Consider the following 57,671-nt stretch of genomic DNA (forward strand, 5'->3'; position numbering starts at 1 on the left):
CTTTTGTGATCGGCATGACCTTCCAGGTATCTGATGTACAGATAGAATCCCGCACCATCAGGCGGATCTCACTTGTGCACGCACTTTTGTCTTTTATCCTGAACACCTTTGTAGTAGCGCTTACCATCAACCTGATAGCCGGATTGAAGAAATAAAAAAGGCCCCCGGTATAACCGGGGGCCTTTTAAGATCATTTGATCAGTTTATTAAGTGTTTCCTGTGCTATGGGATGGTAATTCTGTTTGTACTTTGAGTAGATCCGTTTAGCCATCTCCTGCCCTTTGGGCGTTTTCATCATTTCTGTATATAAAGGGGTCAGGAACTTGCGGCGTCCTACGGTACTCAGGAAGGTTTCCATATTCCCGAATGCCGGCGTGTAATCTGCCGCTACGGACATAATGAACCAAAGGTCTGCCACCTCGCTGTTACCCGTTTGGGTAAAATGATAAGCTTTATCCAGCTGCCCCATCTGCGCCGCTGTTAGAGGTTTAGGCATTTTACGCAGGAAGTGCAGCCATTCGTGGGAAGTCCATCCTTCTGTTGCTACCGGCGCTCCTTCCAGGAAGTGTTTGCGTTCAGCATCTACCTTTTCAAAACGTTTCTGCGGTACACGCGGACAGTTGGCAGGAATGCCAGGGCCATATACCCAGGCATCGATATTGATCTTATTGGTTAAGGAAGTATCTCCTTTCAGGAGGTGCTCATTTAAATATTGCAGGAACTGTGCCGTATGCATGGTTTTAAATGCATGGGTATCGAAGTAGTTACGCAGGAAGGAATCCAGCCTGGCGCGGCCGGTAGTTTCTTCTACCAGGCGGAGGAAATGAGCGCCTTTCTCATAGGCAATGTCCGTTAAACCATCATCCGGGTTGCGGTTGGTAAGGTCCAGTTTTAACCAGGTATCCCTGCTGTCCCTGCCCAGCTCATTCACGGTTTCTTCCAGGTCCTGGTAACCCAGTTCCCATAACATATCTGCATAATCGGCTCCCATCATGGCTTCCATAATGCGGCGTTCAAAGTAAACAGTGAATCCTTCGTTGAGCCAGAAATCTTCCCAGGTGGCATTCGTTACCAGGTTCCCGCTCCAGCTGTGCGCCAGCTCATGTGCAATGAGGCTCACCAGTGAACGGTCTCCCGCTATGATAGTAGGTGTACAGAAAGTGAGGCGCGGATTCTCCATACCACCCAATGGGAAGCCGGGAGGTAATACCAGCACATCATAACGCCCCCATCTGTATGGGCCGTATAAAGACTCTGCCGTGGTCACCATCTTACCTACTTCCGCAAATTCGTAATGCGCTTTTTCCAGCATAGCCGGTTCTGCGTATACGCCTGTCCGTTGGTCGATAGACTTAAAACCAATATCTCCCACTGCCAGTGCCATCAGGTAGGCAGGTACCGGTTGCTCCATCTTAAAATGATACACGCCACTATCATTCTTCTGCTGAGCATTCTCTGCACTCATCAAAGCCATCAGGCCTTTAGGTACCGTTACGCGGGCACTGTAAGTGAAACGTATGCCTGGCCCATCAGCACAGGGGATCCAGGTGCGGGCATAAATAGATTCAGATTGTGTATAAAGGAAGGGCTGCTTTTTTCCCAGTGTTTGTGAGGGTTCCAGCCATTGCAGGGCGGTAGCTTTACTGCTTGTGCCATACCAGATCACCACCTGGCGCGAAGCTGCTTCCACAGGAATATTCAGCCTGCTGCCCAGGTTAGGTAATGCGGAATCAAGGGTATGTGTTACTTTCTTTCCGTCTACCGTAACACTGTCAATTGTCAACCCATCCGTGTCCAGGTGTAATGTTGCAGCCTGGGCCTTGTTCTCGATCGTCCAGGCAGCGCTGCCGCTGATCAGGTGTTTTTCAAAGTTCACGGCAATATCCAGGTCCAGGTGTTGTACGCTGATACTGTCCGCATTGGACAAAGTATGCCTGTCTTTTACATTTACAAGAGCGTCCTGGGCTACCCGGGTTGCAGGAGGTTGATTACAGGCAGCTGCTGAGAAGAGCAGGGCCACCGGTATTGCGTATTTCATGAAGCAGATTTTGTTAAGTATCCGAAGATATTACAATTCAGGTATTAAAAAAGCCCCGATCGTACGATCGGGGCTTTACTTATTTTACTGGTTCAGGTGTTAGCTTAGGGTTTTCAAAGTAGTAGATCCCCCGGGCCTTCAACAAGGGTAACGCTGTTTTCAGCCGCTTTTCAAATTGCACAAAGTCCTTCTTATCCGTTTGCGTCCAGGCAGCTTCGGCTAATGCGATCAACCTGGGGAAAGTAAGGTAATACATCCGCTCCCTGGAAGCGATCGTTTCCGTCCAGAGGTTAGCCTGGATACCTTCTATCAGCGGGCTGTTCCTGTTAACGTTATCAGGCAGGCTATTCAGGGAAAAATCATACACACTTTTCAGTTCATTGAACAGGTTACCCGGCCATCTGCGGCCAACCGTAGCGGAACTATCCTGTACAAAATCAAAATAGAAAGGAAGACGCGGGCAAAGCACCACTTTATACCCTTTCTCCAAAGCATTCTTTAGTTCGTCCTTTTTTTCATGGCGCCACCAGAAAACGATGGTTTTACCGGGAGGCAAAGAAGAAGCCGTTACTTCATCCCAGCCGAGGATGCTGTTGTTTAACTTAATAACCGTATCCGCCATCCTTTTAAGGAAATAATGCTCTACGTCCAGCAGGGAATTCAATTTCTGGCGTTTCATCAGGTCCTGCACGGCGGGATCAGTTTTCCATTTCTCATTTCCAAAGCTCACTTCATCACCGCCAATATGGATCATCTGAGAAGGGAAAAGCACATCCACTTCCTTCAGGATATTACTGAGGTACTGGTATGTTTCCTCTTTACCGGGATTGAAAGTGAATTCAGGATGTTTTGCGGAGCCGCCTCCACTGAACTGCGGATAAGCCCTGTTAGCTGCAGTTGCATGGCCCGGCATATCAATTTCGGGAATAACGGCAATGTGCAGTGCTGCTGCATAAGCAACAATCTCTGCTACATCCTGCTGGGTATAATACTGAGCAGGAGCAATGGAATCGTGGTAATTACCGATCCCTCCCACAAGGGCAAGACGCGGATATTGTTTGATCTCTATCCTCCAGCCCGGCTGATCTGTAAGATGCCAGTGGAAACGGTTTAACTTATAGAAAGCCATTTCATCCAATATCTTTTTCACTTCTTCTTTTCCAAAGAACTGGCGGGATTCATCCAGCATAAAACCTCTCCACTTATATAAAGGTGCATCTTTGATATTCCAGCAGGGAATGAGCTTACCGGGAAATTTCCTGGCCAGCTGTAAAAAAGAGACCGCTCCGTAAAAAAGCCCGGTTTCATTTCCTGCGCTGATCACCACCGCCTTTTTGCTCATCTGCAGGTGATACCCTTCCGGGTTGCTTACTTTTTCCAGTTGAAAAATAATGGCAGGCTGCTCACTTTTATCCTGGATAGCAGTACGAACACCTGTATAACGTAGTAATAATTTTTGAAGGGAATGTGCAGTGCCCTGTAATGCCGGGTCATTGGCGATGATAGGGGTATTATCCTGCAATAAGAAATGGTCCTGGGCAAAGGTGGCCTGGTTAGGCATAGGGATCACCGGGCAACTCTGCTCCTGTGCAACAACCACCTGGCTTACGGAAATGTATGCCAGCAATAGCAATAATGATCTTTTCATGTAGATTACTTCCTTGTTGATAAAGCATTAAAGATAATAATCTTCATGAAAAATTACTATCAGACCTGCGACTGTGTAGCGGACTGCAAGGATTGCACATATTGCTTCTCTTCTTTCAGCCAGTTGAGCATCCGCATTCTGATGGAAGATTGCACCTCACTTAACACAATGTCCCTTTCCGGAAGACCCTTTAATTCTTTCTCATGCCAGTTAAGGCAGGCCCTCTTTTCACGGATAGTATGGAATCCTTTTAATTTTTTGCGCATCAGGGTGGTGCAGTAAATAAAGTATTCCGGTGAATTAAAATTGTATTCGTACAGGATGTAATGCAACTGATCAATGTATTCTTCATTGGATAAACTGCCGTGATCATTCAACAGGAACAGTAATCTCCTGTAGTACATTACCATTCTGAAAGAAAGGTTTCCTCTATGGTTCAGCATAGGGCTGAACATAATATCCAGTAAAGGTTCTTCTACATTACGTTTACGCAGGAACGTCTTCATATCTGCAATACGTTCTTCCATCTGACGGCTAACGATCACAACATAACTTTGCGGTAACTGGTAATCAATGGCAAGATATTCGGAGAAATGCTGTTCCAGGCCCATTAAGATCCCATGCAGCATTCCTTCCAGCTCCAGGTAAAAAGCGATCAGTGAATCATCTGAATGCTGCTGGTATTTATGCAGGATCTCCAGCCAGAGGATCATTTGGAACTGGCATTCCTGCACATCCTTTGTGATGTGCTCTTTCTTACTATCCTTATCGGCCAGCTCTTTTAAATTAGCTGTAATGGCTAGTTTCTGTACTCTGACCTCTTCCAGCAGAACAGGCATTTGTTCTTTGGTACTGATCAATACGCCGGGGCATACTTTTTCTAAAATGATCTGTTGTAAGGTGTGCATACGGGTCCAGGTTATTTCAATCTGATTAAAAAGATGACTGATAAAACAGCCAGTACTAATAAAAGAGCGATACAAAATATTAACACAGGAATATTGAAGACTGCATTTTTTGTATTGGCTTTTTTCACAAGCGTTTCCTTCACTTCGGGTTTCTTCCAGGTTGTTGACTGAAAGTAGTATAATGTTATGTTCTCATATTTTTTATAGGTCAGATGCCTGATCTTACTTCGCGATGTTCTCATGCATACAGGATATTAGAGGGGGTACCAAACCGTTAAGTCAAAAGGTAAGCCAGACCAGGAATAATCCGGCACTACTCTTTATTAACCATAATAAATCTAAATCAAAACTCTATTGACTATAAGATTATCAAATTGAAAGTTAGGGTGAAGGTGTTTTTGTTAATGCCTGGAAAATTAACGTGAGGTGAATGTGTATGATCTACCATAAGCGTACGAGGCAAACAAGTGCCACAAGATTAATAAGGGTATCTATTCTTTTCCTGAAATAGCTTTTCCCTATACTAAGGTGTGTTTTGATACTTTCTTTGGAAACGCCCATGATCTTCCCGGCCTCTACATAGGATTTATCTTCCATATAAACGAGTTCCAGCGCTCTTCTGCATTGGCGGCCCAGGTTGGACAATAATGGCGTCATAATACGGGTGCGGGCCTCCTCATTCATTTGCTGGAGGACTTCAGGGAGTTCGTTTTCGTGACCGGCAACGAGGTACTGGCCGTATAGTTGTTCTTTCTTTGATTTGGACTCATGTGCAGAAAGTTCATGGAGACAGGCATTGTTCACCATCCTGTAAAGGTAAGGACGCAGATCTGTGATACGTGCCCAGATACCTTCATTGGTCAGCAGCACCAGGAAGCGCTCCTGCACGATGTCTTCTGCATCCTGAATGTTTCCCATTTTTGTATAGGCAAAGGCAAATAACGGCTTATAGTATTTGTCATACAAATTGTTGAAAGCGGCCGTATTACCTTTTTTCATTTCTGCTATGATGCATTTGTCGTCCATATGGTTTAAAATAGTACGTCTGGTTAATAAAGCAATATGCGTGCTGTACAGAGAAGTTGGTTGATACTATGATGCTGTTATTTAGACAAAGATGTATGCTTTTATAGTCTCATTAAGTTGCAATTTTTCAAAAAAAACTAAAATTGAACGTTAAAAGCCCGTTAATGAAGACTAAAATAGGGATAAGCGGAAATATATTACACTTAAATTCACCCTGATATTTAGTAAATGGAATCTTATAAGCAGCATGGAGAATGAATTGTACATACGGGAATTAATCATAAAGGAACACTTTGGGCTTATTTCCGAAGAGGAACAGCTGGAATTGGACGGCATATTGGCCACCAGTGAGGAAGCAAGGAAGATCCGCGAAGAAGTTCAGCAGGTTCCGTCAGATGAGGCACGTGAATATCTCGAAAACGTGGACCTCGAGGCCGGCCTGGATAATGTTTATGAACGATATCATACCCAAAGGGCAAGGCGGCGCAACCGCATCCGCTGGGTTTCTGCCGCTGCATTACTGGCAGCAGTGGCCGTGGGTGCCTATATATGGATGCCCGGCAAAAAAGCCGCACTGCAGCCGCAGCAAATAGCCCAGGCAACAGAAGGCTCTGCCACATTACAGCTGGCAAACGGACAGGTGATCACCATGAGCGATTCCGGCCAGCAGAACATCAACCTGCAGAATACCAATGTTCAGAATAATAACCGTGTGCTGAAATTTGACGCAAAGGACAATGAAGGCGCCACCGGTTGGAACACCCTTACGGTCCCTCCTACGCTGGATTACCAGGTAGTACTGTCAGATGGTACGCAGGTATGGCTGAACAGTACTTCCAAGATCCGTTTTCCCTTTAAATTCCCCGGTGATCAAAGAGAGGTGTTCATAGAAGGGGAAGCCTACTTCACCGTGAAACAGGATGCTGCCCGCCCTTTTATTGTACATGCAGGGCAGGCAGATATACAGGTGCTGGGTACTTCCTTCAACGTGAATGCCTACAGGGCCACACAAGTGATCACTTCACTGGTACAGGGTAAAGTAGCCGTTCAGTCAGGCAGCGGCAAACTGCTCCTGGCCCCCGGTAAAGAAGTGGTGGTAGCCACCGGCGAACCATTGGTAATGCGTGATTTTGACCAGCAAACCACCCTTGCATGGCGCCAGGGCGAACATTATTTCAGGGATGCCTCTATCCGCGAAATAGGAGAAATGATGAGCCGCTGGTATGATGTGGACCTGGTGATAGATAATCCGGAAGCAGGTAATATGCGGCTGCGTGGTAAGCTATACAGGCACCGTCCCCTGCAAAGCTTCCTGGACCAGTTGAACAGTCTCGGACTTGTGCAGTTCTACTGGAAGAACAACGTTTTACATTGTAAATGATCTTCGCAAAAAAAAGCCCCCCGGTTGTATCGGGGGGCTTTAATATTTTATACAATATCCTTATGCCGTAGCGGCTACTGGTTTCATACCCAGCATACGCATAAACCTGAAATGCGATTTCACTGCACTCATCATAGTTGGCATAGAATTATACTGCAAACCAAATTCTTTACACTTTGATTCAACGATCTTACTTAGTGCAGGATAATGCACATGGCTGATCCTGGGGAACAAGTGATGTTCTACCTGGTAATTAAGACCGCCTACAAACCATGATACCACTTTATCTTCCGGTGCAAAATTCGCAGTGGTCTTGATCTGATGAATAGCCCATTCGTTTTCTATCACCATATCATCTTCTCCAACTACTTCAAATGAGGTTTCCTCTACCACGTGCGCCAGCTGGAATACAATGGCCAACGTAAAGCCCATTACAAGGTGCATGGAAATAAATCCGATCAGCCAGGACTGTACACCCACCACCCAGATAGGCAATGCAATGTAGAATGCCACGTACAGCACTTTACTGCCCCAGAATACAAGATGATCTGCCATCTTCATGTTCTGCAAAGGCGTTTTATATACTTTGCGGCTCAGGTATTTTACAAAATCCATGATAAATACCCAGGCAAAAGAAGAGATGCCATAAACCAGCACTACATAAATATGCTGGATCCTGTGCATAGGCACCCATGTTTGGGTACTGCACTGGCGCATGATCGGGCTTTTTGCGATATCGTCATCTATGCCATCCACATTTGTATAGGTGTGATGGATAATGTTATGTTTCTGCTTCCAGATAAAAGCGTTACCGCCCAGCGCATTTAAAGTAAGGCCCAGCGTATCGTTTACCCAGCCTTTGGTAGAATAACTTCCATGGCAGGCATCGTGCATTACGTTAAATCCGATGCAGGCTAATACAAAGCCCAGTAAAGCGCTCAGTGCTATCCCGGCTACCGCATGGAAAGGAAATACCAGCAGGCTGACATACAGCAGAACTGCCGCAGGTACCAACACAATCGTTTTAAGATAGAGCTGGAAATTACCTGTTTTCCTCAGATTATTAGTTTGGAAATACTCTTCCACAGACGCTTTTAGCGAAGGAAAAAAAAGCGCGTTCTTGTTGTTGAATGATACTTTGGCCATAGTTGTAACAGGAGGTAGGTAAGATCAAATGACGAGTGAGTCTCGTCATCCGTAAATTAAATTCACCCTTTCCTTGTAAAACTAGCGAAAATATCGGCAAATACGCAATATGTAGCTGATTGAAAACCTATATATATTGTTAAATATTCGTTCCTCCGTCTATCACAAATCCGGCGCCGGTTACATAACCACTCTCAGGACCAGCGAGATACGATACCAGGCCTGCAATATCATCAGCAGTACCGAACGCTGAAAGAGCCATCAGAGAGCGTTGAAAATCAGCGTGTGGGCCATTGGCCGGATTCATATCTGTATCGATCGGTCCGGGATGAACGGCATTCACCGTAATACCTTTTTTACCCAGGTCGCGCGCCATACCTTTTGTTAAGCCAATCAAGGCACTTTTGCTCATCGCGTATAAGGTACCGCCGGGGGTAGGCATCCTTTCAGCCTGGCAGCTGCCGATATTGATGATCCTCCCTCCTTTTTTCAGGTAAGGCAGGGCAGCATGAGATCCGGCAAATACGGCACGGATGTTCACGGCCGTGATCAGGTCAAAATCTTCGATCGTCATTTCAGATACGTCTTTGTAAGCTGCAATTCCTGCATTGTTCACCAGGATATCCAAACCACCCAATTCCCTGGCAGTTTGGTCTACGGCTTTTTTCACTGCCAGGGGATCAGCACTGTCTGCCTGGATGGCGATACTTTTCACACCCAGTTGCTCAATTTCTTTCACAAGGGCCGTTGCTTTTTCCGCAGATGCCTGGTAGGTAATGGCTACATTTGCTCCTTCACGGGCTAGTCTTTTTGCTATTGCCGCTCCAATACCGCGGCTTCCTCCTGTTACCAGGGCTGTTTTGTTTGCTAAATTTTTCATATCCCAAAAGTAGAATGGAATGATTAAATTTGCAGGTACAGCTAAAATTGTTAAGTACTAACAAAAAAGTAAGTATGCGGAAGGAAGAGTCTACCAATGCCCAGAACGAGGCTGCACTGATCAGGAATTGTGGAATGGCTTATGCCCTTTCCGTGATCGGCGGCCGCTGGAAACCTAATATCCTGTATTGCCTGTTGAAAGGCAAAATGCGGTATAATGAATTGCGCAAAGCGATTGATGGCGTTTCTGAACGGATGTTGGTAGCACAGTTGCGGGAGCTGGAGGAATTTGGGCTGGTGAAAAGGATCATTTATCCAGAAGTTCCGCCGAAGGTGGAATACGAGTTAACCGAGCTGGGGTATTCTACGGAACCTATGTTAAACATGATGTCCGACTGGGGCAATAAGAACCGGGAAGTATCGCTTTTATAGCTTCCTGAAATATTTTTGGATTTATAAAGAATTCTCTTACCTTTGCCATCCCAAAAACGGCAAATGCCGCGTTGGTCAAGCGGTTAAGACGCCTCCCTTTCACGGAGGAATGACGGGTTCGATTCCCGTACGCGGTACCAAAAGTTAAAGAGGCTCCTTACGGGCCTCTTTTCATTTCTCAGCCTGACCTAAGCCGTCCTATACCTTATAGTAAACTCTATTGTAATTACTAATCATCTGCCTTAAAGACGAAATGTTCTCAGCCAGGTAATCTTCAATAGGATAATACATTGCATTACTTAGCCTTATTTCATCATCTTCCAGCTCAATAAACTGCTGAGGGCTTTCTATACCATTAATTATTTGGGAATAAAGAACGCCATAATGCAATCCCATCCTAAAGGCAGTTATCTCATTATCCGGCATAAAATTAAAAGAAAGTACTTCTTTGAAAATTTCGTTATCATTCATTGGAGTAAACATCTTAAACTCTGGCGATGTGCCCAGCGAATATATTTCTCCTATATAAATCTCCGTTTTGTCACTATCAATATAATCTATAAAAATGTGAAAAAGAGGAAGGTAATTCTTAGTTCCATTGGTTAAAGCAAAGTAAAAAGCGGATACAATTGAATCCGGATTGTAGATATCAACTATCAATCTGAATTTTTCCTTCTTCTGCTGTAACTTTGACAAAATATAATCGATTATTTCAGCCCAAAACGGGGTTGGGCTCAAACAATATTGGCATTCCGATTTAATCTCATTAAATCGTTCTTTTTGACTTGATTCGCAAAATCCAGTAAACTTATTTGAACTACGACCATCATGCCCCTTTAACTCTTTAAGCAACAGTTCCTCACTGTATCTAGGATCAATACTAAATGTCCCATATCGTTTTATCGATGAAATCTTCCAAACTCCACCAGTCACCGTTGCCTCAAACTTCTCACCATATCCAGCCTCTATACTATCACAATACTTCTCCATTTCGAGTGCTGCCATGAAAACATCATTGAGATAATCCTGATACTCCTCTTCGCTGTCAAACTCTTCTTCTTTCATATCCGAATGCCGCTTTCCTCTCAACCTTTCAATGCAAAGTAAAGATTCATCCTTTTCTTGTATCTGAAATGCAACATTCATGGCATATGGATATGTAATTGGTCGGTGCGCCTCAGTAGCATTTAAGATTACAACCACATAATTATAAACATGCGCCACATTAAGCTTCTGTTCCAATACCTGTCGGGCATGCTCCATTTTCCTTTCCGAGGTGAACAGATATATAATCTGTTGTTCCATGAATTTCCTCGAAAGGGACATCTCCTCAATTGGCACAACCTCTTCTACCGATTTAGGGACCTTGGTTTGATCGTCGAGAAAGATCTTAAGTCCCTTAATGGCAAAAGGTGACTTAAAAACGGTTAATGAGAATGCTCTTATGATTTCCCTCCAATGAGTTGAAATTACGATCATCCTGATCTCACTGTAGCGGGCCCTATATTTAGTTCTTATTAACTCAGCATATTTAAATACTTCGGTGAACGTTTGTCTTGCGGCAGAATCAGATCTTTTAATCTCAATAATTACAAAATTGTTATAGATATCCTTGCATAGAATATCTATAAACCCACTTGTTCCAATATCATCGGGTAAATGATGCTCTTTCTCAATTACCTCCAGCCCTTTCTCGATAAATTCGGGATTAAGAACAAGCCAATCTCGTATCAAATGCTCCACCTGCATATTTTTTTCCTAATAAGATACTAATTATTTTTTACACTTGTTGTTGACGGAATTACAGGGACATCCTGACGGTATTAGTATTAAAAAATCAGGGTGAAAGGGAATTGAGAGACCTTTCTATCTAGGAAAAGCTCATTCACTCCGTTCTGTTGTTCTATACCAGCCGTTGCTTATAGTGTTCGTGCAAAATTTTTGGATTAAGATTGAAATTTCTTATATATCCATACTCTTATCATATTATCAGCTCGGCTTTTACCTAAAGCCACTAAATCTAGTATAAATTGGTTAGATAATTCTCCCGTACGCGGTACCAGGTAAAAAGAAAAAGGTTACTCATAAGTAACCTTTTTCTTTTTACATAAGCGTTCCTAAACTCAAAAAGACCAATCTCCAAAATCTACTATCGTCCTTCCCCCGCTGACAGCATTGAGAATATATTTTTTTAAATGGGATATTTAAAGAACAAAAACTTATTTTCATAAGCACTATCACCTCAGATCAAATGATGGAACTAACGCCTTATATCATTGAAACACTACAATTCCTTTTTTGGGGATACGGCCTATCCACACTCATTTTCGGAATATTCGCAAAAATCTCACACCAGCCCAAAGACAAAACAATGCAATATTTCACTTCAGCAAATATTATAGCCTCTTGTGCGGGCATATTGTTGGCTATAACGCTGTTTTTAGAGTTGATACAGGGATACGATACAATTTCCGATACAGATCATACATTCTTCACTTACCGTCAAAGGCCCTTTATCCTCGCTATTTTACTTACAATTGCCACATCTATGCTTACCTTATCAAAAAAATTAAGGCAAAACTGGTTCGTTAGCCTGTTCATTGCACTGGTCTTAAATATATGCGTGATGATGGAAAATATATTTATTATCTGGACAAGTATCTTCCGGGACTACCTGCCATCAAGTTGGGGCTATTATCAGGATTTTAGGATAAGCTCCTGGCTCACCGCACTGCTTTGTGGAGTTATATATTTCACTATCGTTGTGGCATTCATGAGACTGCAAAAGACACGATCAAAAAGTCATTAATAGTTATTATTTCCAACCGGGTTACCTTACGAAAGTCGTAAAAATCCAGCAAATCAGATACAGAGCGGTTAGATAATCCTCCCGTACGCGGTACAGATCGGGATTTCTTCCCAAAGCGTCAACGGCGAAGGACGGTTCTACTGAAGATGAATGTCCTGAATCGGACATTATCCATAAGCGTTTTAACAATTAATGATTTACTCTTCTATCAGAACCTGGGCGTTGCCAAACCTCAATAGCATAATAGATTGTATCCAAACCTGCTTCATCTTTTTTTCGGAAAACTTCTTTAAAGCCAACTTTCGCCAGGATCCTTTCGGATGCCAGATTTTTCGGATTAATAGAAGCATAGATTCTTTCCATTTTTAAGGTTGTAAAACCATATTTAACCATTGCGTATGCCATTTCTGTTGCCAAACCCTTACCCCAAAAATCTTTGTTGAGGGCATAAATCAGTTCGTTATCGCTGATATACTTAGAATAGATCAAACCACAATAGCCAATAAACTGATGATTGGGTTTATCGCATACAGCATACATTCCGAAACCTTTTGTTTTATAATTGTTAAGGGTAACCTCTATCCATTTTTGAGTCAGTTCTTTTGAAAGTATGCCATCACCTGTAAACTGCATCAGTTCTTCATTACCACAAATGGCATATAAATCCTCCAGATCGTTCTGCCTTATCTGCCTGATAAGTAGTCTATCAGTTTCTATAACTGTCATTGTTGTATTTACTATTTATCATTGTCCGGATGCTATAGCAGTACATTATGATTTAATGAAGCCGTAGTACCGGCCGTTACGTCCACCGTTACACCGGTGATCATTTTAGCCATGTTGCTGGCCAGAAATACGGCCACATTGGCAATATCGTTCATCATGGGCAATTCTTTAAGCATTGTGTCTTCTGCCCATTGCTTAAGAAACTTGTTGCCATTTTCGGGATCAGTTTCTACAACCTCTTTAAATACCCTTGAATCCGGGGAGCCGGCCGACCACATGTTTACTACACGTACTTTATAAAAAATCATGTGCTCCTTTGTTTATCCAGCTGATACTGTAGCACTGCGATTCCGCATTCAAATGCGGTGGCTTTGCTTAGCTTCAGGTATTGATTTCTTTTGATGGTATTAAAAACCGGTAAGCCTGCGCCGACGATCGCGGGGTTAATGATCAGGTTAAATTCGTCGATCAGTTCTGCCTCTATCAAAGAAGAAATAAATGTAGCACCGCCATAACAGATGATATCCTTCCCCTTTTCTTCTTTTAGTCGTTTGATGTAATCAACATAATTCCCTTTGGCTATTTCAGTATTCTTCCAGATCGATCTTTTGAGCTTCCTGCTGAACACTACCTTCTTCATGTCGGTAGTCGGTTTGGCAAAAGCATACCGCGGATCTTTGGGGTTTTGGGCAACTTCCTCCCAAAAATCATGAAACCCTCCAGCCATGTTCCGGCTTAGCAAAATACAATCTGAGGAAGTAGTCTGCTCAATATGGTATTGCTGTAATCCTTTATCCCATGCCCATACTTCGGGCGTATAGGGCCAGATCATCCAGCTCATGCTACCATTCTTATCAGCTATGAAACCATCAACAGAAATTTGTACTTCTAATTTTAATTTTCTCATTTTATCTATTTTAAAAGATCAGCTTTCTTTTTCTTTAAATGTATTTGAGCCACCAATTATCATGTGTCGCTTTATACCTGCCAAACCAGTGGCAAGGTTTGTATAATGCCATAACAAGAACGATCCAGATTATATAGACCAGCCAAAGTTCAAAGCCACTCCTGGTGTTTTTTGGACGGCCGAAACTGCCAGAGGCGAAGCTTAGATCCGCCCATCCAAATCCCTGCAAAAACAAGATGCCCATCAACACAATATGGATAATATAAAAATGGATCAGAAAGTAGAACAGGGGCACTTTGCCATATACTGAAACAGCATTAAGGATTTTATTCTTTTTCTTCTCAACCAGCGCAAACAACAGAAACATAATGCCCAATGTGATCAGGCAGAATAACAGCGAGGGCGGGTATTTTGATATATTGATAAAGGAAAGAAAGGTGAAGAGATGATTCTTTTGGATAGACCATGGTAAGCCATCTCCGTAAAAATTAGCCAACCGCAAACAGGTAAATAATAATAAACTGCCTAAGCCTATTTTAAGAAAGAGCCTTTTTCTCTCATCGGCATTCAGAGCAATAAATAGCTTACCCATGGCAAATCCAAACAACATCAGGCCAAGCCATGGTAAGGGCGGATATACCGACATGAGAACATAGCCGGCTGGCAAAGGAACAACTGTAACGTTGAACAGGGGGGATATGATGTTTTTTAGCAAGGAACCTTCTTCGAAGCGAATTAAAGGAAATACATCATGAGCAAATATGATCAGTAACCCTATAAGACCAATTGTTGCCTTTCTTAGCCCCAGCATAAGACCCAGAACAATAAACCCAATACCGATGGCTCCCAGTACTTCAAACAACAAGGTGTGAAATCCGGCGTCAAAATACAGCCCGAAATTGAACACCGTAAATTCGAGTAGGATGAGCCAAAGGCCCCTTTTGATTAGAAACTTTCTATTTTTGGCAATGTTGTTCTGCCTGGTGAAAGACAGGCAGGTGGATACGCCCGACAAAAACACAAATACAGGCGCGCACAGGTAGGTTATCCATCTGGTGAAAAATAACAAGGGAGTAGTAGTAGCCAGGTTTGTAGGACTTTGGGTCAGTGCATCTACATGGATCAGATCCCTCACATGATCCAATGCCATGATGATCATCACCACACCTCTGACATGATCAATGCTTTTTATCCGGTCCATCACCTTGTAGGTTTTTGTTTCTTCCTATTTCATTTGAAAGGGCAATGGTGATAGCAATACCACAGAAAGCTAAGCATTCCAATGAGCCGATGATGTTTTCGCCATCCCTCCAGGCGGGGAATTTGACGGCAAGCGGAATGTGTAAGGATAACAACCACGTTAACAGCATAGATGCCAAAAGAAGTCCGATATACTTTGTCTGGTATTTGAAGAAAATTGACAGGCCGGCACCAACCAGGGCAAGACCGGTAAAATATGCCCAGAATACCGGAAAGGGTATCCATGCTGGCACAAGTTGCCCAACAAGAACCGGATTCAAAAGATGCCCGATACCAAAATTAACAAGCATAATAGCGAACAGGTATTTTCCTGCGACTGCAATCCTGGTACTTTTTTTAAATGGTTTAAAAACAGCTTCATCTGGAAAGGCCAATGAAATTACAAATGCGCCTCCTGAAAGAGCCAGAAGTTTTACTGCATCAATCCAATACCCATGAATTTCAGGATGGTACCTTAAGCGATTGGGTAAATGTCCAAATATCAAAAAAAGCAACAAAATATAGCCAAGAGCAACAGATATCGGTTGCACAAATTTCCCAAAAGAGATGAGTAAGCCACTTGCAACCAAATATCCGCCAAATACAAGAATCAACACAGCTATATTTTGGGTATCGGCAGGTGGAAGAGGTATGATAATGGGCCTGAAACCTGGATACAAGAAATGCATAAAACCAATACCGGCTATTCCCAGGCCGTAAAATACCCTTCCGCAGTTTTTTAGATTCTTCATTGATTCTTTCTAATTATCTATATCAATACTTAGCAAAAGCATCCAGGTTCTTATATATGAACTCCGCGAAATTTGTAGGACGTACGCCGAATAATTTGTGTGTACCCAGCTTGACGTGGCTGTCAATGCACTTGCTTCTCTCTTTGGCAAGCTGCGTCAGGATCTTTAGCCTTTCCCCGGGTACTTTGCCCTTCATGTTATCCACATAATCATTCAATGCAACCGGCCTGTAGGTTATGTGCCTACCGGTTGCCCTCGAAATGATGACGGAAGCCTCATTCATATCCATGGCATCAGGGCCGGTCATTTCATAGATCTTACGACTGTGCCCTTCAGTGGTAAGTAACTGCACACATACCTTTGCCACATCCTCAATATCAACCGGGCTGAGTTTTGCATTGCCGTTAGGCAATATCAGCGCATTTTTATCGATATTTACGCCAGTTGGTGAAGCAGGCAGGTACATCTGCATAAACTGAGATGGCCGGAGGAGTGTCCAGGCTAAACCTGAATCTACCAGGTAATCCTCGATATTTTCATGGTCTTTGGTCCCTTTAAAGTTTTGTGCATTGAACCCTATGCCGGATTCAGCTCCGGAATATTTGATGATATGTGGAACACCCACCTGCCTGGCCGTGTCAATAAAAGCCTGCTGGGTTTCTACCATTTTGTCAAGAGCAGAACTGATCAGCAAAGTTTTGTCTATTCCCTTCAAGGCATCCCGATAGGTTTCGGGAAACAATAAATCTCCAATATGTACTTCCACATTTGCATACTTCGATAGTTCTCCTGCCTTCGCCTTGCTCCTAACCAGGGCTCTAACAGGAATATTTTGCCTGGAGAGTTCTTTGATGATTATTGAACCACTTAAGCCTGAAGCTCCGGTAACCAATATTTTTGACATTTTACTGCTCTTTTAAGTTAATGGGGAAGTTTTATGCCGTTAATCAAAGTCCTAGTTTTGGTTTAATCCAGGCAACATATCTGGCAATTGCATCATTTGCTTCAGGCGCCCTCCCAACTGCCATGTGCCAGGTATGTTGCATACGCGGAAAGATGTCAATCGAAGCATCTACACCCGCTTTTTTTGCAAGTTCAATGAGTTTGATATTATCATCCAATAGCAATTCATCTCCACCCACCTGGATGTAAATTGGCGGAAGACCTGAAAGATCTGCATAAAGAGGATTGGCATAAATATCTTTCGGATCCCCTTTTTCTCCCAGAAACATTTGCGTGATTTGAATAACCCATTCTTTGGTAAAAAGTAAATCTTTACCCAGGTTACTGATCATGGATGCGCCACTTACTTCCATATCAAAATATGCGCAAAACGGCATTGATGCCGCAGGCAGGGTAATTCCTCTATCCCTGGCCAGGAGCATTGTGGTGATGGCCAAATTACCTCCCGCAGAATCGCCGGTAAATGCAATATCCTTGGGGTTTATTCCTCCTTCATTGATGAGCCATTCGTACGCACTCAGGGCATCATTTACCTGTGCAGGATGCGAAAATTCCGGAGAGCGCCGGTAATTTAATATCAATGCCCGGCAACCTATATTTTTAGCAAAATGCGCAAACAGTTTTCTGTGCGTGTACATTGATCCGCTGAAAAAACCACCTCCATGAAAACAAAGCAACACTTTTTCCGTGTTCGCCTTTTTAGGTATCGCCCACATAGCAGGCACACCTCCCGCAATTGTTTCAACATAGTCTACTTCTCCTGGCTCAGCTGTAAGTGCCTGCCAGCTCTCATTGAATTCCCTGGCATCATCCAACGATTGGTGCTCTTTTGAAGCCTCCTGAACTTTAAGCCACCAGTTGCCAACGGCTTTAACTTTTTTACTTGGTTCTATTGTTTCCTGTACCATAGTGTTACTTTAATTTTGAGTGTAGAAGAACTGTTCATATACAATTTTCCCTTTTTGGACTTCGTAAATACATATTTCTGATAGTATCACGGTATATCCTTTTCCTGTCATTTCACCATCCATTGTGAGAGAAAATGAAAAATGGTTATTCATGATGAGCGGCTCAGAAACCTTTATTTCATGTACTTTTTCGATAAGCTCATCAAATCTTTTTGCCTTATCCCTGATTGCCTGCAAACCAATGGTCTCAATTTCTGCAATTGGTGATTTGAAGGACTCGATGCTCCTTGCATCCTCACTGAATAGTTGATCATAAGCACCTTGCCAGTCGCTCTTTTTACAAAATGAGATAAGCTTGTATGCGATTTCCTGTGTTATCGTCTCTTTCATTTTCCTGAATTTGTTTATAGCTTTCTTATCCGATGTAATAACCCATTTGCTCTATGTCTGCCACAATTGGCTCCTGATCTGCAATCCTTTCGAGATTGTCCAAAAACTGTGTAAAGACTGGCAGATTAGTTACCTGATCGCAGATCAATTCGCTGGAGAAATAACAGATATGGGTATAGTTTCTCTTACCCGTTTTATATACCATATGGCTAATCCCTTCAGTTAAACTGTTCCTAAAGTGTCCGATCAGGTTTTTGATCATTGCTTCATTATCTGCTGATTTATCGTCTCTTACAGAATAGTTGATCAACAAATGGATGGAACTGGCTTTCATGATCATTAAATTATGTTATGGGGGAAATGCTGGAAAAATTTCCAATCTCTTCAATATCATTTGTGATGGGTTTCTCAACCTGCCTTTCAGAATGATCTTTGCGAAAGGCCTTAAAAGCTTCCAATGCCCTAAATTCATTGTTCGCTTCTTCGGTTTCGAATTGGGCAATATGGATAAATACGTTTTCACCCATTCGATAGACAGAGTATTTTACGCCCTTGGACCTTGAAGATTTAAGGGCTAAAAACACATCTTTTATTAATGCAATGTTTTCCCCTATTTTTTCGGGTTTAACGATATAATTTACGAGCACCTGCTTCATCATCTTGTCGTTTTTGCGTATTAATTGAAAATTATACTACAAAGTAATTTATTGTAATTCTAAAACAGGGGGTGTAAATCGCACATTATTAGGGGTTGTTTGTGCCACATGAAAGGCCTTATATTTGCCTTATGAAAAAATTATGTTTCCTAATCCCTGATGGAACCTTAAAGCCAACTACGCTTTTTGGTGTGATAGAAGTTTTCGAAAAGGCAAACATATATGCCACTGAAAACGGCAAAGAGCCTTTCTATGAAATTATTCTTGCAGGTGTACAGGCTAAACAAATTTTTCATAATAGCATGCTATCCATTATAACGGATAGTATACAAAGCATAAAAGCACCAGACCTCATCTTCATTCCTCCAATTGAAGAGATAGCAGCCAAACCGGTTGGAGAAACGCAGGTATTGCTTGAATGGATGGTAGACCAATATCATTCAGGAACTGAAATTGCCAGCTTGTGTACCGGGGCGTTTTTACTGGCTTATACGGGGCTGTTGAAAGATAAAGACTGTGCTACGCATTGGCGGGCAGAATCATTGTTTATTAAAATGTTCCCCGATACCAAACTACTCGTGGATAAGATCATGACGGATAAAAAGGGGATTTATACGGCTGGGGGCGCCTCGTCTTCGCTGAACCTTGCCTTATATATTGTAGAGAAACACCACGGAAGGGATACTGCGTTGTTTTGTGCCAAGTTGCTGGAGATCGATATTGAAAGGAATTCCCAATCGCAGTTTATACTCTTTGAAGGACAGAAAAATCATGCGGATGATGGGATCAGGGAAATTCAGGAATTTATTGAAAAAAATGTTGAAGAGAAGCTTTCCGTAGACTTTCTTGCCGAAAAGTTTTCCATCAGCAGAAGAAGCCTTGTCAGGCGGTTCAAGAAAGCCACCAATAACCCGCCAATTGAATACATTCAGCGCGTTAAAATAGAGGTGGCAAAACGTTGCCTGGAATCTGGTAAAAAAACGATCAACGAAATTATGTATGCTGTTGGTTATAATGATGTAAAGGCTTTCCGGGAGGTTTTTAAGAAAATCGCTGGGCTTACCCCAATTGAGTATAGGGCTAAGTATAGTAGTTACGAGATGGAGGATAACATGTAGACATACGATTTAGACCTAATTGAACAATTTCCCGGTATCGGAAATAAAGGGAACATTACAGTTAAATGTATTGTTCCCTTTTTCTTTTCCAATCAACCACCTGCTACTTCCTGCTTCTGATCAGCAGGGAAACAAGCGCTGAGAAAACCGCACCGGTGACCAACCCGCCAATAATGCTTTGCACAATAAAAGCCCCGATGTTCAGCCGCGATGCTGCTTCCTGCGCTGACATTTGTTGTGTGGACACCGCATATTCCTGCATATTTTCAAAATACTCCGGGGAAATAAGCCCTTGTGTGAGGAGTTGGTTTACCGGGCTGAGTATAACGATGAACAAGGTGAGCAACATGCCGCTTTTAAAAGCCTGCATGAAAGTGATCTTTCCCTGGAAAACTTTCCGTTTCTTTTCGCGTAAAGCGAGTAGGTAGATCAATAATGAAGGTAAAAGGATAAATGTTGATACCAGCTGCTGGTACTGAATATGCCGCCCATGCAGCCCGCATAGATGCTCCATCAACATCCACACCAGGTACATCAGGAAGAAAATTCCTGCCCATTTGAGTTCGGTTTGATAGTTTTTCATGTTTTATGATTTGTCCATGAGTTTAATCCATTCTTTAATGATGGCCTGAAGGCCTTTACTTTTAGCCTTTACGTCGGCCATGTTTTTGAATTTGGCATAGGCTTTACCTTTGGGAGCTGGCTCCAGTACTGCACCCGGAGTTAAGCCTTCTGCCTGGTGGAAGACCAGTGTTGCTGCATCTTTCACGCGCGGGCTGAAAGTGGCAATGTCTCCCTTGTAATAGAAGCTGGGGCCTCCCCATTTTACATCTTCTGTAATTCCAGGATGTACTTTCATAATTGTATCCCGGAGTACTGCCAGCTCTTCTCTTAACGGATGGTCCAGTTTTGACAGGAACTCATCTACTTTTTTTGAACTCATATTTTATAGTATTTGTAAATGCTAAATTCACAAACCCGGCCCGGGAAAACATTTACATATGTTGAGAAACGAAAAAAGGACTCCTCTGCAACGAGGAGTCCTTTTTTCGTTATAATATGGCTATATCAGGGATGAATGATCAGGAATATAAACGCTGCCAAATTCACCAACAATACCGCTCCATACACAATATTTGTCCGGCCGCTGGCAAGTGACAGCATCACCGTGAACACCGAAAGGCCCAGCAATATCATAGACTTAATATCGAGCCCTAAAATGATATTCATATCATACAGCGTACTCACGATGGATACGCAGGGGATGGTCAGCCCGATACTCGCCAGTGCAGATCCCAATGCCAGGTTCAGGCTCGTCTGCAGCTTGTTCTTCTTCGCCGCGTTGATCGCTGCAATCCCTTCCGGCAAGAGTATTACTGCCGCAATGATCACACCTACCAGCGTTTTAGGGAGATTGTAGCCGATCACGATCTTCTCGATAGTTGGGGAGAGGGTTTTGGCCAGCAATACCACGATGCCCAGGCTAAGCAACAGGAACACAAGACTGGCGATCAGCTTCTTGCCGGAGACCACTATTGCATGGGCATCATCCGTACCTTCTTCCGTCAGGAAATATTCACGATGCCTGCGGGTTTGTGCCAGCAGGAAAAAGGAATAAATGACCAGGCAGGCGATGGATACAAAAACGAGCTGCGGCGTGGAATAATAAGGTCCTTGCACACTGGTTGTAAACGTAGGGAACACCAGCGTGAGGATCACAATGGCAATCAGCGAAACCAGTGCGATGGTGGCGGAATGTTTAGTGAAGATCTGTTCCCGGAATTTCAGGCCGCCCAGGAATAGGCAAAGGCCTACAATACCGTTAAGGATCAACATGGTAGCAGAAAAGATGGTGTCGCGTGCAAGGGAAGCCGCTTCATCGCCCCCGGCTACCATCAGTGAAATAATAATAGATACCTCGATGACGGTAATTGCCACCGCGAGGATGATCGTTCCGTAAGGTTCCCCCACCCGGTGGGCGATCACTTCAGAGTGATGTACCGCAGACATCACACTGCCAATCAATAACACGCTTGCGATGATCTGAAAAATACTGCTGTCGTAGACCAGTCCTGTAAAGAACAAGGCCCAGGCCAGTATTGGTGTAATAGCCGTCCATTGTAATAATAATCTCATCTCCTGGGTTTTATGCCGTTTGTAAATGTAGTTACTGTCTGATATGGCGACAAAACAGGTTGTAGCACTGTCCGGGTAAAAATAGTTAAATAAACAGGAAATCGAACGCAAGAGGTCACTTCGTTTGAAGTGACCTCTTGTTTTTTACAATCAGTATTGGTTTTATTGTATGGCGCAGAGTCCGTCTGATCCTATTCCCAGCGCCAGGTTCATTGTATTATAGTATACTTCGGAGGCCATGAGAAAAGTGATATAAATGATCTGTTCCTCGTTGAAATGCTGCTGTAGCTCCCGGAAAATGGCATCCGGTACCTGTTTGTGTAAGGTCGCTTCCTTTACATAATTCAGGCAGGCGCGTTCTGCAGGTGAGAACAACTCGCTGGTGGCGAAATTGTGGATCTCGCCCAATTTCTTCATAGAACTGCCTTTGCGCATGGCATATGCCTGTGTAATATCTATACAGAAAGTGCAATTGTTCAGATCAGATACCATGGCCTTCAGCATAATTTTCAGGTCGTCGCTTAACGGTGCCTGTTCGCTGACCTTATAGAAAAGAGAGGCTACTTTCATGAGTTTCGGCACTCGCGCATATACGACCTTGGCGGGAGTGATCACTTTACCGATCATTTTCTTAAGATACCAGTATCCCAGTTTCATGTAAAGGCCTTTGGGCTTCTCGATGGGCTGCAGTCTTAATTGATGTTCCATTGTAAACAGTATTTTACAGGAAGACAAGCCCTCAGCCCTTTCGTGACAATTTTTATCCCTGGTAGCGGATATTTTTTAATTTATCCGGGTTGCGGATAAAATAGAAGCTGTCGATAGCCCCGCCTTCATGTTCAAAACAGATACAGGTGATAGGTTCCCTGCTAATGGCATCGAAGAGCGCCAGGGCCGGTAAACCGTTCACCATCAGCAAGTTATATAAAGGAGTAGGTACCGGAACTTTACTAAAAAGGCCCAGTATCATACGGGACACCACATCCCGGCCAAACAGCGGTTTGGTGGCGGAACTAACTTTGCCTCCACCGTCTCCATAAAAACTGATATCTTCTTTCAGCAGGGAGATCAATTTATCCTGGTCCTGGTTCATGCAGGCTACGATGAAGGCTTCCAGCAATTCCCGGTGACGGGTCACATCTGATTCAAAGCGTTTTTTATCCTGCTGCAGCTTTTCTTTCGCCCGATGCAGGTGCTGGCGACATGTACTTTCGGGGATATCAAGGATATTTTCAAGCTCTTTATAGGATAGATCAAAGCTTTTCCGCAGCAGGAAGATGGCCCTTTCCAGTGGGTTCAGCTTTTCCAGGAGAAAGAGAAAGCCAATGGAGAGATCGTTGCTCCTATCCGGGGAACGCTCCGGTAATGCTATGTCCGTTACCGGTTCAGGCAGCCAGGGGCCCATATACAGCTCTCTTTGTTTCTGCAATACTTTGAGGCGGTTAATGGAACGGTTGGTGACGGCCCGCATCAGGTAATGACGGGGTTGTTCCACGCGGTTGGCATCCATTTCCAGCCAGCGGGCATATACATCCTGTACAATATCTTCTGCTTCCTGTTTCTCTCCTATCATGCGGTAGGCGATGGCGAAAAGCAGGGGACGGTGTTCAAAAATATCGGAGAGCTGTGTGGTCATGCTGTTAGTATCCTTACATAAAAATAAACAAAGCGGGAAGGAAATCTTTATTCCTTCCCGCTTTGTTTATTTCCTGCTATCTGATCATGCATCTGGTATCTCAGGCTCTACCAGCCTCATCAGTTTATCCAGCGAATCCTGCCAGCCCAGATAACACATTTCTACTGGTATAGCATCAGGGATTCCTTCCTGCGTAATTTTTATCTCTGTACCGGCTATCGTTTTCCGGAGCGATACAGAAGTTACCATCTCACCGGGTAAGTTAGGATCATCAAACTGATCCGTATACTTCAGAAATTCATTCGGTTTGATCTCTACATACTTTCCACCAAACGAATGGCCGTTGCCGGTGGTAAAATTCTGAAAAGACATCTTATAAGTACCTCCCTGCTTCACCGTCATTTCATGAACGGTGCAAAGAAAACCATATGGAGGAAGCCATGAAGCAATTGCCGGAGCTTCAGTAAATGCACGGTATACCTTTTCGGGAGATGCTTTAAGCATTCTGTGTAATGAAACAGTACCTGACATAAAATCATTTTTTTGTTTCCTACTCGTCTGGCTTTTCGGTTTCGCCCGTTTTTTGCAGTGGTAGCTGCTCCACTTTTGTAATGATCATTTTACAATACAAAAGTGGCATGAAAATTTGACTATGAGAGGGGCCTCATCCGACAATTAAGGGGTTAATTGCGACCAGCCTTATTGCTGTTATAACGGCTGATAGTCAGCATCCCGCTTTTATTCGTGGCGGGAAGCGTGATCTGGAGCACTCCTTTCTCTAAACGTTTAAGAACAACCGTTTCTCCATTAAACTTCGCCTGGTAATCAAACGCAGGATTCATTCCTGCCAGTAAAGCGCGTTTATGCGGAAGCGTTGCTTCATCAAAAGAAATATTTGCTTTATACGCACTATAATCATCATTAAAAGACTGCTCGTTGATCCAAATCTCAAACCCCGGTGTTATCGTTCCTGTTTTATAATATGCGTCAAACCATGCCAGCACCGGGGTAGATAAACCTGAGAACTGATGCCAGCCTGCACCTCTGCCGGATGCCGCCAAAAAGTGCTCAAATGTATAATAGGAGGCATCTGTTTCTCTTTTATAAACATCCAGGCCCTTAGCTGCCACTTTATAAGCAAGATCACTTCTATCTATATCCAGCATGCTTTTCCAAACAAACCACTGATGCGGCATCCAAACAGCTCCGTTCCAGTAACCATCTATCCTGTAGTAAGGAGCCGACTGGTCTACAACAGTAATCCCCGAAGGGCTCCACAAATGTTTGGGTGAAAAGATCTTGTCTGTTAAAACTTCCTGTTGATCCGGCGTACACATCCCCGATATGATCGGATAGGCGCCATCCAAACCCATATTGAAATTAACTCCGGATGCAGGGTCTTTATAAAAGCCTGTTGCATGTCCTGCACCATCGTGCATCACATATGAATAGTACCCGCTCTTCGCGTCCCAGGAATGGTTTTGCAGGGCAGCAGCAAACCGGCTGATATCTTTGTCGTACTCTTTGAGATCAGCCACCTTGTTAAGTGCCCGGGCTGCCATTCTCAGTATCTTGGCCACGCGAATAACATGTGCTGTAGTTACTACCGGTGTTACCTGTTTCTCCAAATGCTGGCTATGAACGCCTACCTGCGGCGGATAGTCATCCCATCCCCCGGAATTGTAAAAATAGTCCCATGTTTTCAGCAGATCTGAAGACAGTACATTGGTGGAAGAACTTCCGTAACGCCCCGCCAGGAATTGATAATACTGTTTTAGCCGGGGATAAAAGTAGCTGAGCAATTCCCTGGATTGTGTTTTATTCCATAGCTCAAGGAACACGTAGATCTGAACAGGCAATGGCGATCCGTGATGAATGAATGCGGACTGGCTTCCCGGTGATGTTACGTAGGTATTGATGCATTCAGCTGCCAGTGCCGGATTAAAAGTTGAAAGACCAAGTGCAACAAAGCCAAGGTCCCAGGTATAGAGACTGTTCCACCACTTACCGGGTGTAAAATGTTTGATAAACTGGTTTTGTGTATAAGTGGGATATACCACATTTGAAAGCAATGTACTTTTCAGCATCTTATGACTGAACTGGTATTTCTTTCCTTCTTCCAGTATTCCCTTTTCATCAGGTATGGTGTCTTTCTGCTGCGGCAGGCTTCTTTTTAATGCAGCCAGCACCCCATCATGTGTTCCGGATGTAAGCAGGGCTGTGCAGGTTTGCGAGGAGAATGGTGCCAGTTCCACAGGTCTGATAAAAATATTGGCATAATCTCCTTTCATATTTCCGTTCAGCACCTTGGCAACATGGTTATGTGTTTCATTCCGGAAAAAGATATCCAGCTCATCATTTCGGATACTACGGACCTTAAAAGGTTCCTTATCCCATGTGATCCCGTAATGCACAGGTACGTCCTGGTACTTCAGCAGCAGTGTGCGTGCTTCAGGGTCTTCTTCCGTTACAGGTGTTTTAAGCATTGGTGCAGGAACGATCGTAAAAGGTTTGCCGGACAGTGCCGTGGTAATAACAAAGCCATTCAGAAGTATTTCTTCCCCACCAAGTGAAGTAAGGGTTAAACGCCGGCTATTGTTACTTGTTATTTCAAACGGGATATCCAATATAGCAAGTGTATCGCCAGGCAAAAAAGTAACTTTCTGATTGATCAACCCTGAGAGCTGTATGGCGGATCCCTTTCCACTTTTCATAGTATAAATAAACAGAAGCCTGGCCTTTTTGATACCTGGTGATATGTTTACGTCGTACTCGATCTTATCTCCCGGCTGCCGGCCAAATTCTTTCCCAACGCCCCGGCCATTTATAAGCCGGGAGTCCCTTACCTCTCCCCGCATCCATCCGTCGTAAACAAGGTCCGTAGCGGGCTTTTTGATGGCAAATGAAAGAGAACGATAGTCTACTGCGTTATACCACTGTGTGCCTTCGCCATGCTTTAATTGCTGCATCCCGTAATTATCAGGGTATTCTATGGATGCCACCAGGTTCAGGGAAAGGTTCTGTGGAAGCGCAGTATTATTAACACAATGCATAGACACCAATACAGAAGATGTATCGATCAATGTATACGTAACATCTGTATACACCTGGTCCTTCCATTCCAGCTCATACCGGTAAGTGATAGCACTTCCGTCGTTCTTCACATTCCAGGGGAAATAGGAGGATTCAAATCGTACGTTTGGAACCAGGAGCTTATTGCGATAATAACCAGGGAACACGGAGAAATCGAACCGCATGCCGGATGTAACCTCCGGAATATGGGAAATGCCCGCATAATGTTTAGAATAAGGGCCCCAGGCCGGCAACTGAAGGTCGTGCGTACTATTCAGCTTTGTGGTATCAGGAAGTTTTATCTGTGCAGCACTATCTGTAGCTAGTAAGAATACCAGGCAGAAAGCGAACCCTGCTTTTATTTTCATGGCGGAAGTTTTGAGAGAATGCCTGTCAACGGAAAATCGACAGGCATTCATTTATTTAGTTGGACCCTTCGTTCTGGGTGATCTTTGTTTTATTAATGTCTATCTGGCTTTGCGGAATAGGGAATACCTGGTTCTGCGGAGTAACCGGATTTACAAGGTTGATCTGGGCGGATTTTCCATTGAGTACGGTAATGGCGCGGTCTGTTCTTACCAGATCATACCAGCGCAGGTTCTCAAAGGCAAATTCCACTCTCCGTTCATGTTCCATCACCAGCCGGAATGCTGCCTGGCTGGGTACTTCCACGGCAGTGAGATTACCAAGCCCTGCACGCCTGCGTACCTCGTTCAGATAAGAAAAGGCATCTCCATTGGCCACGAACCCAGCTTCATTTAAACATTCCGCATACATCAGCAATACATCTGCATAACGGATGATCGGGATATTATTACCATTATCATTGTTGACGGTCGGAACATCAAAATACTTTTTAACAAAGTTGCCCGGAATTGTAGCGCCATTTGCATTCACATAAGAGGTGGCAATAGAGGCAGCCTTTCGCTGATCACCTGCTTCATAGTCATTTACAAGATCGTCAGTGGGCACATTATTTCCGCCGCCACCGAACATGATCACAGCATTTCCTGAATTCTGCGGCGCAAATGAATTAGGCCAGGGATTCCCCTGCCCTATGCCACCAGACCTGTATTGTACATCAAAGATGGCTTCTTTGTTGTTTTTGTTGCTCACTTTGAAGAAATCTGCATATGCAGTGGTCACCAGCCCATACTGGTTCAGGTCCATCACTGCCTTCAGTTGCACAGCAGCCGGAGCATATTTCTTCTGTGTCAGCAATACGCGGCCAAGAATGGCTTTGGCAGCACCTTTTGTTGCCCGGCCAACATCTGCGCCGGTATAGGAAACCGGTAATGCCTCTGCGGCTTCTGTAAGGTCCTTTTCTATTTGCGCATACACATCCGCTTTAGGGTTTCTGCCGTATTGATAACCTTCATCCGGATTGGTGATCTCTTTTAACACCAGTGGCACATCTCCAAATGTGCGTACAAGGTTAAAATAAAAGAGTGCGCGGAGAAATTTGGCTTCTCCTATATAACGGTTCTTTAATGCATCGTTTATTGCAACAGGAGTAATACGATCGAGGATGGCATTACACCTGGCTATTGATGTGTAGCTGTTACTCCAGCGGTTATTGATGAACGGGTTGGTGGTACGGATATAAAACCGGTCAAACTCATCCTGGTCCGTTACGGAACCGGAAGCCACGGGGAAGGAATTATCAGACCTGATCTCTCCAAAAATATAGCTGTCAACACCATAAGTACCACCAGTTCTGAGTGCATTATAAGCGCCGCTGACGGCATTCCTGAAATCTTCTTCCGTCTGGTAGAAATTATCAGTAGTAATAACAGATATGGGCTTAAGGTCTATAAAGCCTTTGCCGCATGAAGACAACAAAAGCGTAACCAAAGCTGCCTTATATATAAAGTGATTATTGAATTTCATGAGATGTCAATTTTGAAGTTTAACCTGAACATTAGAACCCTACATTGATGCCAAAAGTGACTGTTCTTGCCAGCGGATAGCTGCCATAGTCAACACCGCCTGTAAGTGCTCCTTCATAGTTACTTACTTCCGGATTGAAATTCGTATAGTTCGTCCAGGTATAAAGGTTCTGCGCGGAAGCGTAGATCCTTACCTGCTCCAGTTTAAGACGATTGATAACCGACTTTGGCAGTTTATAACCCAGGCTTATGTTCTGAATACGGAGGTAGGAACCATCTTCTACCCAGCGTGAAGAAACAGCATTGTTATTACCCGTTGTACGCGCATTGGCCCTTGGCACTTTACCGTTGCCGGGATTCTGCGGGGAACGCCAGCGGTCCAGTGCTATACTTAGATTGTTACCTCCGCCTTCCAGGTTATCAAAAAAGCGACGGCTGAGGTTGAGTATCTGCCCTCCCTGTGTACCCTGTATGGAAATGCTGAGATCAATGTTCTTATAGGAGAAAGAGTTGTTCATACCGTAAATGAAGTCAGGCTGGTTATTACCAATGAGCGTCCTGTCCCTGGCATCAATTATCTTATCTCCGTTCACATCTTCATATTTCACATCTCCCGGCCTGGTGGTATTATCATGAGGATTGGTATTCAGGTCTGCTGCATCTTTAAATATACCCAGTTGTTTGTATCCGAAAAAGCTGCCGATAGGTTCGCCTATCATTGTCACATTTGTTTCTCCCACACCGCTGCCACTCAGGATGCGGTCTCCTGTTGGCCCCAGCGCCAGCACTTTGTTCCTGTTGAAAGACAGGTTGGCACTTGTATTCCAGGTAAAAGCTCCGGTAAGATTATAACTGTTCACACCAAACTCGAAGCCTTTATTGCTCATTCTGCCAATATTCTTATTCGCGGAACTAAAACCGGTAAGCGTAGGCACATTTACAGAAAGTAACAGGTCCTTGGTGATGCGTTCGTAATAGTCAACAGTAAGAGAGATCCTGTTCTTTAGCAGGCCTATGTCCACACCAAGGTCCAGTTGCTGGTTGAGTTCCCAGCTCAGCGCGGAATTGCTGAGCGTGCTGATGGCAAGGCCGGTGGACACATTGTTGTAAAAGCTATAGTTGGTAGTGCCTACATTTCCCGTGTAGGGATAATTACCGAATGAATTATTACCGGAAAGACCATAGCTGGCCCGCAACTTCAGTTCGGACAGCACAGGCAATTTTTGCATAAAGGGTTCTTCCGTTACTCTCCAGCCAACAGAGGCAGCAGGGAAGGTACCAAACCTGTTATCAGGCCCAAACACAGAGGAACCATCGCGGCGAACGGATACATTGAACAGGTATTTGCCTTTATAATTATACCCAACCCTGGCAAAGTAGGAAACTGTTGCATTTTCTGTTTTCTGGGAAGACACGGATGCCGGTTGCCCTGCAGCATTCAGTGTTTGCACAATATCATTGGCAAAGGTATTGCCCGCTGCATTGGAAGACTGGTATTGCACCTTATTGGATTCTGTACCCACCAGTGCTTCTATATTGTGTACATCTCTGAAAGAGACATTGTAGCTCAATACCTGGTTAACCAGCCAGCTTAATCCCTGTTCAGAAAATGCGCTTCCTGTTGCAGCCGTTGGCGGCAATTGCTGGTTTAACGGCATTTTTGAGGTAGTATATGCATTCCTCCTGTTCTGGTAAAGATTGGCATTGCCGGAAACCCTGTATTTCAGGTTCGGCAGGAATGCGTACTCTGCGTAAGCGTTAGACAACAGGTTGGTTTGATTAAACTCGCTATTGTATTCCGTGATATTGGCAACAGGATTGGTAATGCCCGGCAGGTTATATGGAGCTGCCAGTTCTGCCATGGAAGAATAGCTGCCGTCTGCCTTATAGATAGGAGCCATTGGCATGGTATTGAGCGCGGCATTGATGATGCCATTATCCGCCCAGTGCCCGTCTGTCCTTACTTCCTGCGTTACTATATAAGAAGGGTTGATGTTAATCCCAATAGTCAATTTAGGCGCTGCTTTAATAGCTACGTTTGCCCGAAGGGTATAACGGTCCATTGCTGATTTTTTGATGATACCATCCTGCGTCAGGTAACCTGCACTCACAGAATACTGCGCATTTTCAGAACCACCACCAACAGAGAACTGATAGCTTTGGATAGGGGCTGTGCGGAAAATGAGGTCCTGGTAGTTGTGATCCGGTAATGCCGCCACTTTTGCAGGATCATCAAAGTTAAGCCAGGCATAAAGATCTCCGCGTGGATAACGGTAACGCAGGAAATTGGAAGGTCTTGCAGTGTTGGGGTCTGAGATCTGTGCACCGGCTACATTGTCCAGGTAAGCATTGTTGGCCGCATCTTTGGCAAACTCTGCATATTCCTGTGAACTTAATACATCCAGCTTTTTAGTTACCTGCTGAAAGCCGGTGTATACATTCAGGTTCATGCGTGTTTTACCGCTCCTGCCTTTTTTTGTGGTGACCATGATTACCCCATTGGAACCACGGGAACCATAGATAGCTGCCGAGGATGCATCTTTCAGCACATCTATCTTGTCAATCTCTTCTGCATCCAGTAAGCCGAATACAGATGCTGAAACGATATTACCATCCACTACTATCAGCGGGCTCGTTCCTGCCGTAATAGAACCAAAGCCCCTTACCTTAATGGCAGGAGTTCTTCCGGGGCTTCCGGAATTCTGTTGTATCACCACGCCGGGTATTTTACCCTGCAGGGCTGTAGCAACGTTGGACACCGGCATGTCACCGATCTCATGCATTGGAACTGAAGCAATAGCACCGGTAACATTTTGCTTCTTTTGTGTACCATATCCTACCACCACCACATCGTTGAGGTTCCTGGAAACCGCTACCAACGTTACATTAAGCGTTGTTCTGCCAGCAAGGGCCTGCTCCTGTGGCGCAAATCCAATATAGCTAAACAATAAGGTATCATTGGCTGAGGGAACATTCAGCGAAAAATGCCCGCTCTCATTAGTAGCGGTGCCAATGGACGTTCCTTTTACGTTAATGCTCACACCCGGCAGCGCTTCATTCTTATCATCCGTTACCAACCCGGTAACAGTAACCTGCTGGGCATTGCCTGCAGCCGCCCAGCTCTTTTCAGGTGAAATAACGATCAGGTTATTCCCCATGTCGTGGAAACGCAGGCCTGAGTTCTCCAGTAACTTACTGAGGGCTTCAGAAACCTTTGCATTCTTTACGGAGAAATCCATCTTTTTGGATAACCCGCTGAGGTCGTAATTATACAGAAATCTAATCTTGGCCTTTTTCTCAATTGCATTCAGAACAGTGCGTAGTTCAACCTGTTCAAAACTGACCGTTATGGTCTGGCTGAATACTTTCGATGCATTGACCTGGGAAGCCGTAAAAAGAATAATGAACAAGGAAAGCTTCATACATAGAAGGAATTTAAGCAGACGTGGCGTCATAACTCCCCTGCCAGGAGGTATGTTTTTTTTCATAACTTTGGATTTACGGTTTAAAAAGAAAGAAACCCGTTGATTTTGCCGATCGGAAGGTTTCTGAAACATTAGACTTGTCGGGGAATGTTTCCGCATTTCCCGATTTTTTTTGCTGTTACTTGTAGATGTTTACCTCATTATTGTTGATTTTAAATGTGAAAGGCAGCGAAAGCCGCAGGGCAGACAGTACTTCAGTGATACTTTCATTCTCAAATTTTGCGTGGAACCTGTAACCCGCTACCGTGGAATCATTAATAACTATTTTTACATTGTACCATCTTTCTATTTCGGCCGACATTTCCCGGAAATCCTCTCCGTCAAAGATCAATTTATTGTATACCCAGGCTATTTCCGCCATGGAGGTGTCCTTCATGCTTTCCTTAAGCTGTTTTATGATCATGGTTTTCGGGGCAGCAATGCCTGTATTGGAGGAAACGCTCTCCTGCACCCTGTTTATCACTACTTTTTCATGTGGATGAAGCAACAGTACTTCCTGGTCCCTGCCCCCCGTTTTTGATACCTGTACCAGGCCCCTGACCAGGGTGGCCTCTGTTTTATTGTCTTCCGGGTAACACTTCACATTGAAAACGGTGCCCAATACCTTTATATTAATGTCCCGTGTAAGAACAACAAAAGGGCGTTTGGCATCTTTAGCTACATCAAAGTAGGCCTCTCCCTCCAGTTCCACTTCCCGCAGGGTATCCGTAAAATTTGCAGGGTAGCTGATCCGGCTGCCTGAATTAAGCCATACAACACTGCCATCAGGGAGTAATAACCTGGATTTAGCCCCTGGTTTGGCGATGGTTTCTATACGGGACAGCTCCGGCGCACCTGGCTGGCTTCTTGTGTACAACCAGGAGAAAAAGATCAGCCCGGCAAGAACAGCGGCTATAGCAAGGATGTTACGTATATAAAGCGGACGGCCATTATATATGGGTTCCGGAACAAGTTCAGGCTCCTCCGTTTCGCTGGCTGCGGAGTTGAGGATATGGCGGAAATGGGCTTCGGGATCTGCATCTTCGTCAGCAATGGAAGAAACAGGGCTGGTCCAGTAATCCGTTAAGATGGAAAGAAAATAGGCATCCTCCGGATACTCCTTAAAAAGGGTATCCAGTTCCTTTATTTCTTCGGGAGACGCTTCTCCGGATAATTTTCTGGCAATTAATTGCGCAATCCTTTCTTTATGCATTGAACCTCGGTTAATGATAAAGACAGGAAAAAGGAGGGATGACCTTAAAAGAAAGCTAAATTATTTTTTGGCTGCCTTTCTGGGGAAAGCGGTAAAATGCGCCTGCACTTTTTCGGAGATACGTTTAACAGCAATTACCATTTGGGCGTCTACCGTATTTACCGTGAGGTTCAGGATCTCGGCCACATCCTTGTACCGGAGCCCATCCTCACGTACCAGCTTAAAGATCATCTTGCACCTGGGCGGCAGGGATTCAATTGCTGATGTGATCTTTCCCTGTAGTTCAGCGCTGATCATTTTTTCATCCGGTGCCTGGTCGTGGCTTAAGGCTATATCAAAATGGTTGAAGGGTTCCGTAATTTGCCGGTGGGCCCTGGAGGAAAGATAATTAAGGGAACTGTTCTTTACCGCCACATAGAGGTAAACCCGGATATTGGAAATGGAAGGTACCCCCTCCCTTTGCTTCCATAACTTAATGAATACATCATCCACTATTTCCGTGGCTGCCTCCTTTATTTTAACGATGGAATAAGCAAACTGGTTGAGCCGGGGGCTATAGTACTGAAACAACTGGCGGAAAGCCTGTTCATCACCATCCCCGATGCGCTGAAGCTCTACTGGCGGCTCCTCACTTATATGGTGTGAAGTATTTCGCAAGTAATCGATTGTTGAATTTTGATTGATAAAAGAAAATCGCCGGACTCCCGGAAACAGGAAATACAACGCATGATGTTAGGTCCGTAAATAATACTATTTAGACCCAAAGTACACTTTTTTTGGAAAACAGCTTCCCGCAATCTATTTCTTTAAATACGCCAAAGCAAAATTCAGCACCTCATCTTCCCCCCACGAACACCCTTCTGGGTAGGTTGTACAATTATATCCTGGTTTTCAGCCCGCCGGGAAGGTAAAATTCAGATACATCACCATCTATTCCGCCGGTACGGCTACCTATAGCCGTTATATTCGGCATTCCTTCCAATGTTCCTGCAGCAGTTTTACTTTTGTAGCATCTAAAACCACCGGCTTACATTCACTCCCTTCGGAAGAGTTCAACATCCCAAAAAATCCACATCTTCCGTATATTAGTGGCATGCGGTATCTAATCATATTAATTCCACTATTCAGCTACCTCTCAGCCAATGCCCAGGTGCCAAAGTCCAGGCTGGACTCTTTGGCCCGCAGCCTGGAAACCTATTCGGACAGCACAGCCCGTACATCCCTGTATATACGGACCAGCAAGGATACCTACGAATCCATGGAAGACCTTTGGTTCAAAGCCTATGCGGTAAACGCACAGCATCAACTGCTCTCTGCTATTGATCAGACCCTTTACGTGCAACTGATCCATGAAAAAAAGGACAGCATTGTATGGCAGGAAAAATACCCCATCGAAGAAGGCATTACCAACGGGCATATTTACCTTGATGATCTGCTGCCTGAAGGAAATTACTGGTTATGCGCTTATTCCGCCCATTCCCTGACCGCGAAGACTATACGAAGAATAAGGATTGTAAAGAACGTAACAGAACTGTTGCGAAAAAAAACGCACACCGATAGCCTGCCCCAAAAAATACAATTCAGCCTTCTGCCTGAAGGAGGCTTCCTGTTATCCGGTGTAACTAACCGGGTCGCCTTTAAAGCGGTAGGGGAGAATGGTCAGCCCTGCGCTGTTTCAGGAAGCCTGCTTGATGGTAATAAGATCATTGCACAGTTTAAGAGTACGCATGCAGGAATGGGTAGCTTCAGGCTTAGGCCAGAATCCGGCAGCACTTATTACGTTCGTTTGGATGCCCCCTTTGCAGACACCCTATATCCCTTGCCTGAGATCAGGAAAGAAGGACTGTCTTTCCGGCTGCTGAACAATAACGAAGACAGTATTACCTTCCGGATCTATCAGCAGGGAGCGGAAAAACAACTCTTTTATTTCAGATTACAAACAAGAGGTATAACACAGGTGATGGCCTCCGCTGAAATCAAAGACAGCATGGACATTAAACTACCCTTACAGGAAGTAGCAAGTGGTATAGCTGAAGCAACCCTTTTCGACCATCGTGCTTTACCGGTAGCGGAAAGATTACTCTACGTGAAGCAGGATAACCGCTTATCGATCACCGCAACACTTTCACAAAAAAGTTATGGTACAAAAAGGAAAGTCTCCCTGCAAATACACGCAGCCGATGAACAAGGTAAACCGGTCATCGCCCAATTAGGCGCAACTGCATATGATCGCATCTATCACCGGCCAGCAGAACCAAACGATATACAAACACATTACCTGCTCTTTACCCAGCTGAAAGGCCATATTTACGATCCGGGGTATTACTTTGATACTTCCCATGCAGATCGCAAACAGGCACTGGACCTGTTACTCCTCACACAAGGCTGGCGATCCTATTCCTGGAGTGAGGAAGCATTAAAAAGAATGGACAACCTGGTATTATCTGACAGCACAAGTATCGAACTCGTTGCGCTCAAAAAGAAAGCAAGATCTTCTCAACAGGCGGTTATGCTTTTTGATGCGGAACAGCAACAAAGTCAGATGACCACACTGGACAACAAGGGATCCTTACAGCTTTCGCCAGAAATTTTAAGCCTGTCCGGCAGCATCTATATCAGGCATTACGGTGAAAAGCGGGATTTCGAATGGAAGACATTTGACCCATTTGAACAGATCAATAAAATGAAGCCCTGGCAAAAAATAAACTACCCTTTGGAAGGATCACCCAAACAAGCAACCACAGAAGATCAACCGCTGCTGGCCCGTGGAAGCATCAAACTTAAGGCCGTAGAAATACAGGGGAAGAAAGCAACCGTGTTCCGCGACAAATATATTGGCCACCTGGACAGTATGGCGAAATACGATGGCCTTACGGACAGGGCACACGGATCATGGTTAAATTGTCCGGTGGCCGGATGCGGCAAAGAACTTCCCATTGAGGGAAAGACATATATCACATGGAGCGGCCCTAATCCCCCGGCTTCTCATCCCTTCTCTTTCAACTCAACAAATACCAAATACGTTGTTTATCATTATCCCCAATACACGGAGGAAGAGTTGCTAAAGATGAATGGACAGGCCAGGGTAAAAGGCTTCTATCCCAAAAAAGAATTTTACCAGCCCGATTATGAGAAGGAACAAGATCCGCTGCCGGATTACAGGAATACACTGCTCTGGGCACCTAACATCATAACGGATGAAAACGGAAATGCCACCCTGGAATTCTTTACTTCAGATATCAATTCCGCTTTTTATGGTATTGTAGAAGGCATTAGCGCCAATGGCATCTTAGGTAAAGCTACTTTTGAATTCATCGTAACGAAATAAAAGCACTAGTAACTGATCTCCACCTTCACCCCATCAGGGCTATTATCAAACTGTAGAAAAACAGTTTTGGAAGATTCATCCCAGGAAGTAGCGGCAGGCGTTATCTTTTCACCACCCGGCCCATGCAGTACTGTTTCCTTTGGCGCAGACGGCAGCAGGATGCGCATAGCATTCACCGTTTTAGCAGGGCTTTTTGCAACAAAGCTGTACGCCCCCGCTTTTCTTTCTTCATTGTAAATCCGTGCTGCAGCCGCAAGCACCTGTGGCTTGCCCGGTTCCTTCACCCTCCCTACGTTCAACAATAGCGCCTGTTTACCCGGCGTTACAGATTTACTCGCCAGCACAGGAAGTGTAGGATCAAAGAGATCGATCACCGGCCCCTTTACAACAAAAGGATTCTGGTCATTATTTTCATCCATTACCGCTACCACATCATACATCCCCCTGGATACATAAAGGCTATTCCTGAACAACAGTTTACCGGCCTTAGCACTCTCTTCATAAGCCTTTTGCACCAGCGCCACATAGGACTTCTCCCCGGCTGCATTCATCACAAACTCCTTAGGATGCTCCCGTACGATATATACATACCCTTTCCCCACGCGGGCCTGCGACTGTTCAGGTTTTACTCCCAGCAGGCGGAACAAATGTTCTGACGGTGCCTTGAAAGTATTACCTTTTGTATTCCACCATTCCTGCACAGACTGATAAGGATCATCATCACGCCCGCAATAAATAAGCACTCCCCCTTTTTTCACCCATGCCGCCAGGTGTTGATGGACTTCGGCAGACATTGGCTTCATGTTAGAGTAACTCATCACCAGCACTTTAATATCTTTCAGCGTTGCTTCGAAAGGCAGGTTTTCCATATGCACTGTCTGAACCGGAATTCCCAATTTAACCAAAGGCAGCGTTTGCCCATAGAAGTTAGAGAACTGCGGGTCTTCAAATCCCTGGTGGGTCGGGAAGCGCTGGAACATCATGGAATTACCCATCAGCACACCGATGCCATTCACACCAGATACCCTGTTCGCTGTTTCAGGCATACTGTTCAGCGCATTCACCATGATCTGCATCTGGGTTGAATAATACTTCGGGATCAGGATACTGGAATCACTATTTGGTAATTTATAAGGGCGGGTGTAGATCCGTTCAGGCCAGGGCATTACTTCATAGTTCGCTACCATTGGGTACAGCAGTTTAGCTGTAAAAGTAGCTTCGTAATTACGCTTGTAATCACCCCAGTCACGTGGCCAGTCTTCGATCGGATCGGTGAGCAGGAATATCTTACGGCCGGTAGGTGCCGTCATGGAGATCATGGAACCATACTCCAGGAATGCATTTTCGAATACACGTTCCTTACGCAGGCCATTGAAGTAGGTAGGTTCACGCGAGGTGCCTGTCCATACCTGCGCGATGTAACCATCTATACTTGGCAAAGAAGCCAGGCTTGCCTCCGGGCTAACGATCCTCCAGGAAGAATAATTCACCAGCGAATGTGTGGGAATATACACTTTTACATCCATCCCCTTCTGCTTACCATACGCTTTGGCGTATTCGGATACTTCCTTGATAGCATTATAATACAGGTGATACTTCAGCTTGCTGGACAGGTAAGTATTCTCCGGCGAAGTGTGCTGTGGCTGCCAGGGAAACCCGTAATACTGTTGCCATTCTTTCTTGAAAACCTCACTGTAACCAGCGCGTGCCCAAAACTCAGGCTCTTCCAGGTGAATGTGGCTGATACCGGCATCTATCACTTTCTTGATGATTGCCTCCTTCATGTAAGCAATGAAAGTACTTTCCGGCACTACGTAAGGCACATTCCTGCCATGCCAGATCGTATCCCCATCCTGTTCTACCTGCCCGATGCCGAAATGATTCTTTCCATCCCATTTACCCGTGAAGTAATCTTCGTAATTCCCCCAGGCAATGCCGGTCATAAAGTGGGTCTGATATCCCCTTTCCCTCCACGATTTCACACGCGCTTCGAAGGTCATGCCGCGACGGTCGCCGGCACCATAAACGATTGCGATGTCCGAACGGACATCTATTTCCGGGGTCCACGCACTGCTGGTCTGAAAGGCCGTTTTCTCCTGTGCCATTGCGGTTACAGAAAGGCATAAGCTGCAAACAAAAATGAGCGTTCTTCTCATCATGGTATATTGATGGTTTTAACCGTTGTATAGTTGTAATACTTCAGGCCATAATCTATACGTGCTCCCACCCGCAGGAAGAAGGAGCGTGAACCTGGGAGTACATCTTTCGTAGTGAGCGTAACGGTTTGCCCCAGCTGATCGTTACCGGATGTTCCACCGTAATTCACCTGCACAGAATACTTGTTATCGTAGTTATTATTACCCACGTAATTATTAGGACTTACAAAGAGGAACACATCCGTCACATTCTTGTGAAATGCAGTGTTGGCAGTACCACGTGTAAACCTTACCTGAACGGAGATAGTTTTGTTCGTAGCATTATAAGCTGGTTCTCCCACCCACGCTACGTTCAGAAATGGCTCCACTTCAAAGTCGACATTGGTGGTTCCGGCAATATCCATGGTCTTGCGTTTATCCACTGTTACCTGGCCGGAACCATCGTATTGTACAAGTGGTACAAAAGGTCCTTCCACCGAAATGCGGTAATTGCCTTTGAATATCTTTGTATTGCGGAAAGAGCCGTCCTGCATAGCGAAGAAATAATAAGGCGTTGGTGTACTGCTCCAGCTCAACTCTTCCAGTACAAGGCGCATTCCCCTGTCGCCAGCTTCAGATTGCAGGTTACTTTTGGAGCCTGCATCTTTTATATTGCCAGCGAGCGTTTCAGCTGGCTCCGGATAATCATCATATTTCTTGGTACAGCCACTGGCCAGCAATATCAATATACAAAAACTTATATGGCAGATCTTATTTTTCATGACGTTAATTTTTACAAACATTAATAGCCTGGGTTCTGGATCAGGTTCTGGCTTTTGGAGATCTCCGAGCCGGGGATATCCTGGTAATACCACCTGGTATCGAACGTATAACGTGAATTGCGTTCGTCCAGCCGCGCATCAAAGAAATATTTGCCGGCCTCTGCTGAGTAGAAAGCCATCAGTGTACGGTAAACGGTACCATTTTGTTCCTTGTCGAGGATACGCCATCTCTTAAGGTCCCACCAGATCTTGTTCTCAAACGCCAGTTCCTTTCTTCTTTCATTGCGAACAATATCTATAGTGTTGAGTGCAGCAGCAGAAGCTAATAATACAGCGCCGGCCCTTTCGCGGATCTGGTTGATAATGCTGAACGCATCCTGCAGATAACTGCCTCCCTGCCCTGCTGCATGTAATTCATATGCAGCTTCTGCACGGTTCAGTAATACCTCTGCATAGCGCATTTCTATCCAGGTTTGGTCCGAACGGTTTTCCAACACTTCAGCAGTAGGCCTGTTCGGATCGAGGTATTTCCTCACAGAAAAACCAGATACAGCCCCTGTTCCATCAGCCGTAAATACACCACTTCTGCCGGCAGGGTTTTTCTTTGATCCATCAGGTAATGTGAAGGGCGTTTGCTGTGCGTTGGGAGAAGATACAATGTTAACGGACGGATAAGGAGCAGTAGACCCTTCAGGCAATAAACGGCTGATACCACCAGCTGTACTACCTGTATAAATACCACGATAGATCTCAATGCTCTCATTCTTAAAAATATCTCCCGGAACAATCACGGTGGCACGCAGCCTGGGTTCTGCGTTTGCAAAGAGGTCCAGCGTATTGGTGTAGAGGATATATTTCCCACCGGCATCCAGCGTTTGAATGGTGCCGTCAGGGTTCTTTGGAAAACCATCATAAAGCTCCACCAGGTTCAGTGTAGGATTCACCTCAGCAGAATAGCCATTTCCACCCATCAACTGTCGGGGAACATTATAAGCATCATAGCCGTGTACCGTTTCAGGATATTTATATCCTTTTACCAGGATGTTCTCCGGGCTTGTTGCATCAAAGAACAGGTTGATGTAATTCTGCATCTGCGCCTGTTTGTCTCCGGCAGCCCAACTTTTTTTGTACAGGCTGTAATGACCATCTACAAGGCCTGCTGCATCATAGGCGGCTTTGAAATAATCATTTGCTTTGTTAGCAGGTATACCTACCAGCCTGTTCTGATTACCATCGAACAACTGTATCTGGTTATATTTCGCAATTGAACCAGCATACAACATCGCGCGTGATTTAAAAGCTGCTGCTGCATATTTATTAGCACGCCCGGATTCACTGGAAGCCTTCATGTTGTTATAGGCGAAATCAAGGTCTGCCGCAATGGAATCGTACACAGCCTGTTCTGATGCCCTCGGTATCTTCAGCTCCTCTATACTTTGTTCCGGGTAGTTCAACACTTTGTTGATGATGGGTACACCACCATATCTTTTCACAAGCGCCATATATGTTACTGCGCGGATAAAGCGGGCTTCTCCCAGCCAGTGGTTCACATCCGCCTGCTGGAAGTTACCGGCATATGTTGGCAGGGTCTGCAGGAAATAATTTGCTTCCCTTATCAGCGGATAGGCGCGTTCCCAAAAATTGAATCCCTCGGTGGTAGAACCGTTCAGGTCACGGCTCAATGCTTCACCGGTATTGGCAGGTTGAGGATTGATGATCCAGAAGTGATTGGTACCTCTTGTGGGCGAATACCGGAAATCTTCAAATGGCAGTTCACTGTAGCAGCGGGCCATGTAAATCCTGATACCACCCTCGGTAGTAAACACATCTTTATCCTGGATCACGTTCATGGGTGGAATATCCAGATCGGTGCAGGCTGTTTGCCCAATGAAGCATACGATGGAAAGCAAGAATATCTTCAGTTTCATAACATTAAAATTTAACGTTCAGACCTACGGAGAAAGTCCTGTTGAGTGGGTACAGGTAGCTGTACAAAGTAGCAGGGTGCTCAGGGTCTACATACTTTATATCAGTGATGGTGATCAGGTTGTATCCATTCACAAAAGCCCTCACACCTTTAAGCCCTATCCTCGTAGCTATCCTTTCAGGAAGTGAATAACCGACCTCTGCACTCTTCAGCCTTAAATAAGCAGCATTCTGTACGTTGAAAGCAGAGTTCTCATCAGGCACAGTACCTGTGTACCCATACTTCCCGGGTATCCATTGTGTATTCGGATCATAAGGATCAGCTTTGGGATCTGCTGGATGCCATCTGTCCAGGAACAAAGCCAGGCCGCTACCACCACCCCATAAAGATTCACGCAGTTGTTCATTATATCCGATATTCACCATATCGGAACCCTGGAAAAGGCAATTGAAGTCCACCCCTTTCCAGGAGCCTCCAAGCATAAGCCCATAATTAACCAGGGGAATGCCGTTATAAGCAATGGGGTGTACATCAAGGTCGCTGATCATACCATCGCCATTCCAGTCTTCATAAGCATAGTCACCGGGCAGCGTACCTCTTCCCACATAATTCTTACTGTCCAGGATACTTTGCCAGGACTCAAAACGGCCACCGGCACCAAGGCCCCATCGGGCATTATTAAACCGGTTATTAGAATTCTGCCGCCAGTTCTCGTAAGAATTACCCGCTGCGGAACGCTCTACAAAACGGTTGCGGGTACGGGTGTAAGAATAGATGGCTTTCGCATAGTACTCGAAATCTCCTATTTTATTGCCATGGTTGATCTCCAGTTCTATCCCCTGTGAGCGGTTGCTGTTGAGGTTTTCCTGGGGAAGGTTTGCTCCCACAACCCCCGGCAGGCTTTGTGCACGGGTGGTCAGCAAACCTGTTCCGTCTCTGCGGAAGATATCCACAGTAAGGCCGAGCATTCCTCTCCATGCATTGATATCGATGCCAAAGTTTGTGGTTTTAGCTACGAACCAGGTAATGAAAGGATTGGGGATCCCTTTACTTTGCAGCCCGTTGATAAACTCATCGTCGAAGATATGTCCCGGGGGCAGCTGGTTATTGTCGCCGGAAGCAGGATAAGTGTATCCTGTAATAAACTGGTATGCAGCAGCCCCATCATCACCCAACTCACCATAAGACGCACGGATCTTCAGGTTATCGATCATGCGTAATGCCGGACTATTCTTCCAGAATCCTTCTTCTGAAACCCTCCATCCTGCGGACACTCCCGGAAAGAAACCAAACTGTTTATCTCCAGGGAATTTAGATGATCCATCACGGCGAAAACTTGCTTCCAGCAGGTATTTGGATTTGAATGCATAATTTATTCTGCCTACCAGTGCACGGTTGGCATTGCGGTAAAGATCATTGAGGGAAGACGACATATTCCCCTGCTGATTGGTACTGTTGCCCGCCATTAACTGATCCACTGCCAGGGAAAGTTCCCGCATAGCGTAGAAGTTATCTCCTGAACGCACACTGTTCTCGTACAATATCAACGCGCTCACATCATGCACTGAGTTGAACTTATGATCATAACTGGCAGACAGCTGGAACAAACTGTTAGGCCGCTCATAGTATTCCCTTCGTAAACTGGAAGGTGATTGCTGTGGCCTTGCGGTATAAGCATTCGAAGCCGCATCATAAGTATATTGATTGTATTCCCTTTGATAGAGTTTATTGGTGTAGCTGTTGTAATCGTAGCTGTACATCCCTTTAAACTTTAACCCGGCAAGAAAAGGCACCTGGTAAGTAGCGGATACAGATGACTGGAACCACCTGTTCAGGAATTGTTTATACCCTGAGATATCTTTATTTGACATAGCCACCGGGTTCGTACCATCTACAGGCGTATGTGCTAAATAGTCAGGATTATTGTTAGCATATACCGGCTCGAGTGGATTCTGGCGCCAGAAGGAACGGATGATCCACCAGCTATCCTGGTAGGGCTGGTTCTTCTGATCGAAGATGCCGTTTATGTTTAGGTCTACAGTAATATCCCGTGTTACTTTGCCGGTAATATTGGAGCGTACGTTATAGCGTTTATAATTAAGATCACCGCTTCTGAGGAAACCCTGCTGTTCTGTGTATCCGAGGCTCACATAATAACTGATATCTTCACTGCCACCGGAAGCATTGAGGTTGTGTTGCATCTGCGGAACCACATCCTTTATGGTAGGCGTATACCAGTCCGTACTTTGTTTGGAACCATTACGGTAAGCGTCGAAATCAGCATCGGTATATGCCAGGCGGCCGCCATTTACATTATGCATCAGCTTCTCATTCACGAGGGTCATATAACCGATCGCATCCAGGGAGCGCGGCAGGCCGGAAGGTTTTTGCCAGGTATAGCTTCCGTTGTAGGTAAGCTGGCGTCCTATCTTACCACGTTTGGTGGTCACCAGTATCACGCCATTTGCGGCACGTACGCCATATACAGCAGCAGATGCATCTTTCAGTACCGAAATATTTTCTATATCGTTAGGATCGAGGCGCGCAATGTTATCGCGGGGAATACCATCTATGATCATGAGCGGCGCACCAAAACCACGGATATCGAAGTTATTGTCGAAAGAGCCCGGTTCACTGCTATTCTGTACAATGCGGAGACCGGGAACTTTACCCGTTAGCATATTCAGCACATTTTCGTTTTTAGTGGTATTGATCTCTGCATTGGTAACTGCCGCCACAGATCCGGTAAGGGTGGCTTTCTTTTGCACACCATAACCCACTACCACCAGTGTAGTCAGTGCCTTGTTTTCCACCGCTAATTTCGCATCAACGGTAGACCGCCTCTGAATAGGTATTTCCTGGCTAATGTATCCGATGAAAGAGAACACAAGTGTTTCAGTTCCCAGCGGCACTGATAGCACATAGCTTCCATCCTCACGGGTAACTGTACCTTTGGAAGTACCTTTTACTGCTATATTCACACCAGGAAGCGGCTCCTGGCTCTCTCCCACCACTTTTCCCTTCACGGAGAAAACCTGCTGAGCACTATTGCTCCTGGGCTTCACCACGATCGTATTTTCACGGATGGCATAATCCAGCGGCTGACCTGCAAAACAGAGGTCCAGCACTTCTTCCACCGTAGCCTTTTCAACGGAAATGCTGACAGGTTTGGTGGATGCCAGCTGGGCATCATTGTACAGCAGCTTGTAACCGCTTTGTCTTTTCAGTTCTTTCAACACTACTTCAATGGAAGTGTTCTTTACGTTCAGCGTGACCAATTGGGCAAATGCAGATGCCCTCACTTGCATGAATGCCATCATGCATAACGCGAAAGTCAGCTTTCCGTATAATAGGAATTTCAATGTGTGGAACCGTTGCATAGCAAACTTTTTGGTTGTTATGGTATATTGTTGCGCATATAGAGGATTAACGAGAAACTTGTATAGTAGTACCTTTCAGTCCGAAACGAACGCTTTCAGTCATTTCCAGCATATTGAGCACTCCGGAAACATTGCCGTAACGAGACACGGTACCGGAGAAAGTTAAGCCCTGCATTTCACCAGTGTATTCAGGCTTTATATTGTACCAGCGGGAGAGTTTGCGCATGATGCTGTGAATGTCCTCATTATCAAAAATGAAAAGACCATTCTTCCAGGCTACAGCTTCTTCCACATTAGCCCGGCTCATAGTGATGGTGTTGCCAACGAGTGCCTGCATACCGGGTTTAAGGATATGCCGGCCTGAAAGATTACTGACAGCTACACTGCCTTCAAGGAGGGTTACTTTACTTTTAGCTTCATCAGCATAAGCCATCACATTGAAATGAGTTCCCAGTACCTCAACGGAGTTACCATTGAAAGCAACTTTGAAAGGCATATGCTCGTTGCGCGCCACTTCAAAATAAGCCTCGCCGGTAATTTCCACAGACCGGTCCTGCCCGCTGAAAGAAGAAGGGAATCTAAGCGTAGAAGCCGCATTCAGCCAAACGCTGGTACCATCGGATAACGTGATCCTGAACTGTCCGCCTACAGGTGTGGAAAGCGTATGTATCTGCACTTCATCAGATGCGCCACCCATATTATAGGCCAGGCTTCCGCTATCCAGTTTCACACACTGTATTCCTCCCTGGTTAAAAAGCGTGCCGTTAGACGCACTATCCAATACAATGCGCTGGCCATTACCAAGCGTTAATACAGCACGGTTGCCACCGGGGGCACGGTCATTATTACTATTTTCTGCGAGGGGAACAGCAGCAGGGATGGAAGGAGACGGTTTTAAAAGCCACCAGCCAAGAACAGCTACCAGCAATACGGCAGCTGCAGTTGCAACCGTCCTGAAAGTGCGGATACGGGCGGATCTTCTCCAGCCAATATTCTGCTCTATAGCACCCAGCAATCTTTTCTCGTGAAGCTCACGGCTTTCAGCCATAGCAGGAGGCACTTCCAGGAATTGCCCATCATCATGCGCCAGCCATTGGGCCAGCTCAGCAGCCTCATCAGGGGAGATCGTGCCCTGCAATTGCTTTCGGGCCAGTTCTTGATAACGTTTATTCGTGGAATGGTCTTGCATCAGCAAAGGGTTTCTGATACAAGGTCAATTGAAAAGGAGTTTTCCCTGAATGGAAGAAGAAATTTTTTTCAGGGGGATTAAAAGAATAACATCCACATCCGCGAGATAAGCTGCCCCAGGCCGGAACGCAGGATCTTAAGAGCGCGGCTGATATGGGTTTCCACTGTTTTTTCAGAAACTTTCATGTACCGGGCTATTTCCCGCTGGCTGTACCCTTCCCCCCGGAGCCTGTAAGCAAGCTGGCACTTCTCAGGAAGAGCCGCCACTATTTTCTCCAGCCAGCCCTTCAATTCCTCGAACCCCAGCCACTCTTCGGTAGAATGGTCTGCGGGAGATAAGCTGCGGGCGGTATCCCGGAGATAAACTTCGGCTTTATGCTGCCGGGCAAGGAAGTTCAGGATGCGGTACCTTACCGCCACAACAAGATATCCTGCCAGCTGCTCCCGTATTTCCAGGGTTTCACGGCGTTGCCAAAGGTCAACAAATACGTCTTGCACAATGCTTTCTGCTTCAGAGAGATCGCCCAGTTTTTTGCCTGCTATATAAAGCAGTTTATCCCAGTACCTTTTATATATTTCCCGGAAAGCATGATGTTCCCCGCTCTGCAGCATAAGCAACAGTTCCTCATCACTGTGGAATTGTAAATTAGCGGAACCCATCTACGTAGGTTTTTAATTTTGGGTGATGTATTAACGTAAGTCAGTGAATTCTATCTACTGCAAACTTAATGCTAAATCGTTAATGCAACGAGCTAAAATTTTCTGACCCAATTAGCTATATTAGTTCAATGAATCCCGCTGAAAGAATAATAAAGGTCCTCGAACAGGAAAATTTGCGTCCTGAAATAAAAGATGGCGCCATAAAATGGCAAAACATACATGGAGATCAATGCCGTATTTTCGAACAGGATATTGCTGTTAACGAAGAAAAGTTAGCCTGGCTGGAATCAGATGGCTGGGCTTATCATTTACTTAGAATAATGGAAAACGGAGAGGTTTTCAACTGGACTCCCGAAACCTACAATCCCGTATTTGGTTGTTTCTGCCTGCTGCTGGAGTGGTATAACGGCCACCTGATTTTTATTTATCAGGAAAAGCATAAAATATACATCTGCTCTATTCATAACCAGCAGGTTAAACATTTCAGCTTTTCCGGAGAGGACATAGAACGAAAAGGAAATCTCATTTCCTTTGCTGCCCATGGCGACTTACTGAGGAACAAAGTAAGCATCATACAAATTCCGGAACTCGTACAACTGGATCCCGTCAGCCAAACAGCGGCAAAACAAATGGGGTTATTACCACAGGGGTTAAACAGGCCGGATGGGTTTTTAAAGGCAAAATAATAGAGAAGGGCTACCCATGGATAGCCCTTCTCTATTTAAGGCACAACAGCAATAGCTTCTATGCCTACCAAATGTTCCGGCCGCCCAAGGGCTGCAACAAACATCACAGTTATTAATGGCGGGTTGGGCCTGTTTCCCCAAATCTTCTGAAAAGCTTCAAACCCCGGTCGTATATCCTGCCCCTGCAGAACATAGATCGTCCACTTAATTAAATTCTCCCAATCTGCGCCGGCCGCCTGCAAAGCAGTGCCTATGTTCTTCAGCACTTGCTCCGTCTGCGTTTTCATGTCTTTGCCGATAACTTCTCCCGCTTCGTTATTGGCATTGATCTCTCCTATATATATTGTTTTTGCGTTCCCCTGAACGGTAACAACATTAGTGAATGCCGGATTCTTAATTAGTCCATCCGGATTGATGTGTTCTATTTTTAAGTTTCCCATGGTAAACAGGCAACAATCTTTGTGCCATTGATCAATTAACCAGCTTTCTTTGCAGGAACTTTTCTATCTCTGGCAGTGAAACCTTTTTCAAAATGATATTTCCCCCGGGGCCTATTAAATATCTTGCAGGAAGAGTTGTTATTTGCAAGCCTGTTGGCAATATACCATCTGTTCCTTGCAGATCAGACAGATCAGGCCAGGTAATATTATGCTTAATGATTGCCTGTGTCCACAGATCTTTTTTCGTATCCAGCGAAATCCCTAACACCTGTAATCCCTTCGATCTGTAGAGATTATCTATCCTTTTAACTTCGGGCAGTTCATCCAGGCTGGGTCCAGACCCGCTTGCCCAAAAATAGAGCAGTACATATTTTCCACGGAATTCCGAAAGCTCCCGTACATGGTTTGCCGTGTCCGGCATATCCAAATCAAACATGCTATGTCTTTCCCCGATCAATTCCGGATATTCAAAAAGCCAGTATTTCAGCATTTTACCCATCGAACTTCCCTTCAGTTCTTCAGATAGTCCTGAGAAATACTTCTTTGTACTATCAACCGGTAAGCGGATCGAAAAGCTATTCAATTCATAAAGCGCAGCAAAACCAGTGGGGTTCTCTTCAACAAACCTGTACAGATTGGCGGCTATCCTTCTTTCATAAGGCCTGATAATTTCGCTATGGATCCGTTTTGCTTCATCGAGATCCCCCGCTAATCTTAAGCTATCAATTATAGGGTCATATGCATCCACTTCTTTAACAAGAGGATTATACACCTCCTGCATATAGCGCTTATAGATATCATACTGAGGCGATCCGGTAACGATGGATCGCTGTATCGAATCCTTGCTGCCTGTTATCTTTATCTCATTGTTACCAAGGATAAAATAAACGTAGTCCTTTGATTTGCCAGGTACCTCAATTGCATAAAAATCAAGCTCATCAATATGCCCTTTAAAAGTGAAATGGTCATTGACGCTCATACAGGAATCAATGTACCGTACTCTCAGGCTCGAATAACCATTAGGTTTGCTTCCTAACAATACTTTGGTGTTGCCGATACCATCTATCTTTCCGGAAATGGTGAATCCCTTTTTCTCCTGCGCCATTCCTCTCACACAAAGGATCAGTAATAATGCTGTTGTAAGTCGAATTAGAGACATAATGTATAGTTTGCCTCCAAAAGACCAAAACAAACGCCAATAAACGTTAAGGATATTCAAATACAACTAAGGGGTTAGTTCACCAGCATCCGCTTCACCCCCTCCGTCATAAATACTTTCGGTGCCCCACCCGTTCCACGGTATACGAGATAGGCATCCAGTTCGGGATGTTCTGCCAGCAGCTTTTTGGTCTCTTCCAACCCAAGTACGATACAGGCCGTATCATAAGCATCCGCTGTAATACCATCTTTTGCAATGATGGTCACACTCAGCAGGTCACTTTGTATAATGCCTTTTTTGGGATGCAGGATATGATTGAAGGTTTGCCCACCTGTAGAATAATGATCATTATAATTACCAGCAGTGGTCATAGACAGGTTATTCAATTTCAGTAAAGCTAAACGGCCATCAGGCTGTGTGGGGTCTTCAATGCTCACAGTTCTGGTATTGGTGCAGCGTAACTCTCCTCCCACCTCTACCACATAATCAACGATCCCCTTTGTTTCCAGGAAAGCAGCGATCACATCAACCGTATATCCCTGCGCAATACCATCAAGGTCCAACCGCACATGTTCTTTTGAACTCTGCACCGTTTCCTTATCAAAAGTAATGTATTGAAAACCAACATACTGAAGCAGGGAATCCACCTGGTGTAACCAGGGTTTGCCGGTAGCTTTACCCTTGCGGTAAGCTTCCGTTAATGGCATGATAGTGGGGTCAAAAGCACCATTGGTAGCTTTGTAAACTTCGTAAGCTTTTTGCAGTACGGGGTAAAAATGAACGGACTGAAACCGAAAGGCCCCGAACTGGTTAAAGGTCGAGATCTCGGAATCAGTCCGGTAAGTAGATAAACTTTTATCGATCTCCGTGAAGATGGAATCAACCTGTACCTTCAGGTTACGTTGTTCCTCATCAAGGTAGCTGATATGGTAAGTAGTTCCCTGTGCGGTTCCTTCAAAGCGCACTTCGGGGGCATGCAGCACACCGGATATATAAAACAGCAACAGCAGGTTATTCACCTTTCAGGATATTCATGAGTTCCGGTAAATGCTGCTGGTAAACACCTCTCGGGGAAGTTTTGTATTTCTTAGCCACGGAGGCCGCAAAGCCCACCACTTCTCCCATCATGCCACAGGTACGCATTACACGCGTACTGCCAAATGCAACGTGTGTAGTGCTGATATTACGGCCTGCCATAAACAGGTTGCTGATGTTCTTTGAATAAAGACAACGGTAAGGAATGGTGTAAGGCGCTACTTTGATGTGTTTGGTGCTGGCAAAAAACTCCTGCCCTTCAAAGTACTTGCTGTTCCTGGCATCCGGGAAATGCAGGTCAATCGTCCAGGTAGCGGTTACGCTGCCGTCAGGATATAATTTTCCTTCCTGGATATCCATCTGTGTGAGGATGTGATCTCCAATGATGCGCCGCGATTCCCGCTTACCACCGATATAGGCAACCCATGCCAGTTCCTGTTTTCCATACTTCTCTGCCTTGCTCTTTTTCAGATAAGACCAGTTGCCATAAATAGCACGCAGGTTATGATCGCGGATCTTTTCCGCATCCGTAATGGTATTAAAATTACCAAAACCGGTTTCCCACTCCCAATCTGATTTCGTTTGATCTATATGATACTCATCAGAGAATTGCATAGCCCAGGGCGTTTCAGGGAAAGAAGAAACAGTATCCCTTTCTACAGAAGACCAGAGATTGGAAGTACCGAGTGTAAAGCTGTCTGACTTTTCAGCCGCGAGCGACTCTCCTGTTTCGGCTTTACTTTCCCTGCCCATACGGAAGTCTGCACCGGCTAAATAACCAACTGTTCCATCGCCTGTGCAATCGGAGAAGTAAGTACCTGTAAAACGTAATTCTTTATTGGTAGAAATATCCCTGCCTGTTACAGCAATGATCTTATCTTTTTCTTTCTCCAGTTTATACACATGGGTGTTAAGGAAGAGAGAAAGGTTCTTTTCTGCTTTCACGATCTGGATCTTCCTGGCATCTCCGTATTCCTTTGCATCAGGGTTACCATTACCCGGATCACCATTGTCCATTTCCCTTACAATACGGCCCAGTTTGGGATAGTGGTTTTTATCAACATCTCCCATCAGGTGTACCCGTACTTCTGAGCTGTTATTTCCTCCCAGCACAGGCCTGTCTTGTATCAGTGCGGTTTTCAAACCCATGCGGGCTGCAGAGATAGCAGCGCAGGTCCCAGCTATGCCACCACCGATCACCACAAGATCATAATGCCCGCCGTCACCCGGTGCTGCTGATTGATGTAATAGTTTGCGGCGCAGCGCATTCAGGTCTTCCAGTTTATTGGGTGGTGTGAATTTAGGTGCATCTGTAAAGAACAGCGCATCACAACGGCCATTAAATCCTGTCAGGTCTTTTAAGCTGATCTGTACCTTTTCATTCTGAACATCTACCATACCGGCATCATACCATTTCCAGGCAACATCGCCGCTTTCACCAAATACCTGCCCTGCCTGTTTGCCATCCAGCCAGATGGTGAATTTACCCGGCCCGGTAGGGAATGGCGCCCAGTCTTTTGTTCTCACCCACATCCTGTACTTCCCTTTTGCAGGAAACGTTACAGTGGTGCTTGCATCTTTTACGGGTTTTCCCATACCATGCGCCATCAGGTAAGAAGAACCGATCACTACAAATGATTGCTGATCCACTACCCAGCCACCTTTGTTTTCAAAGGATTCCGCTTCTACATAAACATACCGCTGTGCAGTAGCATGGAATGTGATGAAGAGGAAAAGAATCATCAGATTTCGTTTCATATCCATTTTCAGTTTGAATGTTTTTTTATGATCCATTTATTGAATGTCCTTTGCATAAGGGCCCAGCTGATCTTTTACAGCCTGCGACAATTGGGGCTGCGCTGCGAGGATAGCCAGTTTGCTTTTCACCTGTTCCTGGTTGCCCGTGAGTGATTTCGCCACCGCCAGTGCTACCTTATCCGTAAGCACCAGGGCTGCCATCTTTTTATAGATAGCCATTTGCAGGGGGTATACCGCTTTGTCGGCTGTTTCCCAAAGCCACAGCTGCCTGTCCGCAAAAAAATCGGCGTTTGCTTTCTGCAGGGCATACTTCGCCGTGAAAATGTTATTCCCTTCAATGATCCGGATAATATCATCTTCATAAGCCGCTGTAACATGGCCGGTAGCATCCATCACTTTATCCATTGCCCAGTACTGGTAATGGTGGTTCTTACTTTGCAGGAAGTTGTGCAGTAAAGTAGTATCTGTTAAGGTTTCCGTAATGCCGGAGATCTCTTTCGTGATCTTTCCATGTGCAAGATGCCAGAGCGTATAACAGGTAAAAACAGCTCCCTCTATTACTTCATTCTTAATTGTTTTAAGCGTGGCGCCGGTTTTCACATCTACAGAATCAGAGATCTTTTCCGTGCCTTTTACCACCAGGTCTTCCATTTTTAATTCAGAGAAGATGGAGGTTTCTTTTGCAATGATCTCCTGCAATTTGGCATAGTCCTTCTCCTGGAACTCCCGGTGATCTGTTTTGGTCAGCACTTCATTGGCCGGCATAGTAAAACGGGTATAGTTGCCCAAGAGGTCCCAGTAAAAATTGATATATACGGGTTTGCATTCCCCTGTGTTACATACAGGCGTATAAATATTCCGGAAGTAATACAGGGGCCTGCCTTCATTATCCAATGCGAGCTTTAAAGTATCCTTCTCTGCTGTCAGGTATACACGTTCAGTCTGCCCATGGGCAAGGCTGCATAAGAATAATAAGATGCCTGTAAGGATCCTCTGCATACTATTTATATTCCAGCAAAGCAGTTGCTTTGCAATCGCTGTTACTACTGAACCTGATCCAGCGCGCCTGGATACCTGCGGGAAAATGATGGGTAAACGTTTCTCCCGGCGCTACGGTTATTTCTTTATACTTCATCCACTTACCGGTACCAACAGGGTCTGCTTCTATCGTAAAGGTAACAGGCTGTTTTGCAGCATGAGATAATTTTAAACTGCGGTCGTCATAAAATCCGATGAGGTAAGGATCAGAAGGCACGCCGCTCTTTACATCAGTGTTTTTCCAGGGACCACCATGCCCTATGGGTTTACCCATTTTCCACAGATCATCTATTACCCCGGCCCATACTGCTGCCTTTCCATCACCGGAATAAATAAGATGATCATTCCCTTTTACCTGCCCGTCAATTCCTGTAAGGATCAGTAAACCTCTGTAGGAAGCATAATCTTTGATCCGGAAGGAATGGGAGGATACTGGTCTGATCTTGGCATATCCATCTGCATTTTCAGCAGGCAGTTCATAAAAAGTTCCATGGCAGTTGAACAGATCACGTTCTGTAGCGACTTCTCTGCAAACACGCAGACTGGTTCCTGTGAACGCATCATTCCCCAAGGGTAAACGCCAGCGGCGGCCCTTATCATCAACTACCAGTACTGATGCTTCATCTATCATAACCGGCTGTTCAGGAATAGCGAACTTGCTTTTGATGAACTGATCCATCACTGCATCTTCCTTTTTCACCAATGCCATTTTCTCATCCAGTTCATAATATCCATGAGCAGTGCTAAGCCCCAATGTACGGCGATCATCTCCCAGCGCATACAATAAACCCTCTGATGCTGCAGTTCCTGTTATTTTACTGAGGCCATTGAATATTGCTGCAGGTTTTGTACTGCGGGCATCATCTGCTGCATAACAGAACTGCAGGGTAGCGTTGGTGGCATTGTTCGTTTTCACGCGGATCCACTCTCCCGGCATGTTTGCCGGAAAGAATACAGGAGTTGCAGCTCCCGGAGCTAAGGTAATAGTTTGGAGGTTAATTTTAACCCAGTGTCCATTTCCATTATCAGTTTCGAAGGTAAATGTTACGGGAACCTTCCCATTGTTCTGCACCCATGCAGAACGGTGTTTCCAGCCAGCAAACAGGAAAGGATCGGAAGGTTCGTTGGCCTTTATATCCTCTTCTACCCAAATGGCACCTTCTGCAGTAACGGGCCCCAATTGATCAGGCAGGTTAAAGGAAGTGAACCATAGATTGGAATTGGACTCACCCGGCCCTTCAATACTTCCTTTCGCTTTACGTTTATTGAGAAATTCTTTCTGCGCGGAATCATCACAACCAAAAACCAACTGCTCATTCCAGCGGGTATAATCACCGATCACTTTCAGATAAGCAGAACGCGGACGGATACCGGCTGTGTTAACAGCAGAAAAACTCCCGGGAAAACGCCAGAACATGCCATGCATGGTCATCAGGTAATCCGGCTTCTGTGCAGTTCCGATATCACGTATCCTTGGCCATTCTGTATTCCATCCATGTGCGCCATCATAACTATGGCTGGCTTTGGGTAACCTGTAAAAATGCCATTTCCCGGCATCACGTACACCCAGTAATACGGATTTATAATCCCAGCCTGTAGCCCAGATGGGATCTGTTGCAGGATGTGGATTACCATTGATACCACCAGGGCCGGTCACCTCCACAAACTGGTTGCGGCGAACTACTTTCCAGTTCTTTCCATCCCATTCAGACAAAGAACCTGATTCAATATCAAAATCTGTCAAAGCCTTTGGACCCTGTTCTCCATTGTTGGAATAGATCATTACACCCTGACCGGAATACAGTCCTTTGCCATGTGCACCGGGTAACAGATCACTGTTCTTCCGGGTATTTCCATCTTCTGATATCATCACCGGCTGCAACGTTTTTACATCCACTTCATAGAACCCTTCCTCCATAGTACCATAATAGATCTTACCTGCCGGGTCCTGCAGATGACGTGCATTGCCTGTATGGCGGCCAGCCATAGCTGTATAAGGGATTACCCTTACGCCACCTTTTCCGTCAATAGCATAAGGGCCGATGAACAGCTGGTTACTTTCTTTATGGATCATCCTGTTGGCTGGCGTGCCTCCAATGCTTTCGTCCCTGACTGTTTGTTTTAACGCAGGTGATATCTCATACAGCTTATCAGAAGAACCTTTGGGCAGATGCGGCCCATACGTGATCACCCATAAATTTCCGGCCCATGGCACTACTGCTCCGGTACCGCACTCTCCTTCTTTGTTATACATGGCCAGATGCGGGTAAACCCCGCTGAAAGCACGTTGCGCTTTCAGCGGGCCGGCCGCAAAACATAAGCCTATCAATAGTCCGTTGATTCCTTTTCTCATCATTTTTAATAGTTAGGATTTTGTGTAAGATGGCTGATCAATACTTCTGTACTTGGTATTGGCCAAAGGTATTGCCGTGAAGCATCAAATTTCCGCACTGCCACTACCTTGATATAACCGGCATTATACATAGCGGAGAGGTCTGCCACACCATCTTCATCTACAGGAGTAGTTTGCGGGAAGAACCACAATCCGGGCTGCACTACTTTTGTACGGAGATCTGCAGGGTCCAGCATCCCGTAGTTCGGCATATTCAAAACTTTGTCTGCAATTTTCCAGCGGATGATATCCATATAGCGGATGCCTTCCCTTGCAAACTCCATACGCCTTTCATTTCGCAGGGCCTTCCGCAGCGCGGCCTGGTCACTGGATGTCACAGCGGGATAAGCTGCTGTATTGGTGTATGCTACGCCATATGCTCTTGCACGTACCATATTTATAGCATCCCTCACGGACTGATCTATTTGATTTAACTCAATTTTTGCTTCCGCATACATCAGTAATACATCTGCATAACGTATAATGATCTTATCCGGTTCTATCTTCCAGGAATTCAGCAGCCAGTCTCCATCCACTCCTTTCTTCCAGTTCAGTCCGTTGAAAGAAGCAAAGATGGCAATGGAGCGGGTGTCTTTATTCTCTACATATTTCTGATCTGCATCCTTCCATACTTTTAGGGTATCAGGATGCGGCTGATAAGTATAGCCCAGATGAGAGGTTTGAAACTCTATGATGGTAGCGGCGCAACGGGGATCACGGTTCAGGAAAGGTTTACGCGGATCGTAAAGCGGCGATTCATCTATCGGTAATCCATCTTTACAAAGGAATGCACAGAACAGGTCCCAGGAAGGATTTTTAGCACCCCAGCCTCCGGCATTCCTTGGTACAAAGTTCTGCGCGTCATCAAAGGTTACTTTCAGGGCCACAGATCTTGGCAGGCCAAAAATAGTTTCGATGGAATTCTTTGTTTTGGGGAGAAAGAGGTTACCGAAATCTGTATGCAGCTTATAAACATTCTGATCCATACAGGCTTTCGCAGCATCACGGGCAGTAGCCATATCGCCCATGTGTAAAGCGATCCTCGCTTTCATAGCCAGTGCAGCACCGGAAGTGGCACGTTTCAGGTCCGCTGCCCCATATGTTTTAGGTAAGTACAATGCAGCAGAATCAAAATCTGCGTAGATACTCTTCAATACGGTGGCAGCATCCGTTTGTTTAAGGCTCAGTGCCTGTTCTATATCCAGGGTGGATTCCGTATACACAATATTCCCATAGTGGGAGAGCAGGCGTGAATACTGGCAGGCACGTACAAAACGCGCCTCACCGGAATAACGGCTGATCTGGGCCTGAGATAAGGTCTTCGCTGCCCTGCCCACACTTATTATCACGTTATTGGCCCTTGCAATCGCTTTATAGGAATTCGTCCACCAGGTTTTTACAAAGTCTGTTTCTCCGTTGATAGTAGCACCTGTGATAGGAGTGGTAGCATCGCGGTATAGAAAATCGTCTGTCCATTCATCACTGTCCTGCAACCAGAATGCATCCTTATACAATCCATTGAGGGACATATCAATTTCCTCCGGAGTGGAATTCCATGTTTCACCTGATCCATCTGATAATGGATTCAGGTCCAGGCTACCGCAGGAAGTGATAAAAATGAGGCCGATACCGGCTATTAATATGTTGCGTTTCATAATAGTACTTTTTAAAACTTAACGGATGCACCAATTACATAAGATACAGTGATAGGATAACCCAGCTTGCTTGATTCCGGATCCCAGCCTTTTGGATAATTATGTATAGAGAACAGATCTGAAACAGCGCCGTATACCCGTACATCCTGTAAATGTGCTTTCTCCGTCAGCCAGCGAGGCACCGAATAGCTGAGGTTAATATTCTTCAGACGGAAATAACCTCCGTTCATAAGCCAGTAGTTAGACATGGTGTAGTTATTACCGGCTGAAGTATTGGAATAACGGGGATACTTCACACGAAGGTTCTGTTCCGCCGTGTTGTACTTACTCCAGCTATTTCCATCGAGGATAGCCGGGAATGCGCCGTAGTTCTCGCGCAAAGGCTGTACGATATCTGCCGTTAATCTTGAATTCTGATGCCCCACTCCCTGCAACACCACACCCAGGGTCCAGTTCTTATACCCCCCCTGCAAATTGGCGCCGTACATGTAACGTGGCAGAGAACCACCTAATAATACACGATCATATTCAGGAGAGATCTTCCCATCCGGCACGCCGGCAGGGCCGCTGATATCGCGATAGCGTATATCTCCTGGTTTAACATTGGCATTCAGTTTAGCAGATTTATCTACTTCATCCTGTGTCTGATATAATCCATCTGATATATATCCATACCATTCATCGAATTCACTGCCCTGTATCTTAATCTGGTCGCCAATGAATTGTGTACCCCCAAGATCTCCCATTCTCGACCGGAAGTCAGATACGTTAA

Annotated in this window: 49 protein-coding genes and 1 tRNA gene (2 of these 50 cut by a window edge); 8 read left to right on the top strand and 42 right to left on the bottom strand. The window is 45.0% G+C overall.

Annotated features, from left to right (window positions below; genetic code table 11):
• Positions 1 to 155: the end of a DUF1345 domain-containing protein gene (locus BUR42_RS17390; RefSeq protein WP_074240722.1), read on the top strand. It extends 517 nt beyond the left edge of the window; the window shows 155 of its 672 coding nt (coding positions 518-672); its start codon lies off the left edge, out of view; the stop codon is at positions 153 to 155.
• A 35-nt stretch (positions 156 to 190) separates the two neighbouring features.
• Here the strand turns inward: BUR42_RS17390 and BUR42_RS17395 are convergent, their stop codons facing one another.
• The 4 genes from BUR42_RS17395 to BUR42_RS17410 all read right to left on the bottom strand — a co-directional run bounded on the left by BUR42_RS17395 (position 191) and on the right by BUR42_RS17410 (position 5,620).
• The gene (locus BUR42_RS17395; protein WP_074240723.1) at positions 191 to 2,038 is read right to left on the bottom strand and encodes a M1 family metallopeptidase; all 1,848 of its coding nucleotides are present in this window, start codon (positions 2,036 to 2,038) and stop codon (positions 191 to 193) included.
• 79 nt (positions 2,039 to 2,117) lie between these two features.
• A complete protein-coding gene (locus tag BUR42_RS17400; protein ID WP_074240724.1) occupies positions 2,118 to 3,686 on the bottom strand; it encodes a beta-N-acetylhexosaminidase in 1,569 nt (522 codons plus the stop codon).
• Between the two features lie 59 nt (positions 3,687 to 3,745).
• Entirely contained in the window at positions 3,746 to 4,594 is an 849-nt protein-coding gene (locus BUR42_RS17405) for a hypothetical protein (protein ID WP_074240725.1), read from the bottom strand.
• A gap of 441 nt (positions 4,595 to 5,035) precedes the next feature.
• A complete protein-coding gene (locus BUR42_RS17410; RefSeq protein ID WP_074240726.1) occupies positions 5,036 to 5,620 on the bottom strand; it encodes an RNA polymerase sigma factor in 585 nt (194 codons plus the stop codon).
• A gap of 247 nt (positions 5,621 to 5,867) precedes the next feature.
• Between BUR42_RS17410 and BUR42_RS17415 the strand changes: the two genes are divergently transcribed.
• Positions 5,868 to 7,001, top strand: coding sequence for a FecR family protein (locus BUR42_RS17415; RefSeq protein ID WP_074240727.1), 1,134 nt, complete (start codon positions 5,868 to 5,870; stop codon positions 6,999 to 7,001).
• A gap of 60 nt (positions 7,002 to 7,061) precedes the next feature.
• On the opposite strand, the gene BUR42_RS17420 is transcribed toward BUR42_RS17415, so the two are convergent.
• Both BUR42_RS17420 and BUR42_RS17425 read right to left on the bottom strand, forming a co-directional pair.
• Positions 7,062 to 8,147 (bottom strand): fatty acid desaturase family protein, encoded by a 1,086-nt coding sequence (locus BUR42_RS17420; protein ID WP_074240728.1) that lies wholly within the window; start codon positions 8,145 to 8,147, stop codon positions 7,062 to 7,064.
• Positions 8,148 to 8,286: 139 nt separating this feature from the next.
• Entirely contained in the window at positions 8,287 to 9,027 is a 741-nt protein-coding gene (locus tag BUR42_RS17425; protein WP_074240729.1) for an SDR family NAD(P)-dependent oxidoreductase, read from the bottom strand.
• A 74-nt stretch (positions 9,028 to 9,101) separates the two neighbouring features.
• On the opposite strand from BUR42_RS17425, the gene BUR42_RS17430 reads away from it, so the two are divergent.
• A complete protein-coding gene (locus BUR42_RS17430; protein WP_074240730.1) occupies positions 9,102 to 9,458 on the top strand; it encodes a winged helix-turn-helix transcriptional regulator in 357 nt (118 codons plus the stop codon).
• 65 nt (positions 9,459 to 9,523) lie between these two features.
• Positions 9,524 to 9,598, top strand: a tRNA-Glu gene (locus tag BUR42_RS17435).
• Between the two features lie 58 nt (positions 9,599 to 9,656).
• Here BUR42_RS17435 and BUR42_RS17440 read toward each other — a convergent pair.
• Complete coding sequence (locus tag BUR42_RS17440; protein WP_074240731.1) at positions 9,657 to 11,207, bottom strand: endonuclease NucS domain-containing protein; 1,551 nt, start codon at positions 11,205 to 11,207, stop codon at positions 9,657 to 9,659.
• Between the two features lie 502 nt (positions 11,208 to 11,709).
• Here BUR42_RS17440 and BUR42_RS17445 point away from each other — a divergent pair.
• Complete coding sequence (locus BUR42_RS17445; protein ID WP_074240732.1) at positions 11,710 to 12,267, top strand: hypothetical protein; 558 nt, start codon at positions 11,710 to 11,712, stop codon at positions 12,265 to 12,267.
• A 189-nt stretch (positions 12,268 to 12,456) separates the two neighbouring features.
• Here BUR42_RS17445 and BUR42_RS17450 read toward each other — a convergent pair whose 3' ends face one another.
• The 10 genes from BUR42_RS17450 to BUR42_RS17495 are packed head-to-tail and all read right to left on the bottom strand — an operon-like array spanning position 12,457 to position 18,811.
• The gene (locus tag BUR42_RS17450) at positions 12,457 to 12,993 is read right to left on the bottom strand and encodes a GNAT family N-acetyltransferase (RefSeq protein ID WP_074240733.1); all 537 of its coding nucleotides are present in this window, start codon (positions 12,991 to 12,993) and stop codon (positions 12,457 to 12,459) included.
• A 32-nt stretch (positions 12,994 to 13,025) separates the two neighbouring features.
• Positions 13,026 to 13,301, bottom strand: coding sequence for an SDR family oxidoreductase (locus BUR42_RS17455; RefSeq protein ID WP_084185669.1), 276 nt, complete (start codon positions 13,299 to 13,301; stop codon positions 13,026 to 13,028).
• Positions 13,298 to 13,900, bottom strand: coding sequence for a dihydrofolate reductase family protein (locus tag BUR42_RS17460; RefSeq protein WP_074240735.1), 603 nt, complete (start codon positions 13,898 to 13,900; stop codon positions 13,298 to 13,300). Before BUR42_RS17460 ends, BUR42_RS17455 begins: the two co-directional genes overlap by 4 nt.
• Positions 13,901 to 13,934: 34 nt before the next feature.
• The gene (locus BUR42_RS17465; protein WP_074240736.1) at positions 13,935 to 15,101 is read right to left on the bottom strand and encodes an acetyltransferase domain-containing protein; all 1,167 of its coding nucleotides are present in this window, start codon (positions 15,099 to 15,101) and stop codon (positions 13,935 to 13,937) included.
• Positions 15,079 to 15,891 carry a hypothetical protein gene (locus BUR42_RS17470; protein WP_074240737.1) on the bottom strand — a complete coding sequence of 271 codons (813 nt, stop codon included), beginning with the start codon at positions 15,889 to 15,891 and terminating at the stop codon, positions 15,079 to 15,081. Before BUR42_RS17470 ends, BUR42_RS17465 begins: the two co-directional genes overlap by 23 nt.
• A 22-nt stretch (positions 15,892 to 15,913) precedes the next feature.
• Entirely contained in the window at positions 15,914 to 16,795 is an 882-nt protein-coding gene (locus tag BUR42_RS17475; protein WP_074240738.1) for an NmrA family NAD(P)-binding protein, read from the bottom strand.
• A gap of 43 nt (positions 16,796 to 16,838) precedes the next feature.
• Positions 16,839 to 17,762, bottom strand: coding sequence for an alpha/beta hydrolase (locus BUR42_RS17480; protein ID WP_074240739.1), 924 nt, complete (start codon positions 17,760 to 17,762; stop codon positions 16,839 to 16,841).
• A gap of 9 nt (positions 17,763 to 17,771) precedes the next feature.
• Positions 17,772 to 18,152: a SnoaL-like domain-containing protein gene (locus BUR42_RS17485; RefSeq protein WP_074240740.1), complete on the bottom strand. Its 381-nt coding sequence runs from the start codon at positions 18,150 to 18,152 to the stop codon at positions 17,772 to 17,774.
• Between the two features lie 25 nt (positions 18,153 to 18,177).
• Positions 18,178 to 18,486, bottom strand: coding sequence for a hypothetical protein (locus BUR42_RS17490; RefSeq protein WP_143197506.1), 309 nt, complete (start codon positions 18,484 to 18,486; stop codon positions 18,178 to 18,180).
• Positions 18,487 to 18,496: 10 nt separating this feature from the next.
• Entirely contained in the window at positions 18,497 to 18,811 is a 315-nt protein-coding gene (locus BUR42_RS17495) for an antibiotic biosynthesis monooxygenase family protein (RefSeq protein WP_074240742.1), read from the bottom strand.
• 128 nt (positions 18,812 to 18,939) lie between these two features.
• On the opposite strand from BUR42_RS17495, the gene BUR42_RS17500 reads away from it, so the two are divergent.
• Positions 18,940 to 19,926: a GlxA family transcriptional regulator gene (locus BUR42_RS17500; protein WP_074240743.1), complete on the top strand. Its 987-nt coding sequence runs from the start codon at positions 18,940 to 18,942 to the stop codon at positions 19,924 to 19,926.
• Between the two features lie 103 nt (positions 19,927 to 20,029).
• On the opposite strand, the gene BUR42_RS17505 is transcribed toward BUR42_RS17500, so the two are convergent.
• The 11 genes from BUR42_RS17505 to BUR42_RS17555 form a co-directional block, all read right to left on the bottom strand.
• Positions 20,030 to 20,509, bottom strand: coding sequence for a DUF4199 domain-containing protein (locus tag BUR42_RS17505; protein ID WP_074240744.1), 480 nt, complete (start codon positions 20,507 to 20,509; stop codon positions 20,030 to 20,032).
• Positions 20,510 to 20,512: 3 nt separating this feature from the next.
• The gene (locus BUR42_RS17510) at positions 20,513 to 20,869 is read right to left on the bottom strand and encodes a DUF1801 domain-containing protein (protein WP_074240745.1); all 357 of its coding nucleotides are present in this window, start codon (positions 20,867 to 20,869) and stop codon (positions 20,513 to 20,515) included.
• A gap of 125 nt (positions 20,870 to 20,994) precedes the next feature.
• On the bottom strand, positions 20,995 to 22,062 hold the full coding sequence (locus BUR42_RS17515; protein ID WP_074240746.1) for a calcium:cation antiporter: 1,068 nt from the start codon (positions 22,060 to 22,062) through the stop codon (positions 20,995 to 20,997).
• Between the two features lie 162 nt (positions 22,063 to 22,224).
• A complete protein-coding gene (locus tag BUR42_RS17520) occupies positions 22,225 to 22,770 on the bottom strand; it encodes a carboxymuconolactone decarboxylase family protein (protein WP_074240747.1) in 546 nt (181 codons plus the stop codon).
• 52 nt (positions 22,771 to 22,822) lie between these two features.
• Positions 22,823 to 23,698 (bottom strand): sigma-70 family RNA polymerase sigma factor, encoded by an 876-nt coding sequence (locus BUR42_RS17525; protein WP_074240748.1) that lies wholly within the window; start codon positions 23,696 to 23,698, stop codon positions 22,823 to 22,825.
• A gap of 84 nt (positions 23,699 to 23,782) precedes the next feature.
• Complete coding sequence (locus BUR42_RS17530; RefSeq protein ID WP_074240749.1) at positions 23,783 to 24,229, bottom strand: SRPBCC family protein; 447 nt, start codon at positions 24,227 to 24,229, stop codon at positions 23,783 to 23,785.
• 152 nt (positions 24,230 to 24,381) lie between these two features.
• Positions 24,382 to 27,138 (bottom strand): MGH1-like glycoside hydrolase domain-containing protein, encoded by a 2,757-nt coding sequence (locus tag BUR42_RS17535; RefSeq protein ID WP_074240750.1) that lies wholly within the window; start codon positions 27,136 to 27,138, stop codon positions 24,382 to 24,384.
• A gap of 55 nt (positions 27,139 to 27,193) precedes the next feature.
• Positions 27,194 to 28,660 (bottom strand): RagB/SusD family nutrient uptake outer membrane protein, encoded by a 1,467-nt coding sequence (locus tag BUR42_RS17540; RefSeq protein WP_074240751.1) that lies wholly within the window; start codon positions 28,658 to 28,660, stop codon positions 27,194 to 27,196.
• 31 nt (positions 28,661 to 28,691) lie between these two features.
• On the bottom strand, positions 28,692 to 32,081 hold the full coding sequence (locus tag BUR42_RS17545) for a TonB-dependent receptor (RefSeq protein WP_074240752.1): 3,390 nt from the start codon (positions 32,079 to 32,081) through the stop codon (positions 28,692 to 28,694).
• 181 nt (positions 32,082 to 32,262) lie between these two features.
• Positions 32,263 to 33,336: a FecR family protein gene (locus BUR42_RS17550; protein WP_074240753.1), complete on the bottom strand. Its 1,074-nt coding sequence runs from the start codon at positions 33,334 to 33,336 to the stop codon at positions 32,263 to 32,265.
• Positions 33,337 to 33,396: 60 nt separating this feature from the next.
• A complete protein-coding gene (locus tag BUR42_RS17555) occupies positions 33,397 to 33,993 on the bottom strand; it encodes an RNA polymerase sigma-70 factor (RefSeq protein WP_234979708.1) in 597 nt (198 codons plus the stop codon).
• Positions 33,994 to 34,429: 436 nt separating this feature from the next.
• Here BUR42_RS17555 and BUR42_RS17560 point away from each other — a divergent pair, with 436 nt between their 5' ends.
• Positions 34,430 to 36,664 (top strand): hypothetical protein, encoded by a 2,235-nt coding sequence (locus BUR42_RS17560; protein WP_074240754.1) that lies wholly within the window; start codon positions 34,430 to 34,432, stop codon positions 36,662 to 36,664.
• A gap of 5 nt (positions 36,665 to 36,669) precedes the next feature.
• Here BUR42_RS17560 and BUR42_RS17565 read toward each other — a convergent pair whose 3' ends face one another.
• The 6 genes from BUR42_RS17565 to BUR42_RS17590 form a co-directional block, all read right to left on the bottom strand.
• Positions 36,670 to 38,823, bottom strand: a complete 2,154-nt coding sequence (locus tag BUR42_RS17565; protein WP_234979709.1) for a type 1 glutamine amidotransferase family protein — start codon at positions 38,821 to 38,823, stop codon at positions 36,670 to 36,672.
• Positions 38,820 to 39,581 carry a DUF3823 domain-containing protein gene (locus BUR42_RS17570; protein WP_074240755.1) on the bottom strand — a complete coding sequence of 254 codons (762 nt, stop codon included), beginning with the start codon at positions 39,579 to 39,581 and terminating at the stop codon, positions 38,820 to 38,822. Before BUR42_RS17570 ends, BUR42_RS17565 begins: the two co-directional genes overlap by 4 nt.
• A gap of 20 nt (positions 39,582 to 39,601) precedes the next feature.
• A complete protein-coding gene (locus BUR42_RS17575; RefSeq protein ID WP_074240756.1) occupies positions 39,602 to 41,509 on the bottom strand; it encodes a RagB/SusD family nutrient uptake outer membrane protein in 1,908 nt (635 codons plus the stop codon).
• A 4-nt stretch (positions 41,510 to 41,513) separates the two neighbouring features.
• Positions 41,514 to 44,888: a TonB-dependent receptor gene (locus BUR42_RS17580; protein ID WP_084185671.1), complete on the bottom strand. Its 3,375-nt coding sequence runs from the start codon at positions 44,886 to 44,888 to the stop codon at positions 41,514 to 41,516.
• Between the two features lie 46 nt (positions 44,889 to 44,934).
• On the bottom strand, positions 44,935 to 46,077 hold the full coding sequence (locus BUR42_RS17585) for a FecR family protein (RefSeq protein ID WP_074240757.1): 1,143 nt from the start codon (positions 46,075 to 46,077) through the stop codon (positions 44,935 to 44,937).
• Positions 46,078 to 46,154: 77 nt separating this feature from the next.
• Positions 46,155 to 46,736, bottom strand: coding sequence for an RNA polymerase sigma-70 factor (locus tag BUR42_RS17590; RefSeq protein ID WP_074240758.1), 582 nt, complete (start codon positions 46,734 to 46,736; stop codon positions 46,155 to 46,157).
• A 128-nt stretch (positions 46,737 to 46,864) separates the two neighbouring features.
• Here BUR42_RS17590 and BUR42_RS17595 point away from each other — a divergent pair, with 128 nt between their 5' ends.
• Entirely contained in the window at positions 46,865 to 47,422 is a 558-nt protein-coding gene (locus tag BUR42_RS17595) for a hypothetical protein (RefSeq protein WP_074240759.1), read from the top strand.
• A gap of 35 nt (positions 47,423 to 47,457) precedes the next feature.
• On the opposite strand, the gene BUR42_RS17600 is transcribed toward BUR42_RS17595, so the two are convergent.
• The 8 genes from BUR42_RS17600 to BUR42_RS17635 all read right to left on the bottom strand — a co-directional run.
• Entirely contained in the window at positions 47,458 to 47,862 is a 405-nt protein-coding gene (locus BUR42_RS17600; RefSeq protein ID WP_074240760.1) for a RidA family protein, read from the bottom strand.
• A 31-nt stretch (positions 47,863 to 47,893) separates the two neighbouring features.
• On the bottom strand, positions 47,894 to 49,021 hold the full coding sequence (locus BUR42_RS17605) for a TlpA disulfide reductase family protein (RefSeq protein WP_084185672.1): 1,128 nt from the start codon (positions 49,019 to 49,021) through the stop codon (positions 47,894 to 47,896).
• Between the two features lie 74 nt (positions 49,022 to 49,095).
• On the bottom strand, positions 49,096 to 50,040 hold the full coding sequence (locus BUR42_RS17610; RefSeq protein WP_084185673.1) for an FAD:protein FMN transferase: 945 nt from the start codon (positions 50,038 to 50,040) through the stop codon (positions 49,096 to 49,098).
• Entirely contained in the window at positions 50,033 to 51,814 is a 1,782-nt protein-coding gene (locus tag BUR42_RS17615; protein ID WP_074243064.1) for an FAD-dependent oxidoreductase, read from the bottom strand. Before BUR42_RS17615 ends, BUR42_RS17610 begins: the two co-directional genes overlap by 8 nt.
• A 36-nt stretch (positions 51,815 to 51,850) precedes the next feature.
• Positions 51,851 to 52,813: a hypothetical protein gene (locus BUR42_RS17620; RefSeq protein WP_074240762.1), complete on the bottom strand. Its 963-nt coding sequence runs from the start codon at positions 52,811 to 52,813 to the stop codon at positions 51,851 to 51,853.
• A 1-nt stretch (position 52,814) separates the two neighbouring features.
• Entirely contained in the window at positions 52,815 to 55,208 is a 2,394-nt protein-coding gene (locus tag BUR42_RS17625; protein ID WP_200798315.1) for a hypothetical protein, read from the bottom strand.
• A gap of 2 nt (positions 55,209 to 55,210) precedes the next feature.
• Complete coding sequence (locus BUR42_RS17630; protein ID WP_074240763.1) at positions 55,211 to 56,899, bottom strand: RagB/SusD family nutrient uptake outer membrane protein; 1,689 nt, start codon at positions 56,897 to 56,899, stop codon at positions 55,211 to 55,213.
• A gap of 11 nt (positions 56,900 to 56,910) precedes the next feature.
• Positions 56,911 to 57,671: the 3' end of a TonB-dependent receptor gene (locus BUR42_RS17635; RefSeq protein WP_074240764.1), read on the bottom strand. Its footprint extends 2,569 nt past the window's final position; the window shows 761 of its 3,330 coding nt (coding positions 2,570-3,330); the start codon falls outside the window, past its right edge; its stop codon occupies positions 56,911 to 56,913.

It is taken from the genome of Chitinophaga niabensis, from assembly GCF_900129465.1.
In the GTDB taxonomy this organism is placed as follows: domain Bacteria; phylum Bacteroidota; class Bacteroidia; order Chitinophagales; family Chitinophagaceae; genus Chitinophaga; species Chitinophaga niabensis.

Coding starts and splice junctions, on each gene's coding strand:
- BUR42_RS17395 (WP_074240723.1), bottom strand. CDS start 2,038: ATGAAATACGCAATACCGGTGGCCCTGCTCTTCTCAGCAGCTGCCTGT.
- BUR42_RS17400 (WP_074240724.1), bottom strand. CDS start 3,686: ATGAAAAGATCATTATTGCTATTGCTGGCATACATTTCCGTAAGCCAG.
- BUR42_RS17405 (WP_074240725.1), bottom strand. CDS start 4,594: ATGCACACCTTACAACAGATCATTTTAGAAAAAGTATGCCCCGGCGTA.
- BUR42_RS17410 (WP_074240726.1), bottom strand. CDS start 5,620: ATGGACGACAAATGCATCATAGCAGAAATGAAAAAAGGTAATACGGCC.
- BUR42_RS17415 (WP_074240727.1), top strand. CDS start 5,868: ATGGAGAATGAATTGTACATACGGGAATTAATCATAAAGGAACACTTT.
- BUR42_RS17420 (WP_074240728.1), bottom strand. CDS start 8,147: ATGGCCAAAGTATCATTCAACAACAAGAACGCGCTTTTTTTTCCTTCG.
- BUR42_RS17425 (WP_074240729.1), bottom strand. CDS start 9,027: ATGAAAAATTTAGCAAACAAAACAGCCCTGGTAACAGGAGGAAGCCGC.
- BUR42_RS17430 (WP_074240730.1), top strand. CDS start 9,102: ATGCGGAAGGAAGAGTCTACCAATGCCCAGAACGAGGCTGCACTGATC.
- BUR42_RS17440 (WP_074240731.1), bottom strand. CDS start 11,207: ATGCAGGTGGAGCATTTGATACGAGATTGGCTTGTTCTTAATCCCGAA.
- BUR42_RS17445 (WP_074240732.1), top strand. CDS start 11,710: ATGATGGAACTAACGCCTTATATCATTGAAACACTACAATTCCTTTTT.
- BUR42_RS17450 (WP_074240733.1), bottom strand. CDS start 12,993: ATGACAGTTATAGAAACTGATAGACTACTTATCAGGCAGATAAGGCAG.
- BUR42_RS17455 (WP_084185669.1), bottom strand. CDS start 13,301: ATGATTTTTTATAAAGTACGTGTAGTAAACATGTGGTCGGCCGGCTCC.
- BUR42_RS17460 (WP_074240735.1), bottom strand. CDS start 13,900: ATGAGAAAATTAAAATTAGAAGTACAAATTTCTGTTGATGGTTTCATA.
- BUR42_RS17465 (WP_074240736.1), bottom strand. CDS start 15,101: ATGGACCGGATAAAAAGCATTGATCATGTCAGAGGTGTGGTGATGATC.
- BUR42_RS17470 (WP_074240737.1), bottom strand. CDS start 15,891: ATGAAGAATCTAAAAAACTGCGGAAGGGTATTTTACGGCCTGGGAATA.
- BUR42_RS17475 (WP_074240738.1), bottom strand. CDS start 16,795: ATGTCAAAAATATTGGTTACCGGAGCTTCAGGCTTAAGTGGTTCAATA.
- BUR42_RS17480 (WP_074240739.1), bottom strand. CDS start 17,762: ATGGTACAGGAAACAATAGAACCAAGTAAAAAAGTTAAAGCCGTTGGC.
- BUR42_RS17485 (WP_074240740.1), bottom strand. CDS start 18,152: ATGAAAGAGACGATAACACAGGAAATCGCATACAAGCTTATCTCATTT.
- BUR42_RS17490 (WP_143197506.1), bottom strand. CDS start 18,486: ATGAAAGCCAGTTCCATCCATTTGTTGATCAACTATTCTGTAAGAGAC.
- BUR42_RS17495 (WP_074240742.1), bottom strand. CDS start 18,811: ATGATGAAGCAGGTGCTCGTAAATTATATCGTTAAACCCGAAAAAATA.
- BUR42_RS17500 (WP_074240743.1), top strand. CDS start 18,940: ATGAAAAAATTATGTTTCCTAATCCCTGATGGAACCTTAAAGCCAACT.
- BUR42_RS17505 (WP_074240744.1), bottom strand. CDS start 20,509: ATGAAAAACTATCAAACCGAACTCAAATGGGCAGGAATTTTCTTCCTG.
- BUR42_RS17510 (WP_074240745.1), bottom strand. CDS start 20,869: ATGAGTTCAAAAAAAGTAGATGAGTTCCTGTCAAAACTGGACCATCCG.
- BUR42_RS17515 (WP_074240746.1), bottom strand. CDS start 22,062: ATGAGATTATTATTACAATGGACGGCTATTACACCAATACTGGCCTGG.
- BUR42_RS17520 (WP_074240747.1), bottom strand. CDS start 22,770: ATGGAACATCAATTAAGACTGCAGCCCATCGAGAAGCCCAAAGGCCTT.
- BUR42_RS17525 (WP_074240748.1), bottom strand. CDS start 23,698: ATGACCACACAGCTCTCCGATATTTTTGAACACCGTCCCCTGCTTTTC.
- BUR42_RS17530 (WP_074240749.1), bottom strand. CDS start 24,229: ATGTCAGGTACTGTTTCATTACACAGAATGCTTAAAGCATCTCCCGAA.
- BUR42_RS17535 (WP_074240750.1), bottom strand. CDS start 27,138: ATGAAAATAAAAGCAGGGTTCGCTTTCTGCCTGGTATTCTTACTAGCT.
- BUR42_RS17540 (WP_074240751.1), bottom strand. CDS start 28,660: ATGAAATTCAATAATCACTTTATATATAAGGCAGCTTTGGTTACGCTT.
- BUR42_RS17545 (WP_074240752.1), bottom strand. CDS start 32,081: ATGAAGCTTTCCTTGTTCATTATTCTTTTTACGGCTTCCCAGGTCAAT.
- BUR42_RS17550 (WP_074240753.1), bottom strand. CDS start 33,336: ATGCATAAAGAAAGGATTGCGCAATTAATTGCCAGAAAATTATCCGGA.
- BUR42_RS17560 (WP_074240754.1), top strand. CDS start 34,430: ATGCGGTATCTAATCATATTAATTCCACTATTCAGCTACCTCTCAGCC.
- BUR42_RS17565 (WP_234979709.1), bottom strand. CDS start 38,823: ATGATGAGAAGAACGCTCATTTTTGTTTGCAGCTTATGCCTTTCTGTA.
- BUR42_RS17570 (WP_074240755.1), bottom strand. CDS start 39,581: ATGAAAAATAAGATCTGCCATATAAGTTTTTGTATATTGATATTGCTG.
- BUR42_RS17575 (WP_074240756.1), bottom strand. CDS start 41,509: ATGAAACTGAAGATATTCTTGCTTTCCATCGTATGCTTCATTGGGCAA.
- BUR42_RS17580 (WP_084185671.1), bottom strand. CDS start 44,888: ATGCAACGGTTCCACACATTGAAATTCCTATTATACGGAAAGCTGACT.
- BUR42_RS17585 (WP_074240757.1), bottom strand. CDS start 46,077: ATGCAAGACCATTCCACGAATAAACGTTATCAAGAACTGGCCCGAAAG.
- BUR42_RS17590 (WP_074240758.1), bottom strand. CDS start 46,736: ATGGGTTCCGCTAATTTACAATTCCACAGTGATGAGGAACTGTTGCTT.
- BUR42_RS17595 (WP_074240759.1), top strand. CDS start 46,865: ATGAATCCCGCTGAAAGAATAATAAAGGTCCTCGAACAGGAAAATTTG.
- BUR42_RS17600 (WP_074240760.1), bottom strand. CDS start 47,862: ATGGGAAACTTAAAAATAGAACACATCAATCCGGATGGACTAATTAAG.
- BUR42_RS17605 (WP_084185672.1), bottom strand. CDS start 49,021: ATGTCTCTAATTCGACTTACAACAGCATTATTACTGATCCTTTGTGTG.
- BUR42_RS17615 (WP_074243064.1), bottom strand. CDS start 51,814: ATGAAACGAAATCTGATGATTCTTTTCCTCTTCATCACATTCCATGCT.
- BUR42_RS17620 (WP_074240762.1), bottom strand. CDS start 52,813: ATGCAGAGGATCCTTACAGGCATCTTATTATTCTTATGCAGCCTTGCC.
- BUR42_RS17625 (WP_200798315.1), bottom strand. CDS start 55,208: ATGATGAGAAAAGGAATCAACGGACTATTGATAGGCTTATGTTTTGCG.
- BUR42_RS17630 (WP_074240763.1), bottom strand. CDS start 56,899: ATGAAACGCAACATATTAATAGCCGGTATCGGCCTCATTTTTATCACT.